This window comes from Syntrophus buswellii (assembly GCF_046097065.1).
Lineage (GTDB): Bacteria > Desulfobacterota > Syntrophia > Syntrophales > Syntrophaceae > Syntrophus > Syntrophus buswellii.
The window spans coordinates 2,238,459-2,295,208 of record NZ_CP175563.1 but is presented as its reverse complement, the minus strand read 5'-3'; the positions used below and the strand labels follow the sequence as shown (position 1 = coordinate 2,295,208).

The 56,750-nt window shown below is 51.9% G+C and carries 55 protein-coding genes, 2 tRNA genes and 2 pseudogenes (2 of these 59 cut by a window edge); 27 read left to right on the top strand and 32 right to left on the bottom strand.

All coding sequences use genetic code 11. The annotated features are described in order from the left end of the window. Positions 1-223 carry the end of a sigma-54-dependent transcriptional regulator gene (locus tag ACJ77P_RS10535; protein WP_408998193.1) on the top strand. 1,151 nt of this gene lie to the left of the window's left edge, so 223 of the gene's 1,374 nt are visible here — the last part of the coding sequence; its start codon lies beyond the left edge, outside the window; its stop codon occupies positions 221-223. An 84-nt stretch (positions 224-307) separates the two neighbouring features. Here ACJ77P_RS10535 and ACJ77P_RS10530 read toward each other — a convergent pair whose 3' ends face one another. From ACJ77P_RS10530 to ACJ77P_RS10515, 4 genes are all read right to left on the bottom strand, one after another. After that, the gene (locus ACJ77P_RS10530) at positions 308-721 is read right to left on the bottom strand and encodes a DUF3568 domain-containing protein (RefSeq protein ID WP_367360300.1); all 414 of its coding nucleotides are present in this window, start codon (positions 719-721) and stop codon (positions 308-310) included. A 16-nt stretch (positions 722-737) separates the two neighbouring features. After that, entirely contained in the window at positions 738-1,805 is a 1,068-nt protein-coding gene (gene dnaJ, locus ACJ77P_RS10525; RefSeq protein ID WP_408998192.1) for a molecular chaperone DnaJ, read from the bottom strand. A 340-nt stretch (positions 1,806-2,145) separates the two neighbouring features. After that, the gene (locus ACJ77P_RS10520) at positions 2,146-3,030 is read right to left on the bottom strand and encodes a phosphoribosylaminoimidazolesuccinocarboxamide synthase (RefSeq protein WP_367360298.1); all 885 of its coding nucleotides are present in this window, start codon (positions 3,028-3,030) and stop codon (positions 2,146-2,148) included. Positions 3,031-3,051: 21 nt separating this feature from the next. Next, entirely contained in the window at positions 3,052-3,684 is a 633-nt protein-coding gene (locus tag ACJ77P_RS10515; protein ID WP_367360297.1) for an MBL fold metallo-hydrolase, read from the bottom strand. A 570-nt stretch (positions 3,685-4,254) separates the two neighbouring features. On the opposite strand from ACJ77P_RS10515, the gene ACJ77P_RS10510 reads away from it, so the two are divergent. Further along, a complete protein-coding gene (locus ACJ77P_RS10510; protein ID WP_408998191.1) occupies positions 4,255-4,452 on the top strand; it encodes a hypothetical protein in 198 nt (65 codons plus the stop codon). Between the two features lie 161 nt (positions 4,453-4,613). Continuing rightward, complete coding sequence (locus tag ACJ77P_RS10505; RefSeq protein WP_408998190.1) at positions 4,614-4,829, top strand: tyrosine-type recombinase/integrase; 216 nt, start codon at positions 4,614-4,616, stop codon at positions 4,827-4,829. A 133-nt stretch (positions 4,830-4,962) separates the two neighbouring features. Here ACJ77P_RS10505 and ACJ77P_RS10500 read toward each other — a convergent pair. Continuing rightward, positions 4,963-5,037 (bottom strand) — tRNA-Thr (locus ACJ77P_RS10500). A gap of 291 nt (positions 5,038-5,328) precedes the next feature. On the opposite strand from ACJ77P_RS10500, the gene ACJ77P_RS10495 reads away from it, so the two are divergent. Further along, positions 5,329-8,082 carry an ATP-dependent DNA helicase gene (locus ACJ77P_RS10495; protein ID WP_408998189.1) on the top strand — a complete coding sequence of 918 codons (2,754 nt, stop codon included), beginning with the start codon at positions 5,329-5,331 and terminating at the stop codon, positions 8,080-8,082. Further along, positions 8,079-8,759 carry a molybdenum cofactor guanylyltransferase gene (locus tag ACJ77P_RS10490; protein ID WP_408998188.1) on the top strand — a complete coding sequence of 227 codons (681 nt, stop codon included), beginning with the start codon at positions 8,079-8,081 and terminating at the stop codon, positions 8,757-8,759. The genes ACJ77P_RS10495 and ACJ77P_RS10490 overlap by 4 nt, the downstream gene beginning before the upstream one ends. A 121-nt stretch (positions 8,760-8,880) precedes the next feature. Here the strand turns inward: ACJ77P_RS10490 and ACJ77P_RS10485 are convergent, their stop codons facing one another. The 3 genes from ACJ77P_RS10485 to ACJ77P_RS10475 all read right to left on the bottom strand — a co-directional run bounded on the left by ACJ77P_RS10485 (position 8,881) and on the right by ACJ77P_RS10475 (position 12,395). Next, a complete protein-coding gene (locus tag ACJ77P_RS10485) occupies positions 8,881-10,653 on the bottom strand; it encodes an acyl-CoA carboxylase subunit beta (protein ID WP_408998187.1) in 1,773 nt (590 codons plus the stop codon). Positions 10,654-10,728: 75 nt separating this feature from the next. Further along, the gene (gene acd, locus ACJ77P_RS10480) at positions 10,729-11,880 is read right to left on the bottom strand and encodes a glutaryl-CoA dehydrogenase Acd (protein WP_367360291.1); all 1,152 of its coding nucleotides are present in this window, start codon (positions 11,878-11,880) and stop codon (positions 10,729-10,731) included. A 305-nt stretch (positions 11,881-12,185) separates the two neighbouring features. Then, positions 12,186-12,395 (bottom strand): biotin/lipoyl-containing protein, encoded by a 210-nt coding sequence (locus ACJ77P_RS10475; protein WP_367360290.1) that lies wholly within the window; start codon positions 12,393-12,395, stop codon positions 12,186-12,188. A gap of 496 nt (positions 12,396-12,891) precedes the next feature. On the opposite strand from ACJ77P_RS10475, the gene ACJ77P_RS10470 reads away from it, so the two are divergent. After that, positions 12,892-13,683, top strand: coding sequence for a nitrilase-related carbon-nitrogen hydrolase (locus ACJ77P_RS10470; RefSeq protein ID WP_367360289.1), 792 nt, complete (start codon positions 12,892-12,894; stop codon positions 13,681-13,683). 71 nt (positions 13,684-13,754) lie between these two features. Then, a tRNA-Val gene (locus ACJ77P_RS10465) sits at positions 13,755-13,829 on the top strand. Between the two features lie 97 nt (positions 13,830-13,926). On the opposite strand, the gene ACJ77P_RS10460 is transcribed toward ACJ77P_RS10465, so the two are convergent. Together ACJ77P_RS10460 and ACJ77P_RS10455 are read right to left on the bottom strand one after the other, a co-directional pair. Next, entirely contained in the window at positions 13,927-15,945 is a 2,019-nt protein-coding gene (locus ACJ77P_RS10460; protein ID WP_408999424.1) for a BNR-4 repeat-containing protein, read from the bottom strand. A gap of 182 nt (positions 15,946-16,127) precedes the next feature. Then, positions 16,128-17,387, bottom strand: a complete 1,260-nt coding sequence (locus tag ACJ77P_RS10455; RefSeq protein WP_408998186.1) for a murein transglycosylase A — start codon at positions 17,385-17,387, stop codon at positions 16,128-16,130. Positions 17,388-17,629: 242 nt separating this feature from the next. Here ACJ77P_RS10455 and ACJ77P_RS10450 point away from each other — a divergent pair, with 242 nt between their 5' ends. The 4 genes from ACJ77P_RS10450 (at position 17,630) to yihA (ending at position 20,945) form a co-directional block, all read left to right on the top strand. Beyond that, positions 17,630-18,220 (top strand): peroxiredoxin, encoded by a 591-nt coding sequence (locus tag ACJ77P_RS10450; protein ID WP_367360285.1) that lies wholly within the window; start codon positions 17,630-17,632, stop codon positions 18,218-18,220. A 13-nt stretch (positions 18,221-18,233) separates the two neighbouring features. Then, a complete protein-coding gene (locus tag ACJ77P_RS10445; RefSeq protein WP_408998185.1) occupies positions 18,234-18,863 on the top strand; it encodes a peroxiredoxin in 630 nt (209 codons plus the stop codon). Between the two features lie 70 nt (positions 18,864-18,933). Continuing rightward, positions 18,934-20,373, top strand: a complete 1,440-nt coding sequence (locus tag ACJ77P_RS10440; protein ID WP_408998184.1) for a sigma-54-dependent transcriptional regulator — start codon at positions 18,934-18,936, stop codon at positions 20,371-20,373. Beyond that, a complete protein-coding gene (gene yihA / locus ACJ77P_RS10435) occupies positions 20,370-20,945 on the top strand; it encodes a ribosome biogenesis GTP-binding protein YihA/YsxC (RefSeq protein ID WP_408998183.1) in 576 nt (191 codons plus the stop codon). Before ACJ77P_RS10440 ends, yihA begins: the two co-directional genes overlap by 4 nt. 87 nt (positions 20,946-21,032) lie before the next feature. On the opposite strand, the gene atpB is transcribed toward yihA, so the two are convergent. From atpB to ACJ77P_RS10390, 9 genes are all read right to left on the bottom strand, one after another. Continuing rightward, the gene (atpB, locus tag ACJ77P_RS10430; protein ID WP_408998182.1) at positions 21,033-21,686 is read right to left on the bottom strand and encodes a F0F1 ATP synthase subunit A; all 654 of its coding nucleotides are present in this window, start codon (positions 21,684-21,686) and stop codon (positions 21,033-21,035) included. 3 nt (positions 21,687-21,689) lie between these two features. After that, a complete protein-coding gene (locus ACJ77P_RS10425; protein ID WP_367360280.1) occupies positions 21,690-22,082 on the bottom strand; it encodes an ATP synthase subunit I in 393 nt (130 codons plus the stop codon). Next, positions 22,079-22,333: an AtpZ/AtpI family protein gene (locus ACJ77P_RS10420; RefSeq protein ID WP_367360279.1), complete on the bottom strand. Its 255-nt coding sequence runs from the start codon at positions 22,331-22,333 to the stop codon at positions 22,079-22,081. Before ACJ77P_RS10420 ends, ACJ77P_RS10425 begins: the two co-directional genes overlap by 4 nt. 97 nt (positions 22,334-22,430) lie before the next feature. Then, positions 22,431-23,399 carry a GDP-L-fucose synthase family protein gene (locus ACJ77P_RS10415; protein WP_367360278.1) on the bottom strand — a complete coding sequence of 323 codons (969 nt, stop codon included), beginning with the start codon at positions 23,397-23,399 and terminating at the stop codon, positions 22,431-22,433. Positions 23,400-23,409: 10 nt separating this feature from the next. After that, positions 23,410-24,441 carry a GDP-mannose 4,6-dehydratase gene (gmd, locus tag ACJ77P_RS10410; protein ID WP_408998181.1) on the bottom strand — a complete coding sequence of 344 codons (1,032 nt, stop codon included), beginning with the start codon at positions 24,439-24,441 and terminating at the stop codon, positions 23,410-23,412. Beyond that, entirely contained in the window at positions 24,438-25,736 is a 1,299-nt protein-coding gene (gene hemL / locus ACJ77P_RS10405; RefSeq protein WP_367360276.1) for a glutamate-1-semialdehyde 2,1-aminomutase, read from the bottom strand. Before hemL ends, gmd begins: the two co-directional genes overlap by 4 nt. Then, positions 25,733-26,260, bottom strand: a complete 528-nt coding sequence (locus ACJ77P_RS10400) for an Lrp/AsnC family transcriptional regulator (RefSeq protein ID WP_408998180.1) — start codon at positions 26,258-26,260, stop codon at positions 25,733-25,735. Before ACJ77P_RS10400 ends, hemL begins: the two co-directional genes overlap by 4 nt. A gap of 21 nt (positions 26,261-26,281) precedes the next feature. Continuing rightward, complete coding sequence (locus ACJ77P_RS10395) at positions 26,282-26,692, bottom strand: peptide chain release factor-like protein (RefSeq protein ID WP_367360274.1); 411 nt, start codon at positions 26,690-26,692, stop codon at positions 26,282-26,284. A gap of 33 nt (positions 26,693-26,725) precedes the next feature. After that, the gene (locus ACJ77P_RS10390) at positions 26,726-27,229 is read right to left on the bottom strand and encodes a transcription termination/antitermination protein NusG (RefSeq protein ID WP_367360273.1); all 504 of its coding nucleotides are present in this window, start codon (positions 27,227-27,229) and stop codon (positions 26,726-26,728) included. Between the two features lie 213 nt (positions 27,230-27,442). Between ACJ77P_RS10390 and ACJ77P_RS10385 the strand changes: the two genes are divergently transcribed. Further along, positions 27,443-29,038 carry an FAD-dependent protein gene (locus tag ACJ77P_RS10385; RefSeq protein ID WP_408998179.1) on the top strand — a complete coding sequence of 532 codons (1,596 nt, stop codon included), beginning with the start codon at positions 27,443-27,445 and terminating at the stop codon, positions 29,036-29,038. 53 nt (positions 29,039-29,091) lie between these two features. On the opposite strand, the gene ribD is transcribed toward ACJ77P_RS10385, so the two are convergent. After that, positions 29,092-30,219, bottom strand: a complete 1,128-nt coding sequence (gene ribD / locus ACJ77P_RS10380; protein ID WP_408998178.1) for a bifunctional diaminohydroxyphosphoribosylaminopyrimidine deaminase/5-amino-6-(5-phosphoribosylamino)uracil reductase RibD — start codon at positions 30,217-30,219, stop codon at positions 29,092-29,094. Between the two features lie 123 nt (positions 30,220-30,342). Between ribD and ACJ77P_RS10375 the strand changes: the two genes are divergently transcribed. After that, entirely contained in the window at positions 30,343-31,119 is a 777-nt protein-coding gene (locus tag ACJ77P_RS10375; protein WP_367360270.1) for an A24 family peptidase, read from the top strand. Positions 31,120-31,135: 16 nt separating this feature from the next. Here the strand turns inward: ACJ77P_RS10375 and ACJ77P_RS10370 are convergent, their stop codons facing one another. Beyond that, positions 31,136-31,816, bottom strand: a complete 681-nt coding sequence (locus ACJ77P_RS10370; RefSeq protein WP_408998177.1) for a Crp/Fnr family transcriptional regulator — start codon at positions 31,814-31,816, stop codon at positions 31,136-31,138. Positions 31,817-32,111: 295 nt separating this feature from the next. Between ACJ77P_RS10370 and ACJ77P_RS10365 the strand changes: the two genes are divergently transcribed. The 6 genes from ACJ77P_RS10365 to ACJ77P_RS10340 all read left to right on the top strand — a co-directional run bounded on the left by ACJ77P_RS10365 (position 32,112) and on the right by ACJ77P_RS10340 (position 36,100). Next, the gene (locus ACJ77P_RS10365; protein WP_367360268.1) at positions 32,112-32,570 is read left to right on the top strand and encodes a GspH/FimT family pseudopilin; all 459 of its coding nucleotides are present in this window, start codon (positions 32,112-32,114) and stop codon (positions 32,568-32,570) included. A gap of 60 nt (positions 32,571-32,630) precedes the next feature. Then, on the top strand, positions 32,631-33,047 hold the full coding sequence (locus tag ACJ77P_RS10360) for a type II secretion system protein J (RefSeq protein WP_367360267.1): 417 nt from the start codon (positions 32,631-32,633) through the stop codon (positions 33,045-33,047). Between the two features lie 5 nt (positions 33,048-33,052). Beyond that, complete coding sequence (locus ACJ77P_RS10355; RefSeq protein WP_408998176.1) at positions 33,053-33,691, top strand: PilW family protein; 639 nt, start codon at positions 33,053-33,055, stop codon at positions 33,689-33,691. 24 nt (positions 33,692-33,715) lie between these two features. Continuing rightward, positions 33,716-34,810, top strand: coding sequence for a PilX N-terminal domain-containing pilus assembly protein (locus ACJ77P_RS10350; RefSeq protein ID WP_408998175.1), 1,095 nt, complete (start codon positions 33,716-33,718; stop codon positions 34,808-34,810). Between the two features lie 27 nt (positions 34,811-34,837). Then, positions 34,838-35,395, top strand: coding sequence for a hypothetical protein (locus tag ACJ77P_RS10345; protein WP_408998174.1), 558 nt, complete (start codon positions 34,838-34,840; stop codon positions 35,393-35,395). 429 nt (positions 35,396-35,824) lie between these two features. Continuing rightward, positions 35,825-36,100 (top strand): HU family DNA-binding protein, encoded by a 276-nt coding sequence (locus ACJ77P_RS10340; protein ID WP_093884048.1) that lies wholly within the window; start codon positions 35,825-35,827, stop codon positions 36,098-36,100. Positions 36,101-36,379: 279 nt separating this feature from the next. Here the strand turns inward: ACJ77P_RS10340 and ACJ77P_RS10335 are convergent, their stop codons facing one another. From ACJ77P_RS10335 to ACJ77P_RS10310, 6 genes and pseudogenes are all read right to left on the bottom strand, one after another. Then, complete coding sequence (locus tag ACJ77P_RS10335; protein WP_408998173.1) at positions 36,380-36,565, bottom strand: hypothetical protein; 186 nt, start codon at positions 36,563-36,565, stop codon at positions 36,380-36,382. Between the two features lie 315 nt (positions 36,566-36,880). Further along, positions 36,881-37,288, bottom strand: a complete 408-nt coding sequence (locus tag ACJ77P_RS10330) for a cytochrome c3 family protein (protein WP_367360262.1) — start codon at positions 37,286-37,288, stop codon at positions 36,881-36,883. A gap of 123 nt (positions 37,289-37,411) precedes the next feature. Next, a complete protein-coding gene (locus tag ACJ77P_RS10325; RefSeq protein ID WP_367360261.1) occupies positions 37,412-38,992 on the bottom strand; it encodes a flavocytochrome c in 1,581 nt (526 codons plus the stop codon). A 218-nt stretch (positions 38,993-39,210) separates the two neighbouring features. After that, positions 39,211-40,623 (bottom strand): flavocytochrome c, encoded by a 1,413-nt coding sequence (locus ACJ77P_RS10320; RefSeq protein WP_408998172.1) that lies wholly within the window; start codon positions 40,621-40,623, stop codon positions 39,211-39,213. Between the two features lie 28 nt (positions 40,624-40,651). Then, positions 40,652-41,905: a PAS domain S-box protein gene (locus ACJ77P_RS10315; protein WP_367360259.1), complete on the bottom strand. Its 1,254-nt coding sequence runs from the start codon at positions 41,903-41,905 to the stop codon at positions 40,652-40,654. A 130-nt stretch (positions 41,906-42,035) separates the two neighbouring features. Next, positions 42,036-42,347: pseudogene (locus ACJ77P_RS10310) on the bottom strand (transposase); the annotation flags it as partial. Between the two features lie 393 nt (positions 42,348-42,740). On the opposite strand from ACJ77P_RS10310, the pseudogene tnpC reads away from it, so the two are divergent. The 3 genes and pseudogenes from tnpC to ACJ77P_RS10295 all read left to right on the top strand — a co-directional run bounded on the left by tnpC (position 42,741) and on the right by ACJ77P_RS10295 (position 46,435). Further along, positions 42,741-44,170, top strand: a pseudogene (gene tnpC, locus ACJ77P_RS10305) (IS66 family transposase). Between the two features lie 36 nt (positions 44,171-44,206). Further along, the gene (locus ACJ77P_RS10300) at positions 44,207-44,815 is read left to right on the top strand and encodes a MarC family protein (protein ID WP_367360258.1); all 609 of its coding nucleotides are present in this window, start codon (positions 44,207-44,209) and stop codon (positions 44,813-44,815) included. 411 nt (positions 44,816-45,226) lie between these two features. Then, positions 45,227-46,435 (top strand): tyrosine-type recombinase/integrase, encoded by a 1,209-nt coding sequence (locus ACJ77P_RS10295; protein ID WP_408998171.1) that lies wholly within the window; start codon positions 45,227-45,229, stop codon positions 46,433-46,435. 269 nt (positions 46,436-46,704) lie between these two features. On the opposite strand, the gene ACJ77P_RS10290 is transcribed toward ACJ77P_RS10295, so the two are convergent. From ACJ77P_RS10290 to ACJ77P_RS10275, 4 genes are all read right to left on the bottom strand, one after another. Then, complete coding sequence (locus ACJ77P_RS10290; RefSeq protein WP_408998170.1) at positions 46,705-47,358, bottom strand: GIY-YIG nuclease family protein; 654 nt, start codon at positions 47,356-47,358, stop codon at positions 46,705-46,707. A 50-nt stretch (positions 47,359-47,408) separates the two neighbouring features. Then, positions 47,409-48,071, bottom strand: a complete 663-nt coding sequence (locus tag ACJ77P_RS10285; protein ID WP_408998169.1) for a hypothetical protein — start codon at positions 48,069-48,071, stop codon at positions 47,409-47,411. A gap of 426 nt (positions 48,072-48,497) precedes the next feature. After that, complete coding sequence (locus tag ACJ77P_RS10280; RefSeq protein WP_408998168.1) at positions 48,498-48,923, bottom strand: hypothetical protein; 426 nt, start codon at positions 48,921-48,923, stop codon at positions 48,498-48,500. Between the two features lie 2 nt (positions 48,924-48,925). Further along, a complete protein-coding gene (locus ACJ77P_RS10275; protein ID WP_408999423.1) occupies positions 48,926-49,612 on the bottom strand; it encodes a recombinase family protein in 687 nt (228 codons plus the stop codon). A gap of 181 nt (positions 49,613-49,793) precedes the next feature. Between ACJ77P_RS10275 and ACJ77P_RS10270 the strand changes: the two genes are divergently transcribed. The 4 genes from ACJ77P_RS10270 (at position 49,794) to ACJ77P_RS10255 (ending at position 52,993) form a co-directional block, all read left to right on the top strand. After that, a complete protein-coding gene (locus ACJ77P_RS10270) occupies positions 49,794-50,327 on the top strand; it encodes a hypothetical protein (protein ID WP_408998167.1) in 534 nt (177 codons plus the stop codon). 738 nt (positions 50,328-51,065) lie between these two features. Beyond that, a complete protein-coding gene (locus ACJ77P_RS10265; protein ID WP_408998166.1) occupies positions 51,066-51,662 on the top strand; it encodes a helix-turn-helix domain-containing protein in 597 nt (198 codons plus the stop codon). Between the two features lie 180 nt (positions 51,663-51,842). Next, entirely contained in the window at positions 51,843-52,379 is a 537-nt protein-coding gene (locus ACJ77P_RS10260) for a hypothetical protein (protein WP_408998165.1), read from the top strand. Positions 52,380-52,660: 281 nt separating this feature from the next. Further along, positions 52,661-52,993: a helix-turn-helix transcriptional regulator gene (locus ACJ77P_RS10255; RefSeq protein ID WP_408998164.1), complete on the top strand. Its 333-nt coding sequence runs from the start codon at positions 52,661-52,663 to the stop codon at positions 52,991-52,993. 228 nt (positions 52,994-53,221) lie between these two features. On the opposite strand, the gene ACJ77P_RS10250 is transcribed toward ACJ77P_RS10255, so the two are convergent. Then, complete coding sequence (locus tag ACJ77P_RS10250; RefSeq protein WP_408998163.1) at positions 53,222-54,877, bottom strand: IS1634 family transposase; 1,656 nt, start codon at positions 54,875-54,877, stop codon at positions 53,222-53,224. Positions 54,878-55,130: 253 nt separating this feature from the next. On the opposite strand from ACJ77P_RS10250, the gene istA reads away from it, so the two are divergent. Beyond that, positions 55,131-56,750, top strand: the 5' portion of a protein-coding gene (gene istA, locus ACJ77P_RS10245; protein WP_408998162.1) for an IS21 family transposase. It continues 12 nt past the right edge of the window; 1,620 of the gene's 1,632 nt are visible here — the first part of the coding sequence; it begins with the start codon at positions 55,131-55,133; its stop codon lies off the right edge, out of view.

Below are 56,750 nucleotides of genomic sequence, written 5' to 3'. Positions count from 1 at the left end.
CCCGAAAGAGGGCCATAAAGTTGAGCCATTCAGGGATCCCGTGCAGGATTATGTCTCCGGTTCATTCCGGGAAGCCAAAATGGATTTTGAGAAATCCTATCTTGCGAAAAAACTTCGGGAATTTGAAGGCAACATCTCGAAGACGGCGGAATCCATCGGATTGGAGCGAAGCAACCTGCACAAGAAAATCAAGGCCTATGGTTTGGAAAGCAAGGGTGAGTAGCAGCAGGGTGAGGGGGCGTCCTTCAGGTGAAATCACAACGGTCTCACCCTGCTGATGAAGAAAGGGGCAGCCGGGTCGCCTTGGTTACGGTTTGGGAAGGTTGTCGCTGATTTTGTGATGAATCAGTTTTGAGGCGGTTTGGTCGCCCATGATGCCCACACGCACCCCCACGGTTGTCAGATTCTTGTCTTTATATTTTATGATCAGTTTGACGGGTTCCTCGTTGATCTTGGCGGAAATCGTCCCTTCACTGATTCCTTTCATCGGATCCACCGCGGTGCCGCGCAGATCCGCCACCGCCCTTTCACAGGCGGTCCAGGTTTTTTCAAAATTATAGGGATAGTCGGTCTTCAATTCCCCATTTACATACAGGTACGTTCCGGCTCCAGCGCCCACCGCGGCGCCGCCGGCGACGATGGCTGCACATCCACAGGTTAGAAAGAAGAGGGAAATCGACAAAATAACGAACAGCTTTCTTTTTTTGGATAACGCTAACACAATTCTGACACCTCCATTATTTGTTGTCCAGCTTGGCGAATTCGAGCAGAAGCTCTTCCTGCTTCCGAGTCAGGGAAGTCGGGATGGTCACCAGGGTTTCAATGATCTGGTCGCCGTTTCCAAATCCCCTGATGTGAGGAATGCCCCGACCCTTCAGCCGAAAATGTGTGGCGTTTTGCGTTCCTTTCGGAATTTTCAGCTTTTCCGTTCCCGTCAGCGTAGGGACCTCGATTTTCGCCCCTAAAGCAGCCTGCACAAAGGTAATCGGGACCCTGCAATAAATGTCATAGCCTCTTCGTTCAAAAAATTCATGAGGTTCAACAGCCAGGAACACATAGAGATCGCCGCTTGGCCCTCCGAATTCACCATCTTCACCCTCGCCGCGCAGCCGAAGGCGGGATCCTGTTTCTACGCCGGCAGGGATTTTAACATGGACCTTTTTGTCCAAGGCGGTTTTGCCGCTTCCATGGCAGGCACTGCAGTACTGCAAAATGATCTTGCCATAGCCCTTGCATTCAGGGCAGGTCGTTCTAATACTGAAGAATCCGCTGCTCTGGAGAACCTGTCCCCTGCCGCCGCAATAGCTGCAGGTCTTGATCTCCGAGCCGGGATCGGCGCCTGACCCGCGGCATTCCGCGCAGGTGACGGATTTGCGGATATTGAGGTCTTTTTCGGTGCCGAAGGCGGCTTCCGAAAAAGTCAGGGTCAGATCATACCTTAAATCGGCCCCCGCACGCCCTGCTGTCCGTGAGCGGGAACGGGAGCTGCTGAATCCGAAGATGTCTTCAAAGATGTCGCCGAAGCTGGAAAAAACGTCGTCGAATCCTGAAAATCCCTGAAATCCACTGCTGCTGAGACCATCGTGTCCGTAACGGTCGTAAATATCCCGCTTTTTCCTGTCGCTCAGCACCTCGTAAGCTTCCGCAGCCTGCTTGAATTTCTCCTCCGCTTCCTTGTCCCCTGGATTGCGGTCCGGATGGTACTTCATGGCCATTCTGCGATAGCTTTTCTTTATTTCCTCCTCAGTGGCGTCCCGGGTTATTTCCAAGACCTCATAATAACAAACTTTAACCATTGTGTTCATGAGCTTCCTTCGTTTCTTAATGATGCAGGGAATGCATGCAAATCCTATGTCTGTTCTGGATCAAAGGGGAAACTGAAAGGCGGATGCTTCCGGAACTCGTTTCTCCGATTCCTCCGAACAGAGAAACCGGCCCTTTTAGAGTGCCTGCTGAATTTTCGGTAGAAAAGATAATGATCGATGGCCGCGTTGTCAAGTCATGCAAGCAGGCCGCATCCAATTTCCTGCCGGAATGCGTTTACAGGCACAGGGCCTTATCTCTACCTTTCAAGAAAGAAGGCTGAGGCCAGCGAGTCCCGGGATTTGCCGCATCCCCTGAAACCCCCTTTGATCTGCAGCTGGATCAGATTACAAGACGTTTCAGCGCTTCTTCATATTTTTCCCGGGTCTTTCCGATGATATCTTCCGGAAGGTGCGGAGCCGGTGGCTTTTGATCCCAGCTCAGGGAAAGCAGATAATCCCGCAGAAACTGTTTGTCAAAGCTCTTCTGAGGTCGGCCTTCAATATAATCGGCTTTGGGCCAGAAGCGGGAGGAGTCCGGCGTAAGCAGCTCATCAATCAGAATCAGTTCTCCGTCAATCAGGCCAAACTCCATTTTCGTGTCGGCGATGATGATCCCTGCCTCGTCGGCGATCCTTGACGCCCGGTTGTAAATGGCGAGGCTGATTTCAATGATCTTCGCCGTATTTTCGGCGCCGAGGATGTCTTCGGTTTCTTTGCGGGTAATGGGAGAATCATGCTCCCCCTCGGGCGCCTTGGTCGACGGCGTAAAAATCGGTTCCGCCAGCTTGGACGATTCTTTCAAACCGTCAGGCAGCCGAATGCCGGAAACCGTTTTGGTCAACCGGTAATCCTGCCATCCCGAACCGCTCAGATAACCGCGGACAATGCATTCCACGGGAAGAGGGGATGCCTTTTTAACGAGCATGCTCCTTCCCTCGAGCTCCTGCCGGTAGGGGGCGCACTGGGCCGGATAATCATCCGGATTGGTGGAGACAAGATGATTGCCCACGATATCCTCCACCTTTTTGAACCAGAAAGCGGACATTTTGGTCAAAATCTTCCCCTTATCCGGAATGGGTTCCTGCATGACCACATCGAAAGCGGAGATTCGATCCGTAGCAACAATGAGAAGATGAGAGCCGAGATCGTAAATGTCCCGGACCTTGCCGACATTGGACAATTTCAGTCCTTCATAACGGGTTTTAATCAGGCCTGCGCTTTCCATTTTCCGCCTCCGAAATTCTGCTTACCGCATAAAGGGATTGTATTTCTTTTCGTGACCTATGGTCGAAGTGTTTGTTCTTCCATAGTTGTGTCCCGGCAAAACCTGGGTGTCGTCGGGTAAGGCGAAGAGCTTTTCCCGGATGGAGGTGAACAGCTGCGAAGCGGAGGAGCCGTTTAGATCCGTTCGGCCGACGCTCTCAACGAACAAGGTATCGCCGGTAAAGACAAATCCTTTAATGTACAGGCACATTCCCCCGGGAGAGTGTCCCGGCGTATGGATGACCTTCAGGGAAATGTTCCCTATGGAAATCGTATCGCCATCTTTTACCGTCATGTCGGCGGGTGGCGAATCTTCCGCCCCAAACATCTGGAGCAGCATGGGTGGTGTATGGCCCAGCATGGAGGCATCCCCCTCATGAATGATGATGGGTGCGCCGGTCTTTGCTTTCATTTCCTTGTTCCCGCTGATGTGGTCCACATGCCCATGGGTATTGACAATGTATTTGATCTGCAGATTGTTTTTGGCGGCCGTGGCCAGGATGCCGTCAATGTTGTCGGCCGGATCGATAACCAGGGCTTCTCCCGTATCCGAATCGCCGACCAGATAGGCGAAGACAGCCATGGAACTGACCTGCATTTGCCGAATGATGAGCATTGGAACCTCCTCCTGGGGGTTTTATTGATAATCGTCAATGAAAAGCCATTATCGGACCCCTATCATTTTTTCATTTTTGAAGTCAATGGAATTTAAGGTTGTGAAAAGTCAGGTTGTCCACAAAGAAGGCCCCGTCCAGGGATTGGACCATCGCCTCTGCTGTCCACACAGGGCCTGGCGTTTATTTCAAGGCATAGTCCGCAGCCTTGCGGAGCGGTTCCGACAGAATCATTTGTGACCTCAATTCTTCGAGCTTTGCAGAGATTCCGGACAGGATCGGTGCAGTGATGTATCTGGCTGCAGTGTTTCCACTCTTTCTGGTCCATATGAGCACAGGGCGCCTCCTGTCATCCGCCCTGTCAGGATTCTTCTTTCGTCAGTGACTTCCTTGCGGTCCAGAAGTCCATGTGCTGCTCTTCATCCACGTCTGTCGAACACTCCTTGTTCTCCGAAATAATTTGAAACCCTCAATAAAAGGGGGTAATAAAGGGCCTGGAGAGGTGAGACCGTCATTGCAGCTTGGGTGACTCGCTGTTTGTGCTTTCCTCTAATCACTTAACGGAGGTTATAATGATGTCCAAAAAGTCTGACAGAAGGGATGCTCTTCGTGATGAGGCTGTTAAGATTGCGATGCAGTATGCTCTCAGCGAAGATCACAGCGTTGGTAAAATTGACGAGGTCCTGGAAAGTGTTTACCGGACACTCGTCAAGCTCCAGGATGAAGAAAAAGCAAAGAATCAATCAACAGGTCTGGACACAAATCAATAAGCCTGCTTGATCTCTTGTTCGAGATCATCGAGGAACGCTTGGTTCGCGTTTCCAAGATGCAAAAGATCCGGACGGTCTATACGGGTGCCATCGGAGTGCGTCATGATTGTTTCTGCGGCTGACCTCGGATACATCAGGAAACAGCTCAGGAAAAAACCTGCATGTGGGGTAATATAACGAAGTTCCAGACGGTCCTGGAAGCCGGCATCAGAAGGGGAGGGGCCAACAAAAGGATCACTCCTCACATGCTGAGGCACGACTTTGCAGGCCACAATCCGGAAGCGGGCACGGACCTTAGCTCCATCCAGGACATACTGGGCCACAACGATATTGCATCAACCCAGAGATGCACGCATACCACATTCCAGGATCATTGAAGACAGGTTGACCGGGTCTTCGGAAGAAATCCACCGAATCACGAAGAAAAAGCCGTTCTTCGCAGCGGCTTTTTCTTCGTGGGGCCAATGGTGGCAAAAAAAGGTTGCAGAAATCTGCAACCCCCTGATTGTATGGAGCCGGAAGGGGGATTTGAACCCCCGACTTGCTGATTACGAATCAGCTACTCTACCCCTGAGTTACTCCGGCTTTTTTGAAACGATGAGGTAGTCTTTCTATCCTAAACAACCTTTCCTTGTCAAGAATATGCGTAATTTTTTTTAAATTTTGTGCCGGCGAGAAGCATCTTCGTAAAACGTCACAATAGTTATACCGTTAACATGGCATTTTTTCTGTTTAGTCATTGAACCTTGTGTGATATGGGGATGCCCAGCGTTGCGTGATCGCTGAACACCGTGGCGATGGCGCGCCGCCATAAGAGATTGAACCTGGCCCCTGAAGTTATATGTATCTGTTCAGATAACGGCCTCTCGGAGACCCATGCTGAAACCTTATAACCGTCCTGTTGACGAAGTGGCATTTGTTTATGGCCATGCGGGCCTGAAGGCGGACAACGGCAACCGGATTTATGAAGTTGCTGCGACGATCCTGTCCAGGGACGCTTCGCGCCGGAATTTTTCCTCCCTGGTGAGGTACCCATATCTCACGGAAAGGGAGCGTTACCACTCCAACATCTCAAAAGAATCTCTCCATGAGGCCCCGCCGGCGGAAGAAGTGGCCGTCCGCTTGAGGTCTTTTCTTGAGAAACAGGCCTTTGTCCTGGTCCTGGATCCATATTCCGTACTGGATCTCCTGCTTCGATTCTGCGCCAAGGATCGCTTTGTCGATCTCACCTTCGCTGCCGAATATTTTCTTCCCCATGTCGAGTCGTTTTCTCCCCGGGGATTGTGGGAATATCTCTCCGGAAAAAGGCGCGAGAAGATCAGCTTTTCCGCTTCGGAACTGGTTGATCTGTCCATCGAACTCGTTCGACATCTCTGCGGTGATCGGCTGAATGATGAAACGCAGCCCTCTTCAGCAGCGCTGCGCCATTATCTGAAAATGAGCGACACCCTTTTTGGTGACGTCATGATTCACCTGGTGCAGCATTATCAGGAGTACTGGGGCGGACTCTTTTCGCCCGTTGCACGGAACGACACGGCAGACTGGATGCCGTTTCTGGAAAAGGCGCGGTTTTCCCCGGCGTTGACTCGGAATCAGGAAGATCGGAGGACGATTCCGGAACAGCGGATCGAGACGCTTCTTAAGGGATTGGCAGAGGGGGCTCCGGGCTTCAAGTTCCGGGACGCCCAGTTGAAATATTCCCTTTGTGTGACCGAGGCATTGAATGACGGGGCCGTCCTGACCCTTGAAGCCGGTACGGGAACGGGAAAGACCCAGGGGTATCTGATTCCCGTCATGGATTATCTCCGCCTGAATCCCGATGAACGGGTTATGATTTCGACCTACACAAAAAGTCTCCAGGATCAGATCCACTCCCGGGAAATTCCCCGGACCATGGCGCTGGAGCGGGATTTCCGGAATATTCCCGTTGCCCTGCTGAAGGGGAAATCCAACTATCTCTGTGCTGAAAAACTGAATTCGGCCTTCGAAGAGGATCTGAAGGGAGCCCAGTTGCTGACATGGCTGTACTTTGCCAATCTCATCTTTCTGTTCAGGCATGCCGATGGTGAAACGGTGGGGGAAAGAGTCGACCGCCACCTGAACACATCCCCTTATTTTCGGCGACTCCATAGCGAAATTTCTGCAAAGACGGGCTGCACGGGCCGCCATATCCTCTGTCCGGCCCAGGTGGCCCGTGCCGAAGCGCGATCCGCACGTGTGGTCGTTACAAACCATCACAAACTGGCCCTGATTGATCTGGATGAGGAATTGTCGGGGATGTTCCGAAACTGCATCATTGACGAGGCCAACCATTTCGAACAGGCTGTACGGAACGCCTTCCGCCTGTCCGTCAATTCCCGCGAGATGATGGATACCCTGTCCTACCTGGAACTTGTGCTTCACAGGGTTTTACACAATGCCGCCGGAGACGTGGAGGCATCCATTGACCAATGCCGCAACCTTCTGGAGGAATTGCAGCAGGCCGTTGAAGAATTCGGCCATATCCTGCGCAGGATTTTTCCCTCCAGCGCAAGAGGTGAGATTCTCCAACTGCCTTTATGTCATGCCGCTTACGCTGACGGGAAGATAGAAAAAGCGCTTCAGATGTTTGCCGACCTTCTGAAAGCCCTTGCCGGAAGCTTGTCATTCCTGGAAGATCCGGACACCTGCCGGGCGCTGAAACTTTTGCCCCGTTCCCAGGAGCGCATTAAAAATGCGTCAGCCCGAATTCTTTCGGATGCCGAGAATTTCCTGCTTCTGGAGAAGACAATCCGATCCGACAACATGGTTGCCGCCTGCCAGCTTTATTCCAGGCACTGGGTGCTCATGGTTCATGCCGTGGACGTCTCCGGGTTGATTCAAAAGCATATTTACGACAGGCGGGACTGCATTGTCTACACCTCTGCGACCCTGAGGCAGCGAGACCGGTTCGATGACTTCTGCAAAATCGTCGGGATGGACTGTACGGACCAGGAAAATGCGGCTTCGACGCCCGGGGGGGATGAGCAGCCGGTCATGCTGGGTTGGAAGGAAAGGCCATTCCGCTTCTCGACTCTTCCTTCCCCCTTTTCCCGGGACGCCGTGAAGATGATCCTGCCGGAGGGCGTCGTCAGCGGCAGTTACGGGAACAAGCAGGTCTGGCTGAAAACCGTTGCAGAGCTGATGCCGGCGCTGATCCGCCGCAACAGGGGGCGAACCCTGGTCCTTTTTTCCAGCTATTCCGATCTCGAAGCGGTCGCTGTGCTGACAGGGGATGAAATTGCCGCCGATGGTTTCCCACTCCTGCTTCAGGCGCCAGGCCAGCCCACGGGCAACCTGATCGATGAATTCCGGCTGATCAAGGAGAGTGTCCTCTTCGGAGTGGACACCTTCTGGTATGGAGTTGATTTCCAAGGGGATACCCTGACCCAGGTCATTATTACCCGGATCCCGTTCCCCCATCCCTTTGATCCTCTCCAGATCGCCCGGAAAAGAATGCTTCCGGCAAAAGAGTTCTGGAATCGCTATTACTATGAAGCTATGATCAAACTGAAACAGGGAATCGGGCGGCTGATTCGCTCGGAAAACGACAGAGGCCAAGTGGTCTTCCTGGATTCACGGTGCCGCCATTTTGAGGAGCTCTGGCAGTGACAAACAAGGACAATCTGGATGGAAAAGCGGACAACATGTTGAACCCCGGCAAGAGGTTCCCGGGGGCATGTCACGCAACGGCGCAGAGGATGACGGGAATCATTCTATCCGGTGGAAAAAGCTCTCGGATGGGCCTTAACAAGGCGTTTCTGGAGATTGACGGTGAACGGCTGATTGACCGGGTCGTAAGGCAATTCAAAAGCCTGTTTCCCGAGGTGATCCTGGTAACCAATGAGCCTCTCCTCTATCTTGATCAGGATATTCCTCTGGTCAGCGACATCTACAAGAAAAAGGGGCCTCTGGGAGGGCTTTATGCCGGTCTTTATTATGCGTCTTATGAATATGCCTTCTTATGCGCCTGCGACATGCCCTATTTAAATGTGGAATTCATCCGATACATGACGGAGAGAATAGACGGGTATGATATTGTGGTTCCGGAAACCTCTGAGGGGTTTTTCCCCCTTCACGCCATTTATTCCCGACGCTGTCTGCCGGGCATAAAAAATCTTCTGGAGCGGGGGGATCGTCTGAAAATGACAGGATGTTTCAAGGGAATGCGGGTGTTCTTTGTTCCGGAGAGCGTAATCCGGACCTATGACCCTGACGGGACCATGCTTCTCAATATCAATACCGAAGAGGACCTGAAGCGGGCCCTGGCTTTTCGGCAAAGAAGATAAAAGGCGATCAAAAGACTTCATCGCTCTCCGTTCAGGATGCAGAAGGCCGGAGCATGATTTATTTTCATGCTCCGGCCTTCTTTAATTCTTCAAAAGCCCAACAAGGGTGTAAATGTTATTCTTACTCTCCCGCCTTGGGTCTATCCAATCCTTTCACGATCTGTGAACGGATAATTCTCGGCAGAATCATGTGATGCTGCGGACAGATGGATTTCGGATTCTGGTACACTGCGTTGGCAAAAGCGACCATGTAGTTGCGGATATCCTCGTAACGGACGATCTCATCAACCATTCCTGTCACGGCACAGGCAATCGGACGTGACTTGTCATAGTATTCCTTGGCCAATGCATTCATCTTGTCAAGGACCGGCTGCAAGGGCTTGCCTGCATCTTTTTCCTTCACAAGTCTGCGGGCAAAACTGGCCGTTGCCGCTGTTTCGCCGTGCATGACGTAAATTTCCGTTGTAGCCGTACCCAGCGTGAAGGCGGTGTGGTTATTGGCCGTCGGTCCACCCATGACGTAATGTGCCGCTGCGGATCCCTTTCGGAGGACAGCGAGCATCATGGGAAGTTCGGTCTGCTCTATGGAGTAGATCAGCGACTGGCCCAGGCCGAGAAGCTCCGCCTTTTCCGCGATGTCGCCGACGTCAATTCCGGAAGTATCCTGGAACCATATCATTGGAACGCGGTCACGATCACAGAGGGTGACAAACTCGCTCATCTTGATCAAGCCCTGTCGATAGAGCTTGCCGCCCACCCCGATGTACTCGTTGGTATATTCCGGGTAGTTGGGAAGGATTCCCTGGCGGTTGCCGATGACTCCGATCAGGAATCCATCAATTTTGACCAGACCGGTGTACACTTCGGGTCCGTAACCGGGCCGAAACTCCATGTGTTCGGAATTGTCCACCAGACGGGCAAGAAGGTTGTCAAAATCATAAACCATCTTCTGATTGAAGGTGATGATGGATGAAATTTCCTTCGGATCGTATTTCGGTGCCGCCGGCTCGGCGACACGGAAGAACTTCGGATGATATGCCGGGATATAGGACATATATTCTTTGAGGGCATCCAGAACACCGGTTTGTGACTCAAAAACGGCTCTGAAAAATCCGGTTTCGTCGTAGTGAATCTTGACGCTTCCCGGAGGTGTTGCCCGGAACTTGCGCGTTGCATCAATCAGCGCTTCGGCGATTTCTTCGTCGAAGAATCCCTTGGGGGACATTCCACTGACGATACCGGCGCCGCCAACGGCGATGTTGCAGTCCTTGTGGGCAAGAAGAATGGTCGGACTCACGCCCTGATAGCCTCCGCCCGCCGGGTTTGTCCCGTAGATTCCCGCCAGGACGGGGATTCCCATCTTTTCCAGTTCCGCATGACGGAAGAAGCAGGTTCCACTGCCGCGCCGGTTTGCATAGAATTTTTCCTGTTCAGGAAGTCTGGCGCCCGAGCAGTTGACCAGCCAGACGATGGGGATATTGAGGATCTTTGCCATGTCGGTGGCGCGGAGATTGTTGTCCGGCTGACCGGGAATCCAAGCACCCACGGTGACTTTGTTGTCGAAGCCGATCAGCACGCACCACTTGCCGCTGATCCTGGCCAGGCCGTCCATGACGCCCGTAACGCCTTCCTTGTTTCCGGCCGGATTATAAAGAGTATGCAGAGGGCAGAAAGTCCCGGGATCCACGATGTATTCAATACGCTCCCAGACAGTCATATCCCCTTTCTTGTGAACATCTTCTGCAGGGACCCCCGCATTTTTTGCCTTATCAACTGCTGCTGCAACGTCGGCATAGACTTCCTCAATCTGGGCGACGTTGTCTTTCATCCTCTCAATCTGCGCCGGCTTGAGAGCCTTGCCCAGATCGTCCATCTTTTCAAAATATTGTCTCATTCAAAACTCTCCTAAACTCACATATATATCAACAGCATAATATCTCGAGAGGTGAGAACACCTCGTTTCGGTTGGTTATCTCGCACCAAGCAGTGTGCCGCCGACGATCATCTTACAGACGTTGGTCGAACCTTCCACCATGGCGTAGGTGGGGGCATCGCGGTAGAAACGGTTCACGGGATATTCCGTGGAATAACCATAAGCGCCGAAGATTCTCATCGCGCCGATGGCGCACTTGTAGGCCACTTCGCCGGCAAGATATTTGGCCTGGGCGACTTCAAAGGTGTTACCCAGATTTCCCTGATCCTTCTGCCAGGCGGCCTTGTAGACCACCAGTCTGGCGGCTTCCAGATCACAGGCCATCTCGCCGATCAGGAACTGGTTCGCCTGGAACTGACCGATCGGTTTGCCGAACTGCTCACGCTCGTTGGCGTATTTGATGGCGGCATCAAGGCAGGCCTGGGCAAGACCGATTCCACCCGCGGCTGCGGACAGGCGGGTTCCGTTGAGGGACCCGAAGACGATCTTGGCGCCGTCGCCGGGTTTGCCAAGGAGGTTTTCCTTCGGAACGATGACGTTGTCGAGATAGATCTCGCCCGTGGGTGAGGATTTGCTGCCCATCTTGTCCAGATCCGTCGTGCGGATGCCGGGGTTGTTCTTCAACTCCACTGCGAAAGCGGACAGTCCCTTGCCCTTTGCAGCCTTGTCCGTGTAAGCATAGTACACAATGACATCGGCGCAGCTGGCGTTGGAGATCCAGGTCTTTGAGCCGTTCAGCACATAATGATCCCCTTTGTCCTCAGCGGTGGATTTCATGGACATGACGTCGGAACCGGCGTTGAATTCGGTGATTCCGAAGCCGCCGAGGTACTGGCCCGTTGCCAGTTTTTCCACATATTTCTTCTTGGCTTCTTCCGTTCCATACTTCCAGATGGTGTAGGCGCAGCCGAGTCCTTCCATGTTGATCTGGACACGCAGCGCACTGGAGGCGCGGGCGACTTCCTCGGTGAGGATAATGGCGGCCAGCCAGCCCATGTTGTTTCCGCCGTACTCTTCCGGAATAACGGTGCCGAAGAAGCCCAGTTCGCCCATCGGTTTGACGACTTCCTCATAGGGGAAGTAATGCTCTTCATCCCATTTGTCTGCAAATGGCGCAATCTTTTCGGTTGCAAAATCGCGTGCCATAGTCCGCAACATTTCGAGTTCTTCTGATAACGCAAAATCCATGGTAAAGCCTCCTCTTTTCATTAAGTATTAGTGCCACAGCAAACCGCTCAAATCAGTCCCAGCCGTATCCCCCCGAAAAAATAAGGATATCGCGTATCCGGCATGTCTGGCATTTTCTGATGTGTCTGGATAATCGGCTTATAATTTTTAAGCATTCTGTGACTATCAACACCGTGCCGGAATTCAAAGGCCGACACGGTGTTTCTGTATTGATTTCCCTGCATCCTGAAGCGTCAAGCCGCTCTGCAAAGATCGGTATAGGGGTGTTCTTGCTTATTCGGTGTGTAGTATCTGGAAGATCTGGTCTATTCGATGATCATCAATGCCTGCTCAGCTGCAACTTTGTCACCGACCTTGACCTTTATTTCTTTAACAACGCCGTCTGCCGGGCATACGACAGGCATTTCCATCTTCATGGCTTCCATGACCGCGACTTCGTCATCTTCACTGACCTTATCGCCAACGTTAACTTTGATTGCCACAATCTTTCCTTCCATGGGTACCGTAACTTCCATAATTTCCTCCTAACAATGTGTTTAAATGTCATTCAACCGCTTAAGGGTCAGCCCATCTGATAATGGAAACCCTAGTAACCCTTGCCCGCCTAACCGCTATCAAATTCTCTGGGCTCTTACCCCATTAGAGTCAATTTTGTCAATGAATATTTTCAATAATTTGATGATATCTTCCACCGGTCAGTTCATGTGATTCTGCGGAGATATGGGAAGGGGATCGGGTTCGAAAGTGCGCACGGATGGCATTCTCCAGGGTTCCAATCCGGGGGCAAAGATGATATCAAAGCGGCTGAAGCGATAAAATGCGGACTGGGCGTCCCCATCCCATAGCGGGGAAACGATAAGGCTGCAGATACAACGGACGCTCCGTTGAGAAAGGGAACCCGGGACAGGGGCTGGGGCCATGCACGATATGGGCGGAGATTCGGTTGCCATGTCGTGCTTGAAAAGAAGCATGAGCCGGCGGGAAGGGGAGAATGTTATGAGGGCGGGATTTGTGCAGTTTGAACCAGTATTCGGTAACGTTGAGCAGAATCTGAAAAAAGCGGAGGGCCTGATCAACGAGTTGAACGCGGAAGTGATCGTGCTTCCCGAACTCTTTAATACGGGCTATCTCTTTACCTCTCTCGATGAGGTTGGAAAAATCTCCGAGGAAATCCCTGATGGAAAAACGACGGAATTTCTTTGCCGGCTGGCTTCCCGGAACCAGTGCTGCATTGTCGGCGGGGTGGCGGAGCGGGACCATGGCCGCTTTTTTAACTCAGCCGTCGTGGTATCGCCTGAGGGGTACATGGGAACCTATCGGAAAATTCACCTCTTCAGTGAGGAAAAACTCTGGTTTCAGCCGGGGGATGAGGAGCCGGAAATTTATGATCTTGGGTGCTGCCGCATGGGGGTCATGATCTGCTTCGACTGGTTTTTCCCGGAAACCATGAGGATCCTTTCCCTGAAGGGGGCGGATCTGATCTGCCATTGCGCCAATCTGGTCCTGCCCTTCTGCCAGGACGGCATGAAGATCCGCTGCCTGGAAAATCATGTCTATGCCGTGACGGCCAATCGGACCGGACAGGACGATCGGAACGGCAAGACGCTTCAGTTCACGGGCAGAAGCCAGATTACCGGTCCCCGTGCCGATGTCCTCTATTCCGCCGGCCCGGTTGGAAATGAGGTCGGGGTTGCCGAACTTGACATTTCCCTGGCCAGGGACAAACATCTCAATCCGTTTAACCATCTTTATCGGGACAGGCGGGTCGAATGTTACCGGAGACTCTGTGAAGGTGAATCCTGAAATGGAGACGAACTATTTTTCCCCTTGAAAAAGAGAATTCTTTAGGATATAGCTTGCACCCGTAAAACGATGGGCGGTTAACTCAGCGGGAGAGTGCTACCTTCACACGGTAGAAGTCACTGGTTCAATCCCAGTACCGCCTACCATGAAGCGTTACGGGGTTATGGTATGTTCTGTAACCCCGTTTTTTATGTCTGCCACCGTTTGGGTCCATGTGAAAACATGGAATCTTCCAACCGGCGATCATTTTATTAAACAGCCGAAAATGCTGGAAGTCCAGTTCACATATGGAGAGCCTTCATAATAAGTTATGAAATTCCAAAAGATGAGGGACTCATCTTGGGAATTCAAGGCATAGAAGGGGCGGGCACTGTGCCCATCGACAGTTTCCGGGGATTTTATAATCATATATTGTTCCCACGTGTCTCCCTTCCTTACAAATCCAACCAAGTCTTTCCCGTATCCGTTTTCATCCGGGGGACTGGCAAATACCATATTCAAATACTTTCCATGAAGGGTAGCCATATTCGGATAAAAAAAACGGGCCGTTTCACAAACGGTTTCTGTCCGCCATTCACCGTCCTGGCGAAAATGATACAAAACGAAATCCTTGATATTCGGGTCAAACCTGTCCCGCGAGCCTCGATCCTGCGAATTGATGCTTACAAGAACAGGATTCCCGCGGGCATCCACTTTAATATCTGACAAATAGGTCCAGTCTTCCAGCCCGGGCGTATCATCGCTCTGATAAACGACATCTAACTTGTCCAATGTCAAGGGTTGCGAAACGATTTGTCCGTCGCTTTTTTCCCATTGGTCAAGAGGAACATCATAACAGATGTAGTAGATGTTCTTATAGCGCCTTAATCCGGGAGACGGATTATCATAGATGTAGCTGTTAAACGTAAAATGCAGTTTCGAACCAGCAGCATTTTTATTCACGGTGACATAAATGGATTCATGCGTGCCAGGATTGATGTCAACAAGCAATTTCGGCTCGCTCCAAGTCGTGCCGGCATCAATGCTTTCCCAAAAGTAGAAGGTGTTGGTGGCATTTGCCACAAACCTCTGCAGTCGGCAGAGCAGCCAGATTCGTCCATCCGCCAGTTCCATTAAACGTGGATAAGTGGCCTTGGTTGACCGAAGAGAAATCGTATTTTCCCAGGAGTCTATCGATTCCGGGAGCTTCGATCTCCTTAATTCCAGTCTCCCCTTTCCTGTCTTGTCGGATCCATGTTCTGCCGCAGCGACCAATAGTTTACCATTATGCTCAATGTGTCCCCCAACTTGCTTCTCCAAGACAATGACAGATGGATTCGCATGGTCATCGCCGAGCAACGTCCCACCGGAATTCCAACCCCAATCCTCCCATAGGATCACGGGATTGCCCGGCTGATTTTGGGAATGGTTCCAATACGCCAAAGAAATGCAATGATTGGAAGAATAATAACCAAAATAGGTTCTGTCGAAAGTTCCCTTATATCGATATGCCGGATAAGAACCTGAGGGGGACATGGTGAAAATGCCGTCTTCCACCAACTTGACGGATTTCATTTCGTGGGGAAGCTTGAGGCCGTAAACCGAATATTGACTGATGATTGCCAAGTCCAGATCGGTTCTGAGTCGTTTGTAACCGAGCCTTGTCCCATCGTTCTTCATAAACCAGAGGACGACCTGGCCGGTATCCGTGCTTCTCCAGAGGATGTCCGCGATTCCGTCCCTGTTGAAATCATGGGTTCCCGCGATGGTCCAATCCGGATTTTCTCTGAGGGGCTTGTCTCCGGCATGGTCGCCATCGGCTTTCATCAACCAGAGATTCACCTGGCCTGTAACGGCGTTTCTCCAGAGAATGTCGGGAATCTGGTCCCCATTGAAGTCATCGGACCCTGCTACTGTCCAGTCCAGATCGGTTCTGAGTCGTTTGTAACCGAGTCTTGTCCCATCGTTCTTCATAAACCAGAGGACGACCTGGCCGGTATCCGTGCTTCTCCAGAGGATGTCCGCGATTCCGTCCCTGTTGAAATCATGGGTTCCCGCGATGGTCCAATCCGGATTTTCTCTGAGGGGCTTGTCTCCGGCATGGTCGCCATCGGCTTTCATCAACCAGAGATTCACCTGGCCTGTAACGGCGTTTCTCCAGAGAATGTCGGGAATATGATCCCCATTGAAGTCATTCTGGGAAGCCTGGAGCAGTGAAGCGGCTTCAAAAAAAAGAAACAATGTTATTAGGGGAACCAATAAAGAATGTTTTACAGTAAACATGACATTCACAAACGTTTAAAGATAAAACCAGTCATGGCGGTAGAAAGCCCTGGGGTTATAACGGGGTGAGGGAATAAATTCCCGCAGACAACAAAAGGATATGGAAATCCATGAGCGGCAATGCCTGATTGGGCATCAGTGCCTGACCGCTCCAGGCTGACCGTCTTCCATCATAAGCACGGTTAATTTCTGAGTTCCGGTTTCACGAACAGGTAATACAGACGGCCTTCCCGGTATGTCTTTCCAGCCAGCCTTCCCGCCGTATCGCCTTGTCCCATGTAGACATCGCACCTCCCCGGTGCGCGGATGGCGCCGCCGGTGTCCTGATCCAGGGCAAAACCGGAGTATGGTTTCTGGAGGACATCGTTACCCGACGTCCGGGGCAGGGTAGTGGAAATGAATGTCAGCCCCGCTCGTGGGAAGATAGACTTGTCCGTGGCGATGGTCCGGTACGGAACGACCGGTTCATTGAGGGACCCCCGGGGCGGTCCGTCTGCTACCTGAAAGAAGACGAATCGTGGGTTTTGCCGGGTGTATTCTGAAATTTCATTGGGGTGGGCCTTGAAGTATTCGATCATGGCCGAGAGGCTCATCCGGTCTTCCGGTATCTTTCCGTCTTCAACCATCTTCTGGCCGATGCTCTGGTAGGGGTGACCGTTATTTGCGGCATAGCCGATCCCGACGAGCGAGCCGTCGGGCTGACGGATCATCGCCGATCCCTGCACATGGACGATAAAGACCTGAAACGGGTCGTCAAGCCACATGATTTCCCTGCCCTGCAGCATACCGGAATCTTCGAGTTCGGCACGCGGCGGATAGGGGACGATTCCGTCAACGGTGCGTCTGCCCAGCGTGACGCCCTCCGGGTTTTTCTCAAGATCTTCCGGCTGGCTGTAAAGGGGGTACTTGAAACGTCCGCTGGATTCCCTGGATCCGTCAAAGACCGGGGTGAAGTAGCCGGTGAAGAGCACGGTGCCCTTGTCGTCGCAGCCGACGGAGGCATAGACATCGAACTGTTCCCGGATGAGGGCATTGAGATCGGATCCCCTGTGGCCGGAATGAATGAGCTCTGCAAAGGCGTTCAGGCTCTCTTCCATGTGCTGATGAGTTATCTCCCCGTAGGGAAAGAACAGTTTGCTTGAAGGTTTCTTGAGATAGTTCAGGCTGTTGTGGATGGCCGTTTCCAGGTTGGACAGGTCCTCGCAGGCTTCGGTAAAGTCGGGGATCTCGGCTGGGTCGGTTATTTTCCGCAAGGCGAGTTGGCCCGACGGCAACTGCTTGGAGTATTTCTGCAGGGGCAACTCCTCTTCCTGGATCCGGGGTTGCGGCAATTCCTGCTTCGGGGGTTCCGTCGGGAAGGGTTCCAGAACGCGGGGTTTTTGACAGCCTGCCGCACACATTAAAAAGACGAAACAAAGGGCCAGAAAAATCCTTGCCTTCATGATCTTACCAACTTCCTTTCTTGAATCCGTTCATTTTGTGGAGAACTTCTCTTCTGGAAAAATCATTCTCTGATATCATAACAGGGCGGTGTTTTGTAAAGAAGATTTTGCTTCGGCAGCGGCCTGAATGGTACAACCATTGTCATTGACACATTAAAACCCTTAACCTATATTGGAAGCTGATGGTTGTGTGTCAGGGTGGTAACGCGGCTTTTATTCTGTTTTGTGGAGGAGGTAAGGTTATGAACCGTTTCTCGGCAATCTGTGCATTGGTGATGGCCGCTGTTCTGGCCGTTATGGTGGGAAATGCCTGTGCGGGTGCTCCCCCCCAGGCTGGTGGGACATTGCCCGATTTTGAACTGGCCGTGCCCCAGGATACAGCGGCTAGAAATTATCTTGGCCTTTCCCGCGGCCTGCCTTTCATGGGGAAGGGAACGTTCAAGGTTACGCAGATCAAGGCAGACGTCGTTATTCTGGAAATTTTCAGCATGTACTGCCCCCATTGCCAAGCGGAGGCGCCCACGGTGAACGCGCTTTATGAAAAAATTGAAAAGACGGTTTCCCTGCGGGGTAAAATCAAGATCATAGGGATCGGTGCAGGTAACAATGCCTATGAGGTGGACACGTTCAGGAAAAAATACCAGATTCCTTTTCCCCTCTTTGACGATGGAGACTTTGTCCTGCACAAAAAATTCGGAGAGGTTAGAACCCCCTATTTTATTGTGCTCCGGAACTATCCCAACGGTTCCTATCGGATTGTCTATTCAAAACTGGGGGCTTTCGGCAATGCCGACTCGTTTTTGAACCTGGTCATCAAACTGACCGGTATTTAATAAGAGGTGGATCATGGCAAAATATTTCAGGAGTGTTGCAGCGTTCTTTATGGCCGCCGCCCTGTTTCTCCTGTCCGGCCCGGCAGCCTACTGCCTGTCGGACGCCTTCAAGGACAATGTCTATGATAGGGGAAGCATGAAACCCGTCGACAGCGTGCTCAAGGTGAAAGTGGGCGACCCGGCTCCGGATTTCACCCTCAGGTCCCTTTCCGGGGAACTCGTTTCGCTCAGCGATTACCGGGGAAAAAAGAACGTGATGCTTTCCTTTATCCCCGCCGCATGGACTCCCGTCTGTTCCGATCAGTGGCCTGGCTATAATATCGTCAAGGACATTTTCGACAGCAATGATGCGGTCCTGCTGGGAATTTCGGTGGACAATATCCCGACGCTCTACTCCTGGACGAACCAGATGGGTCAGTTGTGGTTTCCCGTTCTTTCCGATTTCTATCCCCATGGCGAAGTCGCATCCAGGTTCGGGATCCTGCGTTCCGAAGGGATCGCTGAACGGGCCGTGTTTATCATCGATAAGCAGGGCATCATCCGATACATCCATGTCAAGGATATCAATCAGCGGCCGCCCCTGGAAGTCCTGGTTCGGGAGCTGGAAAAACTGCAGCAGCCGCCCGCCGGCGGCTTGAAATAAGCGAAAGGCCGCTCTGGGTCATGATGATGAAATGGCGTTCGCTTGAATTTTATTTCGAGACGTAAGAGAGATGTCCAGCATTCTTGTGATTGACGGGGATCATTCAGCCCTGGAAAAGATCAGGCACTTCCTGGCTAAGGAGGGGTATGAGACGTATACGGCCTCCACGGGAACGGACGGGTTGAATCTCTGCGTTCAGAAGTCACCGGATCTGGTCATTATGGATCTGGCCCTCTCCGATGTAGACGGACTGACGATTCTGGAGGAGCTGCTGGAGGAAAATGAACGGATCAAAGTGATTGCGATGATGTCCTGTCCGGAGATGGGAAGCATCGTTCGGGTCATGAAAATCGGCGCCTTCGATTACATCCATAAATCGGAGGATATGAGCGAGCTGTCTGCGTCGGTGAGAAAAGCGATGAGTACCCTGGATCTGGACAGGAGGACGGACCGGTTCTCCAGGGAATCCACCCTGGAATTCAGGAAGGGGGACATCATCGGCACCGGGAAGGACATGAGGGAAATCTTCAAGATGGTCGGAGTCATCTCCCAGAGCCGGACGACCGTCCTGATTGAAGGCGAGAGCGGCACGGGAAAAGAGCTTGTTGCCAAAGTCATTCACAGCCATACCTCACCCAATGAGCCCTTCATTGCCGTAAACTGTTCCGCCATTGTGGAGACGCTTCTGGAATCGGAACTGTTCGGCCACGAAAAAGGCTCGTTCACAAGCGCCTTCAACCGGCAGCTGGGAAAGTTCGAGCTGGCTCGTTACGGGACGCTCTTCCTCGATGAAATCAGTGAAATGTCCGTCAATCTCCAGGCCAAGCTGCTCCGGGTGCTCCAGGAAATGGAGTTTGAGCGCGTGGGAGGCAAGGATAAGGTGCATGTCCACGCCCGGGTCATAGCGGCGACGAACAAAAATCTTCGAACGCTGGTCCGGGAGGGGAAATTCCGCCCTGATCTTTTTTACCGGCTGAATATCGTCTCCATTAAAATGCCCCCCCTGAGGGAACGGCCGGAAGATCTTCCGCGGCTCGTTCAATATCTCCTGGCCAAGGTTAACCGGGACATCGGCCGAAGGATCCTGGGGGTGTCCGACGACGTGATGGAGGCGTTTCAAGGCCATGACTGGCCCGGAAACGTCCGGGAGCTGGAGAACCTGCTCGTACGCGCCGGCGTCATGGCCAAGGGCAGGATCCTGGAGAAAAGCGACTTTCCGGAACTTTTCGAAAAGCAGGACCTGTCCGGATCGGAGCAGACCTTCCGGCTCGAAGAGGGCGGAACGTCGTGCGAACTGCTGACCCTGGATGATGTGGAAGAGCAGCATATCCGGAAAATCCTGCAGCGTGAGAGAGGGAAAAACAAGGGGGAGCTTTGCGACATTCTGGGAATATCGCGTCCCACGCTGGAGCGCAAGCTGGAAAAATACGGCATTTCCTTTGAGCGTGACGGCTTTGACAGAAGCCTTGAAGAGGAAAGGCTTGCCGTCGAGGAAAAAGCCGGCCCATGAAAATTGTGACTGTGGATTTTGTAAAGAGTGCGACATCCCCTTCGGGCTATCCCCGGGAAAGTCTTCCCGAAGTGGCGTTTGCCGGCCGGTCGAACGTCGGCAAATCCTCGCTGATCAATGCCCTCGTCCAGAGAAAACGGCTGGCCCGGACCAGCAACACGCCGGGGCGGACGCAGTTGATCAATTTTTTCAACATCAACGATGAGCTGCTTTTTGTCGATCTTCCCGGATACGGTTTTGCCAGGGTGCCCGAAGCGGTCAAAAGAGAATGGGGCCCGATGGTTGAAACCTATCTGCGGGAGCGGGATTGTCTGAAGCTTGTTGTTTTGATCCTCGACATCCGCAGAGATCCGTCCGCTGAGGATCTTGCACTGAAGTCATGGCTGGATTTTTACGGTCGAAGGACGCTCTTTGTCCTGACAAAAATGGACAAGCTCTCCCGGGGGGAAAGCAAAAAAAGGCAGCGGGCCGTTAAGGAGCTTCTGAACCTTGACGCTGCGCCGATTCTTTTTTCTGCGAAGACCGGCCTGGGGAGGGACTCTGTCTGGGAGGCCATTCAGAGGCCGGCGTAATTCCGGAATCGAAGCCGCATGACAAAAACAAAAGCCACGCCCTTCACGTGAAGGACGTGGCTTTTGAAATTTTAAAGAGCCTTGAAATTAATGAGCTTCCCCCATGGCGCCGCCGATGTACATCATGGCCAGGAGCGTAAAGACCAGGGTCTGGATGAAGCAGATGAGGAGTTTCAGAATGAGAATCGGTACGGGAACAAGAAAGGGAGCCAGGATGAGCAACACGGCGATGACGATGTGACCACCCTCCATATTGCCGAAAAGTCGGATTGAGAGAGACACGGGACGGACGAGATGGCTGACGATCTCAATGGGGAGTATGAGGGGCGTCAGCCACCATACGGGCCCCATGAACTGTTTGATGTATTTGCCGCCGTGAACCTTGACCCCCATGATGTGAGTCAGGATAAAAACTACGATGGCCATGGCCGCATTGGTGTTCAGATTCGCCGTGGGGCTGCCGAAGCCGGGAACAAGGCCAAGGAGGTTGGATACGAGAATAAAAAGTGCGATGGTGGCGATGAGGGGGAAAAAGTTCTTTCCTTCATGCCCCATGGTGTCCGTAACTAATGAATCAAGCCCGCCAATGACGACTTCCATGAAATTCTGCAATTTACCCGGATACAGTTCCATCCCGCCCCTGACCAGCAAGCCGCCCAGGATCAGCAAGGCCATGACAAACCACGTGTAGGTTACGTGATCCGGGAAAAAGGGGTTTTGAAAAAACGACAGAGCATGCATTGTTTAACGAACCTCCTCAAAATTTTTTTTATGAAACGTCACGATGACGGTGAAAACGATGTTGATGATGACGATGGAAAGACCCAGGAGCAGGCCCAGAACGTCCGCTACGCGATAGGCAATGATGAAATAGAGAAGAACGGCGGTGACGGCAAGCCGGACGCCGTATTTGAGCAGGATGGATGATTTGGAGCCATCCATCAGGTGCTCGAACGTGTCGCGGAGATTCTGGTGGAGCCAGTAGAAATTGACGATGCTGATCAAGCCGCCCAGCAGGATCCCAAGCGAAAAGGAGAGGGACTTAAGGAAGGTGCTGCCGAGGAGAATAAAGCCCAGAACCACCCAGTTCGTGATTTCAAGTCTTCGCTGAAGAGGGGCTTTTTCTATCCGATTCACTTTTTTGTATCGTCCGTATCGGCCGACGATTTTTCATCGGCGGAATATTTTTTGATGATGTAATAAAGATTTCGAAAGCCGGCCGCAATGCCCAGGAGCAGGAAGATAATCGTAAAACGCAATCCCGTTCCGAATTGCTCGTCCAGGTATCTGCCCAGGTACAAGCAGCCGAAAATGGCAAGAACCATTCCGATGCCCACGCTGCTTGCGTAAGCCATGCGCATGAGGGTTTCTCTTGATTCTTTATCCATTCACGGTGGGCCTTCTATCACGAATCCGTTTATTAAGTCAATCAGAAAGCAGACGATTGACCCGTTAAAAACAAAAATTATTTGCTGCAGATGTTTTCTATGGAATCTCGTTAAGGCTCATCTCCCGGTTCCTCTGTTTAACATACCAGTCAATGGTTTTCCTCAAACCTTCACGGAAATCGGTTTTTGCCCGGAATCCGAATTCGTCGAAGGCCCGGCGGGTGTCCAGCATCCTTCGAGGCTGGCCATCCGGACGGGATGTGTCCCAGGCGATTCGGCCGGAAAAACCCGTCAACTCGGATACGAGCTCAACGAGATCCCGGATGGATATTTCAAAACCGGCTCCGATGTTGACCGGGTCGCCTTTGTCGTACTTTTCCGCGGCCAGGACGATGGCTTCCGCCGCATCCTCGACGTAAAGGAATTCCCGCGTGGCTTCGCCCGTGCCCCAGACGACGATTTCCTCCTCCTCCCGAAGACGTGCCTCGACGCACTTTTTGATCAGTGCCGGAATCACGTGGGAGGATCGGGGGTCAAAATTGTCCCCCGGCCCGTAGAGGTTGACCGGAAGCAGAAAAACGGCGTTGAAGCCGTACTGCTGCCTATAGGCCTGCGCCTGGACGAGCATCATTTTTTTCGCCAGTCCGTAAGGTGCGTTGGTCTCTTCCGGATACCCGTTCCACAGGTCTTCCTCTCTAAAGGGAACGGGGGCGAATTTGGGATACGCGCAGATCGTGCCGATGGCGACAAATTTTTCAACGCCCTGACGCCAGCCTTCATGGAGCAGCTGCGTGCCCATCATGAGATTTTCGTAGAACAGGGTCGCCGGAGCGGCCTGGTTGAACCCGATTCCCCCGACCCTTGCCGCCAGGTGAATGACGATATCCGGCTGGGTATCCCGGTACATCCTGAGGATGTCCGGGCGACGGGCCAGGTGGTATTCGGGAAGATCGGCGACGGCCAGGTGACGGCATCCCAGCTCTGCGAGGCGGAACAGGAGGTGTCTTCCCAGGAATCCCCTGCCGCCGGTAACGACGATGCGCTTTTGTGTAAAGTTCCGTTCCACAGGTCTTCCTTCAACCAAGGTGCGGATTCAGATTACAGGCATAGCCGGCGTCCAGGAGCGTTTTTTCTCTTCGAGCGAGCTCCAGGTCGGCGGCCGTCATCATGCGGATCAGTTCATCGAATCCGATTGTTGGCTCCCAATTGAGGCCCCGCCTGGCTTTCGAGGCATCGCCCAGGAGAACGTCCACTTCCGTAGGGCGGAAATAGCGGGGATCGATTTCCACATGCTGCTGATAGTCCAGATCGAGTTCCGAAAAAACCTTCTCGGCGAACTCTCGAACGGAGTGGGTTTCTCCCGTGGCAATGACGAAATCATCCGGATTGTCATGCTGAAGCATCAACCACATGGCCTTTACGTAGTCGCCGGCAAATCCCCAGTCCCTCCTGGCCTCCAGGTTGCCAAGATAAAGCTTGTCGCGCAGTCCCAGCTTGATCTGCGTCGCTCCCCGTGTGATTTTGCGGGTGACGAAGGTTTCTCCTCTCCTGGGGGATTCGTGGTTGAAAAGGATGCCGTTGCAGGCGAACAGGTTGTAGGCCTGCCGGTAATTCCGGACGATGTAATAGGCATAGACCTTGGCGGCGGCGTAAGGGCTCTGGGGCTGAAAGGAGGTGCCTTCGCTCTGCGGAGGGGGCGCCGAACCGAACATCTCGCTGGAGGAGGCCTGATAAAAACGCGCTTTGATGCCCGTTCTGCGAATCGCCTCCAGAAGCCGGAGCGTTCCCATCCCGGTGACGTCTCCCGTATATTCCGGCATGTCGAAACTGACGCGGACATGGCTTTGAGCGCCGAGGTGATAGATCTCGTCGGGGTTGATTTCGTAGAGCAGATCGGTCAGCTGGCCGGAAACGGACAGATCGCCGTAGTGCAGATACAGCCTGGCCTGGGGGTCGTGGAAGTCCTTGTAGAGATGATCGATCCGATCCGTGTTGAAGGTGCTGGAACGGCGGATCAGGCCGTGTATTTCATAGCCTTTTTCAAGGAGCAGCTCGGCCAGATAGGAGCCGTCCTGCCCCGTGATGCCGGTGATGAATGCTTTCTTCATAGTCCGCCTTTCATGGTTTCTATCGTTTCAGCGCATGCCTGGAGGGTTTTCTCCAGATCTTCATCGGAATGGGCGAAAGAGACAAAAGCCGCTTCAAAAGCGGAGGGTGCGAGGTAGATGCCCCGTTCCAGCATGCCCCTGAAGAATACGGCGTAACGGTCGGCATTGCTTGAACTGGCCGTTTCGTAGTTCACGACATCGTGGTCGGAGAAAAACAGGGTGAAGAGGGAGCCGGCGCGGTTGATGCGCAGAGGGATATCCGCCGCCCCGAAGAGGCGCTGAATTGCGTTGCACAGTTCTTCCGTACGATGGTTCAATGCGGCATAGTCATCCCGTCGGCTGCCCAGGATTTCAAGGGTGGCCAGGCCCGCCGCCATGGCCAGGGGGTTCCCGGAGAGGGTTCCTGCCTGGTATACGGGACCGGCAGGAGCCAGACAATCCATAATCGCCTGGCTGCCGCCGAAGGCGCCCACTGGAAGTCCTCCGCCGATGATCTTTCCCAGGCAGGTCAGGTCGGGTTCGATGCCGCAGAGATTCTGGAAGCCGCCGAAAGCAAGTCGAAATCCGGTAATCACCTCGTCAAAGATGAGGACGATTCCATGCTGGCGGGTCAGCTCCCGCAGCGTTTCCAGGAATCCCGGGGCGGGTTCGACGACGCCCATGTTGCCGGCTACCGGTTCGACAATGACGCAGGCCAGCTCTTTTCCATGGCGATCCAGCGCCGCCCGGAAGGCCTCGGTCGAGTTGTAGGGAAGGGTGATCGTCAATTCAGCAAGGCAGGCCGGCACACCGGGGCTGCCGGGGATTCCCAGGGTGGCAATGCCGGAGCCGGCTTTGACCAGGAGCGAATCGGCGTGCCCATGGTAGCATCCCTCGAATTTGAGGATCTTTTCCCTGCCCGTGTAGCCGCGGGCCAGTCGGATGGCGCTCATCGCCGCTTCCGTTCCGGAGCTGACCATGCGGATCTTTTCGATGGAGGGGAAGGCGTCGATGATCGTTTTGGCCAGAGCGATCTCCTGGACCGTCGGTGCCCCGTAGCTCGTCCCTCGTTCAACGGCCTTCCGGATCGCTTCCTGCACCTGCGGATGGGCGTGCCCGAGAATCATCGGTCCCCAGGATCCGACATAATCAATATATTCCCGCCCGTCGACGTCGAAGATCCGGGATCCCGAGGCCCGGTCGATGAAGCGGGGAATCCCGCCGACAGAACGGAAGGCCCTCACGGGGCTGTTGACCCCACCCGGCAATAGTTTCTCTGCGGTTTCAAACAAGTCCTCCGATCTGGATCTCATCATTCTCCCCCGTCTTTTTCCGGAATTTCAGCCGGAAAATAGGTCATGCTGCTCTTTTTATATTCCCTGTCACTGGTAAGGATCTGATAGTCATCCAGGTTTGCCGCTTCCGCCATCCTCCGGATCGAAGAAGGGATGTCCGCCGTTTTGAGATGAACCATGGTGAAAAGATTGTACTTCCCTTCGAAGGGGGGCGTTCGCTCGTAACAGTGGGAAACCTCCGGTAAGGAGGCCAGACGTTCTCCCGCGCTTTCGATAAGGCGCTCCGGAACGGCCCAGACCACCATGGCGTTCTGCGTGAATCCCACCTGGCGATGGCGGAGAATGGCCCCGAATTTCCTCAGGATTCCCCTATCCTGCAACTGTCGGATGATCCGAACCACGTCATCGTCCGACAGGTTCATCTCTTTTCCCAGGGCGGTGAAGGGGCGGGAAGTCACGGGAATGTCACCCTGAAGTGCCTGAAGAATCTTCTTTTCTTCCGATGTCAGAACGGCTGTCTCCCCTTTTTTCATCGTCTTGGGCATGAACATCTCCTCCCGAAGAATTTACGGGGTTTCCGCTTCGATTTTCCCACGGAGCTTTTTCTTTTCAGATTGCCTGTGCTTCAGTTCCAGGGTCTTTTCCTGTGCGCGCTTGGAACGGCGTCTTTTCTGCCTGCGGATCTTTTCGATCCGGGCCTTCTCGGCCGTGACCTGCCCCGTTTTCAGCCGTTCAATCCGATCAAGGAGCAAACGTCTGGCCAGCAGGCGGTTGACGTTCTGCGAACGATCCTGCTGGCATTTGACAAACAGCCCCGTGGGCAGATGAACGAGGTGGACGCAGGTCGACGTCTTGTTGACATTCTGGCCGCCCGGCCCCGAAGACCGGACGAAGGTTTCCCGCAGATCTTCTTCTGAGATACCCAGACGGGTCATCCGCTCCAGGATGGCCTTTTCTTTTTCCGGTGAAATGCTCATCGTCGCTAGCCTCTATAGGCCCGTCCCCCCATATCAGATCTTCTCGATCTGGTATCCTTCCAGTTTGATGGCCACGGAGCGCTGCAGCAGTTCGATGGTCACGACGAAGAGATCCTTTTCCAGATCCGTCCGGAGCACCGTCCCTTCTATGCCCCGGAACGGTCCGTCGACAATCCGGGCCGCCTCTCCCACCTGGGGGCAGGAAAGGCTTTGAACCTCGACCTTGGATTCCACAATGCGCAGGATGGCTGCGATCTTTTCGTCAGGTACGGCAATGGGCTCCGAACCGGTAGGCTTGCCCAAAATGCGGACGACCCCGAACGTCTTCAGCACGTCCAGCTTTGTCTGGTTGTCCAGCGAAAGGAGTTCAACGAACAGGTATCCGGGGAACAGAGGGACCAGTATCCTTTTTCGGCGATCCTTCCTCTTGCTCCATACCTCGATTTTCGGCAGGAACGTCTGGATGGATTTCTGTACAAGGCCGACATAAACTCTGTCTTCGTGCCGGCTCCTTGTATGGACGGCATACCAGGGCATTACCGCATCCTCTCTTTGTGGAATTCCCCCTTCCGGAGTTTGAAAAAACGGACGAGGCGCTTCAAAGAATCGGGGTTGACAAATCCCGCAAGAAAACTTCAGTATGGACCACAACGTGCCGCGTCGTCGTTCCATGAGAAATCTGCCTGCTTTCCATGAGCAATGGCGTAGCATTATAACAGAACAGCCTTATTTTCAATAAGGAACTGATGAATGCGGTTGAGAATCAACGATATTCCCATGACGCTGGGGGCCGGCGCAAAAAATCTCCGGGAGGCCGCCGCCGAAATTCTTGGTGTTTCTCCGGAGTCCATTTTGTCCGTGGATGTCCTTCGGAAGTCTCTCGATGCGCGCCGAAACCGTCCACCTTTTTTTGTTTACGCCGTGGTCGTGACCGTTCCCGACTCGATCGGCATCCCGGACAGCAGGGATCGACGGATTTCCCTGGAGGCCGACCAGGCGTTCCTGAGAACTCCACAGATGAGGCCGATCCGGACCCGGAAAAGACCCGTCGTGGTCGGTTCTGGACCGGCGGGGCTTTTCGCCGCCCTGGTCCTGGCCCGTTCCGGCTTGCCCGTTCTGCTGGTTGAGAGGGGGAAAGCCGTAGTCGAGAGAATCCGTGATGTGCAGGCTTTCTGGGAAAAGGGGGAATTCCACCCGGAAAGCCATGTCCATTTCGGAGAAGGTGGCGCCGGAACCTTCTCCGACGGGAAACTGACGAGCCGTGTCAAAAATCCCCTGACGGCCTGGGTCAAGAAAATCCTGGTTGAAATGGGGGCTCCCCGGAATATCCTCATCGATGCGAAGCCCCATATCGGTACGGACCGGCTGCGCAGAATCGTTGTCCGAATGCGGCAGGAGCTGCAGGACCTGGGGTGTGAAATCCGATTTGCAGCGAACATGACGGATGTGATCGTTCAGCGCGGCGCTGTTGACGGGATCGTGATCAACGGCAGGGAGGAAGTGAGAGCGGAACAGCTCATCCTGGCGATCGGCCAGAGTGCCGATGACTCCTACCGGATGCTCCATGACCGGGGGGTTCAGCTTGCCCCCAAGCCCTTCGCCGCAGGCCTGCGCATCGAACATCCCCAGGCGCTGATCGATGAGATACAGTACGGCCCCTGGGTCGGCAGCGCGGAGCTCCCTCCTGCCGAGTACGCCCTGGCCGTCCGGATTCCCGATCTGGACCGCGCGGTTTACACCTTCTGCATGTGTCCGGGCGGGCAGGTGATCGGTTGCAGCGCCAGGGAAAAGGGCGTCGTCACCAATGGAATGAGCTGTTCCCGGAGGGATGGCCCCTTCGCGAACAGCGCCGTTGTGGTTAATATCCGGACGGAGGATTTTGCGGGAACGTCGCTTCATCCCCTCAGCGGTCTTCAATTCAGGCGCCGGTGGGAGGCGGGGGCTTATGCCCTGGGCGGAGGTCGCTATTTCGCCCCGGCGCAGCGCCTCGTGGATTTCCTCGAAGGAAGGCCGACGCGGGAGGGCATGGAGACCAGCTTTCTTCCCGGGGTTGTTCCGGCGCCGCTGCACCGGGCTCTTCCAGGCTTTGCCGTGGAGGCTCTGAAGCGTGGCCTGGCGGCGTTCAATGAGAAGATGCCCGGATTTCTTACCGGTGAGGCCGTGCTGATCGGCGTGGAAACCCGGACCTCGTCGCCGGTTCGCATTGTCCGGGGAACAGACGGGCAGAGCGTGTCGGTCCGGGGCATCTTCCCCTGCGGAGAAGGTGCCGGCTATGCCGGAGGAATCGTCAGTTCGGCTCTGGACGGGATTCGGGCGGCTGAACTCCTGCTGGAGTCCCTGGCATGAGTCAATCCGCTCGTTGCGGCGTCCTGGCGATTCTTCCCGATTCCGGGACAAAGTCAGGCAGGTCCCCGCAGGCGGGCATCGATGATGAGATCGTCGCCCTTTCGGTAGGTCCTGCGGAAGATCAATCCGATGGCGCTCTTCATGTCGGTAATGTTGAGGTCTCCGACGGCTTCAATCCCCTTGCCTGCGATCTTGGGGGCTACGATGGCAACCAGGCGGTCGGCAAGATCCTCCGCCAGCAGGGCGGTGAGAACGCCGGAACCCCCTTCGACGAGCACCGAAGCGATATTGCGGGTTCCCAGTTCACGGAAAAGGGAAGGCAGAACGATCCTTCCCGATGGATCCGCAGGGAGAATCAGCACGTCTATGCCGAGATCCCGAAGCCGGGCGAGCTTTTCCCCGTCTGCCCGGTCTGTTGCAACCAGCAGGGTTCCGGCTTTGCCCTGATCCTGGAGAATATGGGATGTCAGGGGAATCCGGAGCCGGCTGTCCAGGACGATCCGCAGGGGATTTTTCCCCCGCACGAGGCGGACGGTCAGTTCCGGATCATCGGAAAGAACCGTGCCGATGCCGACCATGATGGCGTCGTGGGCATGACGGAGGCGGTGGGCGAACCGCCGCGAGGGGAGGGAGCTGATCCATCGGGAATGACCGGTGGCGGTGGCGATTCTTCCATCCAGGGTCTGGGCGTATTTCAGGGTGACGAAAGGGGTTCGGGATTGGATGAATTTGAAGAAGGCTTCGTTGATCTGCCGGCAGGCCTCTTCCAGGACCCCCACGGATACCGGAACTCCAGAGCGCTGCAGGGCCTCGATTCCCTTTCCCGCTACGAGAGGGTTGGGGTCGGCCGTGCCGATGACGACCCGTTGCGGCCGGCAGGCGATAAGGCGGTCCACGCAGGGAGGCGTTTTCCCGTAATGACTGCAGGGCTCGAGAGTCACGTAAATGGTCGACCCCTCCGCCGATTCCGTGACGCTTTCCAGGGCGTTGATTTCCGCGTGAGCCTGGCCGAATTTCCGATGATACCCCTCACCGATAATGCGGTTGTTCCTGACGATCACAGAGCCGACCATCGGGTTGGGGCTGACCCATCCCTCTCCCTTCCGGGCGAGTCGCAGGGCACGTTTCATGAAAGATTCATCGTTCAAAAAGCTTTTCCCCTTTGCATGCGCTGTCCCCATATGATGGGGGGTATGAACTTCTCGTTCGGTGTATAGGTTACCCTTCCGGCGAAGTCAAGATTGGAAGATGGACTTCATTCCGTCGTTTGTAAGGGGAGTGCAAAAGGAAGGGAAGAGAAGGAAATGACTATGACGGACCTGGCGGGAATAGTGGTGTTTGTCCTGGGCGCTGTGGTGGGAAGTTTTCTCAATGTGTGCATCTGGCGGATTCCGCAGGGCCTGTCCATTGTTTTCCCGGCTTCTTCCTGCCCGCGATGCGGCCATTCCATCCGCTTCTACGACAACATCCCGCTGGTCAGCTATCTCCTTCTCAGGGGGCGTTGCCGCTCCTGCGGGGAAAGGATTTCTCTGCGTTACCCCATTGTGGAGGGTCTGACGGCCCTGATGGCCCTCCTTCTCTTCTGGAAATTCGGCCTCACCCTGAAATTTGCCGCGGCGTTTCTTTTTGTCAGCGCGTTGATCCTGGTTGCCTTCATCGACATCGATCACCAGATCATTCCGGATGTCATCAGCCTCCCGGGCATCCCGATCTGCTTTCTCCTGTCCGTTTTTCTCATGGAGCTTCCCTTTATGGAGGCGCTCCTGGGGCTCGTTCTCGGCGGGGGTTCGCTTTACCTGATTGCCGTTTTGTATGAGCTGGCGACAAAACGGGAAGGCATGGGCGGCGGGGACATCAAGCTGCTGGCCATGATGGGAGCCTTCCTGGGATGGAAATCCCTGCTTTTTATCCTCCTGGTCAGTTCGCTGGCAGGGGCCGTTGTGGGAATATCCGTGATGTGGGCAAAGGGCGGCGATATGAAATACGCCGTTCCTTTCGGGCCTTTTCTATCGATTGCCGCCACGGCCTATCTCTTTGTCGGCGACTATGCCGTCAATCTCCTTCTGTACCATCAGATCTGACGCGGGAACGATTCAATCAATGGGCCCGGCGCTTCAAGCGCTCGATGTCCTGAATGATGATGGCGTTTCTGCCTGTCCTAACCACGCCCTTGTCCCGCAGAATTTTCAGCTCCTTGTTTATGCTTTCCCTGGTGACGCCCAGCATGGCGGCAAGCTCCCGCTGTGACATCCGGATCCTGAATTCCTTCCCGTCATGCTCCTGGGCCTGCAGCGGCTGCGCGAGTTCATGGAGGCGTTTGGCCAGCCGGGCCGGGACGGTGAGAAAAGAGATCTCCGCAAAAAGATCGTCCGTCCGGCGCAGACGCAGCGAAAGGGCGCGGAGTATGGAGCGGACGGCGTTTTCATTTTGAAAAAGAAACGAGAAAAAATCGTCGTGCTCAAGGACATACAGAAGAGTGTCTTCGACGGCCGTGGCGTCGGCCGAGCGGGGTTGCTCGTCCAAGAGGGCCATTTCGCCGAAGAAGTCTCCGCTTCTCAGAAGCGCCAGGGTGACTTCGTCACCCACTCGGCTTGTAACTCCAATTTTGATCAATCCTTTGACGATGATGTAAAAGGAAGAGCCGTGATCGCCTTTGCGGAAGAGAACTTCTCCTTTGGGAAGGGAGAGGCGTTTCAGAAGGGTGGCAAGATGCTCACGTTCCGAATCCAGCATCGACTCAAAAAGGGGGATCTGCTTGAGTAAATCGGCTAGGGCCATGGGGATTTGCACCTCGTTATTTCCGTGAACGGGTTGGATTGTCCTGATTAAACAAGTCCAGCTTTCAATGAATATCTTCTCCCATGATTTGGAAGAATAGTCAATGTTCTTTCCCTGGGACTGCAATTTGCATCCAAAAAACGGACACTGGGAAGCAGGAAAGTAAAAAGTGAATATAATCACATATTACCATGCCATATAAGGGTTGACAGGTATCTGTTTCCAAACGTATGATCTCTCAACAAAACAACGATCATGAATGCATGAGGTCGATGAATTTCAGGAGTAGCAGACCGTGACGCATTACAGGACAAGGGGTTTTACGCTGATTGAACTGATGGTCGTTATCGCTATCATGGCCATCATGGCGGCCATCGCCGCTCCCAACTACAAGACTTTCATGGCTCAGCGGCGCCTGAACGGGGCTGCCCGGCAGATCATGTCGGAGCTCATGGCTGCGAGAATGAAGTCGATTACGATCAATCAGAAGGTGAAGGTCGGTTTTACCGGCAGCCATACCTATGAGATCTGGAATGACGCCAACGGCAACGGAACCGTTGCCGATAACGAAGGCGACGACGTGGCCAAGGACATCCATGTGGATTATCCGGATGTGACATTCAGCACGACGGCTCACCCGATCTTTGATCCGCGGGGAACGGCTGCCGCGCTTGCCACTGTCACGTTGACCAATTCCGCTGGTTCAAAAACAGTCAGCGTGGCGATTACCGGGCGCGTTGTGATCGGCAGTTGACGGATTCGCAGATGGAAAAGCCTCTTTCAGATGATCATCGCATTATGGAGAACGTAAATCATGAGATCGGCAATTCCCGATAAACGAGGCTTTACACTGATTGAGGTCCTGGTCGCGATGTGTTTGCTGCTGGTTGCACTGCTGGCGTTGCTCTCTTTGACCGCAACGGTCATCAAGGGAAACGCCGTCAGCAAGATGACGACCATGGCGACCACGCTGGTCAAGGACAAGCTTGAAGACATGAAAAATAAGAGCTACGCGGATATCAGCGCCAGTACTTCCGGCATCACGGCAACGGATTATGCATCCCAGAACGGCCAGGTTTCGGGCTCCTCAACCGGGGCCTATTTTACAAGGACCTGCACCTGCAAACTCGACGCGGCGGAGCCGAATGATACGATGAAAACGGTCGTCGTGACGGTTTCCTGGAGCGGGGGCGGCCGCAGCGTAGCAGCCTCAACCATTATCGGTCGGTAACAGCCATGGAAAGAAGGAAAAGGGGGTTGGACATTATTCCGGCGGGCCTGAAGAGAAAAAGAAATAAATCCACGAAAAATGCCCGGGGGTTTTCTCTGGTGGAACTGATGGTTGCCCTGGCAGTTGGATCGATCATCCTGGCGGCTCTTTACAGCCTTTTTTCGGCGCAGAACAAATCCCTGAGCACCCAGGAATTGATTGTAGAAATGCAGCAGAATGCACGTGCCGCCATGGACATGATGGCGACGGAGATGCACATGACCGGTTATGATCCGGCGGGTACGACCTCTTCCGGCATAACAAGCGCTTCCGCCAATTCGATCACCTTCACGCAAGACCAGAATGGGGATAATGACGTGGTTGATGCCAATGAAAACATTACATACAGTTACGATTCTGGCAATTTGCGCATTAACAGAAATACCGGAGGGGGGGCTCAGCCTTATGCCGAGAATGTCGAGGCCCTGAATTTTTCTTACTATGATGCGGCAGGGGCGACAACGGCAACGTTGGCCAGTATCAGGAAGATCAAAATTGAAATCCGAACCCGTACAGCCCGGAAGGATCCGAATTACAGCACCAACAGCGGGTATCGAACGTATACGTTGACATCCTATGTAACGCCGAGAAATCTCGCGTATTGATCAAGAAGCAGGAGGTAACTTTCCATGAGGAGGATCAGCGGTTCAAAGCTATTAGCAGACAACGAAAGGGGGATGGTCCTTGTCGTGTCCCTGCTGGTCATGGCCGTGCTGGCTGTCCTGGGGACTGCGGCTGTCATGACCACCACGACGGATCTCAAGATCACTTCAAATTATACGCAGAACAAAAAGGCCTTTTATAATGCTGATGCCGGGGTGGAGCGGGTCATTGCATACCTGCGCGCCAATACGGTGAACTATCCCACCGGCAACACGCCGACAACGATTAGCGTGAGCTGTCCGACAGGCTTCAATTTCAATACCTCGGTGAATCTCAACTATGTTTCTTCGAACACCTATAAGTTTCAGATGACCGGCACGGGGGCCAATAATGTCTCTAAAACGATCGAGACCCACATCAGGAAGGTTCCGCTCTATCCTCAAGAGGCGGACGGCGCGGTGGCCATGTATGGCGGCGGTCCTGAGGTTGCATTTAAAACAGGCGGCGGAGGGGGTTACGCCATCGACGGTCATGATTATCCCGTCCCGGCGGATCCGAACTGCAACGGCAGTTCCTGTGACACAACAGCTACCGCCCTACCGGCCAAACCGGGTCTGTTCACCGTCATGACCCCCACTCTCTCCGGAAATGATACCGCGCACCTGGGGGGAGTGCCGACACAGACGCTGGGTGCCAGCCGAGAAACGGAATTCAATAATTTTGTGGATATGGTCCTTGCCAGCAGCAGTAACGCAACCCCCCTGTATCAGTCCACCCTGGGAACGCGGGCCAATCCGGCCGTCACGGTCATTCCGAACGGAACAACCCTGAATGCAACTGCAAACGGGGCGGGCATCATTATCGTCGATGACGGAGGGTCGCTTCAAATAAACGGAAACTTCTGCTTTGAAGGTCTTGTCATCCTGAGAGGGTCGGGCAGGGTGTTCGGAACCGGCACCGCCAACATCTTCGGCAGCCTTGTTACGATCGGCCATTTGAGCAAATTGATAGACCTTACCGGCAGCATCAACCTGTTCTACAGTTCGGCAGCCCTGGCAAATCTCGCCAACATCGATGAGCTCAGCCAGATCCAAAGAACTGCCTGGCGGGTTGTTCTTTAGCGGGTATGGCCGGAAGGTATGACAGCCATGCGAAAATGCATCCTTTTCTGTTCATTCCTCATAGCGGTCTTGCTGGTTCCTGCCGTCGGGGACCCCGCTTACCGGATTCTCCTTAAAAATGGGGGGCAATTTTCAACACTCCGGTACTGGGAAGAAAACCAGCTGTTGAAGTTCGACGCGGGCTTCGGGGTGATGGGTATTGAGAAAAACCAAGTAAAAGCTATTGAAACATACACCATCGATGCACCAGAAGTTTATAAAGCCCCGAAAGCCGAGAAGCGCCTCGAGGAAGCCGAAGAGAAGCCTGAAAAGGCTGCTTCAACCCAAACACCCCCCGTAGAGATTGATCTGAAGGCTTTCCAGGATAAAATGGCAAAGCTCAAAGCGGATCTGAACAAGTCGCTGACGCGCATCAGGAAAGCCAATGCAAACAAGGATTTGAATGCAAGGAATCAGGCAATGGAAGACAATCGGAATATCTCTGCTGAAATGTGGAAATTAACTCACGAACTGGAGCAGAAGAACAACGGAAAACTTCCTGCTGACTGGTGGGAGGGGGTCGGACGAGAGGAACCTGCCCCGTGAACTGGAAAAGGCCAACGAGCTTCAGGATGTTACGAACAAAGGCCTCAGGGATTCCCAACCGTTTTTCTGTCTGAACCATCCTTGTTGATCTTCATCCCTTCTATTAACCCGAAGTTCCCGGGGCGCCATCCCTCGTTTTCAGCCGTGCCGGTTGCCGTTGAAATCGTTTACGGAATTGGGGGGCAAACCGGGTCGCTTCATCGCTTTTCCCCAATCAGTTCCTCTTCAAATCAAGCCGTGTTCCCCTGATGTGATGCCGGCAATCCCTCCTGTGAGAAGCTCCTCAAAATATTCCTTCCTTACTTGTTGATTTTACTGATAATATTTGTTGACTTTTTATTCGATGGCCTTTAAATAATAAACCGGTTTGCGAGGACTGTGAAACTGCCGTGGTCATTGAAGCACAACATTTCTAGGGAGGGTAAGGTAATGAACAAAGGTGATTTGGTTGAGGCAGTAACAAAAGTTGTCGGAAAAAAGAAATTGGCGCAGGAAACCGTCGCATGTGTTCTTGGATCCATGACGGAAGCTTTAAAAAAAGGTGAAAGCGTAACACTCATTGGTTTCGGCACGTTCAAGGTTGCGAAGAGAGCCGCCAGAACGGGAAGAAACCCGCAGACCGGAAAACCGATCAAGATCAAAGCAAAGAAGGTCCCCAAATTTACGGCCGGCAAGAAGCTTAAGGATGCCGTGGCGAAAAAATAAACGCAGCGATAATCAACACAAAGGGCCTCCCGGTTTGATAAACATCAGGAGGCCCTTTGTCGCGTCTTTTTTCCCCCATTACCATGATTGATGGCGTCTTGAGAACGCCCTTGGGGCTTTCCGGAAGTGGATGGGGCAGGTCCGGCTTTCTGTCCGCTGGATGCCTGGCTTCTGAAATGGTCATTCCGACGCGTGGAACGGCAGCCCCGTAAGCATCAGCCCCTGCTTCCGCTTTTTTGACCGCCGTGCAGCCAGTGCCGGAAAATCCGCGTTGTCCTTTCAGTCTCCGATCGGGTGGGAAGAAATGGTGGAGATGAAATCGTAACTGATGTCATCGCCACCCTCCTTCAACCGGCCGGATATCAGTAAAAATCCTGAAAGCCCCCCGGCATCGACGTAATCAAGCCGAATGAATTCGACCCTTTCCAGGATGCCCCTGTCTACCGCCAGGGGAATGCCCCGCACGGTGAACGCCTCGTCATTTCCCCTCGCGTCATCCAGAGCTATGGCCAGAGAAGCCGGCCCTCAACAGGACTTCTGCGAATAGACTCTGATCCCTTCGGATGATTTCAGCCCTGCAAGAAATCTCTGTAACGCAACGGATGCCTTCTCCGTGATCTCAACCATCGCTTTTCCTTTGCCTGTCGATAAGAAGGAGGCCCGATCGTGCCATGAGCTTCCTCCATTTCAGGCGGATCGAATGGCCATGCCGCTTTGCAAAAGAGCCGCAAAAGACTTCGTGGCTCTTTCCGTTCTTCCCGATGTGTTAACCAGGTCCTCTTAATCTTCCTTCCCTCCCGGGATCTTCATTTTGAAGTTCCGGTGGCAGTCGAGACAGTAGACTGCGGAGGGGCTGTGCTCGTGATGACAGACCGTGCATGCGATATCGCCGAGATGTGATTTGTGCGGATTGCGGTCCGGAAAATCCGCGGGCTCCGATCTCTTCGCCAGCTCTTCCATCGGTCCATGGCATTCCAGGCAGCGAGGGTTTTCCACTGTGCTGTCGGGTTCCGGGGATCCCTTTCCATGGCAGGAGGCGCAGTCGATCTTACCGGCATGCTGGGATTGCTGGGGCGCGGCTGTTTGGCCTGCTGCCTTGGCCGCCTGGATCAGGCCCTCACCAAATCCCATATAGGCGACAACAGCCAGCAAAAACACAAAAATCAGTATCAACCTGAATCTCTTCATTCCCGTTTCCTTTTTCATGGGGCTGATCGTTCCAGTAAAAATTTTCTGAACCCGGGATGACGTGATGAATGCAATCCCGGATTCAGTGGATAAAGACTGTCTTTTCAAGAAGGGATGTAACGTTTAGGCCTTTTCCTTTACCACGGTGCCCCCTGCAACCCGGCCGAAGACGACGCAATCGGGGATGGCGTTGCTTCCCAGGCGGTTCGTTCCATGAACTCCGCCGGTCACCTCGCCCGCGGCATACAGCTTCGGAATAACTTCTCCAAAGATGTCGATTACCTGGGCCTTCTCATTGATCCGCAGCCCACCCATCGTATGATGCACCGCGGGCCACTGGGCGACGGCGTAGAAGGGTCCCTTGGTCATCGGCGTCATGGCCTTGGTGATCGGCTTGTTGAATTCGGGGTCTTTCCCTGCGGCGAGATACTGGTTGTGCTTATTGATCGTATCCACAAGGGCATCGGAGGGTATGCCGATTTTCTTCGCCAACTCGGCGATGGAATCGGCCCTGACCAGGCGTCCCTTCTTGATGCCTGCCTCGGTCTCCTCGCGGGTTCCTCCGAATTTCTCAATCATCTCATCGCTGAAGATCGTGTAGGTTGGCTTGCCCTGCGGTCCAAGGGCGATCTGGGCAAAGCTCACGTGGTCGCGCCGGGCCAGTTCGCTGATGAAACGCTTGCCCTGTTTGGTCACATAGACAATGCCGTTTCCAGGACCGTTGAAGGGATAAAGCGCCGGGGTGTCGAGAATCCCCGTTTCCGGATCGGCATAGGGATACAGCTGGATGAAGTTCATCTGCAAGGTGTCCGCACCTATGGCCTGGGCATAGCGGATCATCTCGCCGGTGGCGCCCTTGTGGTTGGTGCAGTTCCAGTCTGAGCCGGACAGGTAGGGATAATGATCGCCGCGCATCTTGATGTCGCGGCTGAATCCGCCGGACGCGAGAATCAGGCCCTTCTGGATTTTAATGTTGGATATTTTCCGGCCCTGCTTCACCTCCACGCCCAGGACAGGGCTCTTGGGGTCGGCATCGGCCCTCCAGATCCATTTCACCTCGGTGCCCAGGCGGAATTTGGCGCCGTTTTTTTCCGCAATTCTTTTCAGGGCATCGACATAGACCTTGCCGATCCCCGCCGCATGGGTCCGGTAGGCTGAATGGCCGCCCGCCCGGACGACTGTCGGACGAATCACCGCGCCGCCTTCGTCGATCATCCAGTTCAGGGCATCCGTTGCGCCTTCCGCCATGACCTTGACCAGGGCCGGGATGCTGAAGTAATCTCCGCCCTTGAGCGTATCCTCCGCGTGAAGATTGACGCTGTCGTTTCCCAGGTTGAGTTTTTCGCGGTAGTGGAACTTATCGTCCCATGAGGCGTAAACGCCCCCGTTGATGATGGAATTACCTCCGTAGGTGGGCATCTTCTCCAGGACGACCACATTTTTGGCCCCGTTGCTCGTGGCCTGGGCGGCGGCTGAGCAGCCGGCGAAGCCGGAGCCGATCACCAGCACCTCAACGGTTTCATCCCATTTCTTGGGAAGCGGCCGCTTTGCCGCCTCCGCAGATCCGGGGGTCGCCATGTTCAGGGCGAAGCCACTCCCCGCAACAGCTCCCAGGGCAGCCGTTGCCTTGAGGAAAGAACGGCGGTTCAGCTGATTCGTTGCTTGTCTCTTCCCATCGCTTCCCACTTTCTCTTTTTCTTTCATGAGTTCCTCCTAAAAGAAAACTAAACTTGGCGGTTCTGACTCCAATTCTTCCAGCGCCGGACTTCGCTTGGCAGGCAGGATGCTTTTTTTTTCGATCGTATCAGGCCATTCCGTTGCGTGCCGTTGTATGTGTAGCACTGAGAAGTGCGGGAATAAAGGGGGAATTAACAGGTAAATAACGGGTATTATTTAATACCCGTTATGTCGTCCGGTAGACTTTATGTGCGCGGCTTCTGTGCCGCCGCATTTTTCCCGGCGATCCTGCCGAAGGTGATGCATTCCGGAATGGCGTTGCTGCCCAGCCGGCTGGCGCCGTGCACGCCCCCCGTGACCTCCCCCGCGGCATAAAACCGGCTGATCGGCTGGTGGGTCTCGATGTGAACGACCTGCGCCTCCGCGTTGATCTGGACGCCTCCCATACAGTGATGGACTTTGGAGATCAGGCGTATGGAATAATAAGGCGGATGACTGATGGGAAGGAGATCCATGGGCAGAGGCTTGCCGAACATGTCCTCCCTGCCTTTTTCAATGAGAGAGTTATAGACGTCGATGGTTTCCTTCAGCGGGGCGAGAGGCACATTATTCGCCGCAGCCAGTTCCTCGATGGATTCGAATTTCTTGACGACTCCGCGCTTCAGGCACTGGTCCAGCGTGGATGCGTGCTGACCCCCCTTTTGGTCGACGATTGCGATGGACTCCCTGCCGGAGCTCAACATGGCGTCAACCAGGAGCTTGCGGTCGGCCTGCTCGTTTATGAAGCGCCTGCCGGTCCTGACATCGATCAGGATTCCATAGGGAAACCCCGCCAGCATGGAGAACATGGAACCGACGCCGAACCCCTCTTCATCGCGGGACGCCCAGGGGCCGAGCTGTATCAGCGAGAGTTGGACCGGGGTGGCGCCGGCCTTCAGTGCGGCGATCAGCCCTTCAGCCGTTGCGCCCTGGTGATTGGTGCTCTCGATGTCTTCCGTGAGCTTGGGGTCCTGGATGACCCTGAACTCCTTGTCCTCGCTGAATCCTCCCGTCGCCAGGATGACGGCTCTCCGTGCGCGGATTCGCTTCAGCACGCCGCTTTCTCGATTGGGAAAGATATAATTCTCCCGGACGGCAACACCTTCCATTTCGCCGCCCTTCGTGAGGATAAACTGGCTCAGGTATGTCCTGAGGCGGATGGGGATGCCCATGTCACGGCATTTCGCCAGCATCGGCTTGATGATGCCCGATCCCGACGTGTTCGCCGTGTTGTAGGTCCTGGCCACGGAATGCCCCCCCAGGTGGCTCAACCGGGGCTTGTATTTGACACCCAGTTCCTTGATGGTCCAAAGAAGCGTCTCGGTGGATTTTTCGGCAACAATGCGGGCAAGTTCCTTGTTGTTGAGTTCAAGCCCCGCTGCAAGCATGTCGGAAAGCATCAATTCCGGCGAATCCATGATTCTTTCCCTGGCCTGGAGGGGGGAGCCCGCAGCGGCGAACAATCCGCCGCTGATGGATGAGTTGCCCCCGGGCACCGGCATTTTTTCCAGGACGATCACCGACGGGCAGACTTTTCCCGCTTCGATTGCCGCCGAGAGGCCGGCAAATCCCGAGCCGATAATGACAATGTCGTATTCTTCAGCCCATATACTCTTCAATGACATTCTCCTTCCAAATCTATCATTCTTATAACGACCTGTTCATCAGGAACGTATGAAGGTTCAGTTTCCTGCCGGTGAGGTCAAGCTTTTTTCTGATGTTCTTCCGATGAGTCTGGACGGTCTCGTATGAAATCCTCATGGCGTTGCAGATGTCCTTGGTGGAACAGCCTGCCTGTATAAGGCGGCAGATCTCTATTTCCGTCCGGGTCAGTTTGAGAAGCCCCCCGTGCAGCTCATTTTCAAATCCCTTGGTCAGCGACAGGAGCTGCTGTTCAAGAAGGGAGAGGTAGCTTCTGCTCACATTGTCATGTGAGGACTTGCTGATTTTGTGGATGCCGGGCAGAACGGACGTCCGGATCTTCGTGGCGACCCTGTTTTCAAAATCTTTTTTGTCCTGTTCGATGCTCTTGAGGACTGTCTTGAGCGTCAGGTTCATTTCCTCCGTTTGCTGCTTTTCCTGTCGCAGCTGCTTTTCGAGAATTTTCTGCTCCGTGTCGTCCTGGACGATGATCGGCCAGTATCTTTTCCCGTCAAGATCGCTTCGGGATACCGTTACCGTTGAAGGGAACGACTTGCCGTCGACGTACAGGCCGGTAATTTCGGCGCTCAACCTCTGCCCTTCGATCAATTTCTCAAAAAAAAGTGTGAGCGTCCCGGCCCCGGATTCATCCGTCAACGTCCTTATGTCCGTCCCGATCAAGTTTTGTTCCAGCAGGCCGTAAATTTCACATGCCCGGGGGTTGGTCTTGAGGATCTCGAAATCCTGGTCAACCAGAAGGATGCCTTCGCCCACGGAAAAAAAGATGGCGGAGAGTATTTTCTCCGGCGTCGTCGGGCTCTCAGGCCCTTGAATCGGTTCGGGGTGCAGGCTGAGCCCGGCAGGCCGGAAATTTTCCCATTCGGCGACAACGGCCAGCTCCATGGCGTCCGCGATGTTTCGCATCCTGAGCCGTGTGGCGTCTGAATGTAAAATCACCCGCTCAATACAGCGGATCATGACCTTGAAGCCCGCGAGAAATGCTTCCAGGGTAATGCCGCTCTCCTTGATGATGTGCAATCCCGGGAAGTCCCATTCCGCGGAGGAGTCGAACCGGCTGCGAGTCAGATTTTCATCAGCCGTTTCCATGGCGGCGGCAACCGTGTCGAGCATCATGCTGAAATACTTCCGGTCCACGGACACCCGGCCATGGTATCCGGAATCATGCACATCGCAGAGCCATTCCTGGAAGATCCTGTTTTCGGACTTTCTTATCTCGCGTGTCGCCTCATGGATTCCCATGATCGTAAGGTCCTGGTGACGGTGAAATGGATGTTTAGGAGGTGCAGAGTATAATAGAGCAATAGGGCCTGTCAAATCCAAACAAACGGAGGATAACCGTTTGAATAGGGTATTCCATCACTGCCGTCTAAATTTGAATCTTAACCGCATCAGGTGTTGTTCTCACAAAGGTTTTGATCTTCAAATTCTGTTTCAAGGCTTTGAAGAATAACTCGATCTGCCAGCGATCCTTATAAATAGCGGCAATGGTTGTCGCGCCCAGCTTCAGATTATTTGTGAGAAAAACGGGGTAAGGACATTTTTCTGCCGCACCCGTTCCGCTAAAAAGAATGACTTCATCCTTGAGGACGGAATGTTTTTTAGGAAGGGTTCTTTCTTCTATGGTCGTATAGGTTGCATTACTTTTTTGCCGCGTCACATCGATCAACCAATAAAGTCTCATACATATTGATAAATATTGAGAATTGTGATACGGCGCTTTTACCAATTCACCCCCTTGAAATCCAGTAAAGGGGCCAATCAGTGACTGCCGCCGCACGCGCTCTCATTTGCGCTCTTTATCTGGAGTAACTGCTCAGCACAATTTTTTTGTGATCTTTGAAAAAAGTTCTTGACATGGTTTTTGGAAAGATTTTCAAAAAATCGGTGCGATCTTCTGCCCCCTTTACAATGTCGCCATAATGATGTCATGCGCCTCTTGATTTGCCTGCAAAGCATTCTCTAACACCGGTCCGTGTTGAAAATTATTCCGTGGCCTACAGGGCATCCTGGAAGGTCAAATCGGCTCTGGAAAATCTGTGTTATAGTGGCCTATCACAAAAACACGGATGGCTGCATGACCGTTGAGAACATCAATGTAGAAAATGCGGTGCAACGGGTCAACGATCTTATTGCACAAGAGAAAAATCTATCTCCGGCACTCAAGGCGAGTCTTGAGTGCCTGCTGCTTCTTGTGACCATTTTAACCAACCGCTTGGGGCTCAACAGCAAGAACAGCAGCAAGCCGCCGTCATCCGATCCCAATCGGAAAAAGGCGCCGAAAGAACCGGGAGCACGCAAACCGGGTGGACAGAATGGACATATCGGCACCACGCTGAAGCCCTTTCCCGAGCCTGATCTGGTCAAGGAAATCCGGGTTGACAGAGAAACCTTGCCACCAGGAAACTATCAATCAACTGGATACGAACGCCGCCGGATTGTCGATCTCGACATCAGCCTCTTTGTCACCGAATGGCGGGCCGAAATTCTGGAAGATGAGAACGGCAAGCGTTTTGTTGCACCGTTTCCAGAGGATGTTGCCAGGCCGGTGCAATACGGTATCGGCGTCAAAGCCCATGCGGTCTATATGTCCCAGTACCAGTTGATCCCGTACAACCGCATAGAGGATCACTTTCAGGACCAGATGGGAATACCGGTCAGTGCCGGGTCGATCCACAATTTCAACAAGGATGCCTCTGAACGGCTTGAGTTCTTTGAATCGTGGGGCAAAAGCCGGCTTGCGGAATCGGCATTGGTTCACAGCGATGAAACCGGCATCCATATTGATGGAGCCCGGCGTTGGTTGCATAGTGTCTCGAACGACAGCTTTACCTGCTTTTATCCCCATGCCAAACGAGGGTGCGAAGCGATGGACGAGATGGGGATATTGCCGAAGTTTCAAAGGACCCTCTGCCAAGACCATTGGAAACCCTACTTCCACTATGGCGGTTTGCATGCGCTCTGCAACGCTCGTCACCTCCGCGAGCTTGAAAGAGCGGTAGAACAGGATAACCAGCAATGGGCGGCGCAGATGATTGTCCTCCTGAAGGCAATGAACAAGGCCACCCATGAAGCAGGGGGACGCCTTGAGGAAACAGAGTCGGAACAGTTCAGAAAGCGCTACCGTGACCTGCTGCGAGAAGCCGAGTTGGAATGTCCAGCACCAGACGAAACAGCGAAAAAGAAAAAAGGCAAAACAGCAAGGTCAAAAGCAAGAAATCTTCTGGAACGCCTCGAGATCATGAGAACGAAACAGTAAGATTCATGGAGGATGCCAATGTGCCGTTCTCGAACAACCAGACCGAAAATGACCTGCGAATGACCAAGGTTCAACAAAAGATATCAGGTTGCTTTCGATCAATGGAGGGTGCGAAAATCTTCTGCCGGATCCGAAGCTATCTGTCGACTTGTAGAAAACAAGGCGTTACTGCGTCTGAAGCTTTGCGGCTACTGTTTCAGGGCAAGCGGCCCGAGTTTATGAATGTTAAAGAACAAGGTGCTGAATAGTCGCCATTTTTTTTGTAAAGGTACAATAAGAATATCATGGAATTCATCAAATCGACGGCTCTGTTACTGATGCTCCTTAACCCGTTCCTGATCATCATTTATCTTATCGATGTGGTGCAGAGGATGGACAGGCGGCAATTCACCCGGGTGATCTTTCGCGCCGCGCTGATCGCGATGATAGTCTTTTGGTTTTTCGCTATTCTTGGGGATGTCGTGTTTATAAGCGTTGTGCAGGCAGAGTTCGCTTCCTTCCAAATCTTTGGGGGTATCGTCTTTCTTCTTATCGGTCTCCAGTTTGTCTTTCGCGGCCCCACAGCGATCGAGATTCTAAGAGGCGACTCGAAACAACTGGCCGGTGCGATCGCGATGCCTTTGCTCATCGGTCCAGGTACGATCAGTGCCAGCGTTATCGCAGGGAAGAAGCTTGCTCCTCTAGCAGCGTGCGCCTCTGTTTTTTTGGCAGTCAGTATCTCCATTCTGATCATGATCAGTCTCAAGATCTTACACGATTTTACGCTACCAAAGCGAGAGGCCCTGATTCAGAGGTACATTGAAATCGCAGGACGAATCACTGCATTGTTCGTGGGAACCATCTCCATTGAGATGATCATGAAGGGAATTCGGGCCTGGGCAGAGAAGTTCTAACGATCAAAATCTGGTCACCGGTTAGTGGGAGACGCAATATATATCGATCCGCATGTCAGTTTGAATTATTTGTGAAAATTTTGAAAAATATAGGGGAAAAATACTTTTTAAGTATGGGTTGCCTTGTAGGCAATCAAGGAAAAATGTAGTCAACAGTAGTCAACAGGCATGAAAAAAGGGTTACGAAAAAACTTCGTAACCCTTTGACTTAATGGTGGGTCAGGACAGAATCGAACTGTCGACACTCGGATTTTCAGTTTGCATTTCCATCTTGTATCAAGTTTCCTCCAACTTCATAACACCTATAAAATCAGCAATATATATTTTACACAATTGTATTGACTTGTAAGAAATATCCATTATAGTGTTCCCCATGTGTTACCCATGTTACCCATTGTAAAGGGGGCCATAATGGAAAAAAAGATCAAGTTGACAAAATCAGCGATTGACAAGCTGCCTGTCCCAGCAATCGGCAAACGTGTTGAATACTGGGATTCTGAATTGAAGAATTTCGGCATTCGTATCAGTTCAACTTCGAAGAAATTCTTCGTTATGCGGCGGGTCAAAGGAGCCCTGACGCGGGTCACCATAGGCACATATGGCGTCTTGACTCCAGATCAGGCTCGAAAGCTGGCAATTGAAACGCTGGCTTCCCTGGAAAAAGGCATTGACCTGAACGAAATAAAGCGGAAAGAGCGGCAAAAGGGTATGACGCTAGCTAAAAGCTTGGAAAGATATTTTGAGGACAAACCGAACCTCAAGCCGCGTACTGTGAAAACATATGGCGATCTGTTTCGTCTGTACCTGTCAGACTGGCTCGAAAAGCCGATTGCCGAAATCAGCAAGGATGCGGTCGTGAAGCGACATTCCCAGATTTCCCAGGATAAGGGAAAAGCAGCGGCTGACAATGCTATGAGAACTTTAAGGGCCATTTATAACTATGCCGACGAAATCCACAACAATGAACTTCCACCAAACCCCGTGAAACGATTGCAGGTACTGAAATCCTGGAACAAAGTCCCTAGAAGAAAAACTGTTTTATCTTCCAGGCAACTACCAGCGGTCTTTAGGGCAATTCAGAGTATCGGAAATCCAACAATCAGGGATTATCTGCTTTTGCTGCTCTTGACCGGGGCACGCCGTGAAGAAATGGCATCACTGACATGGGCAGATGTAGACATGAGAGAAAAGACGTTCACCTTTACCGATACCAAAAACGGCAAAAAGCATACCTTGCCAATGAGCGATTATATTCATGAGATATTTAAGAACAGACAAGCCCTTAAAGAATATGGCAATGACAGTGTTTTCCCAGGAAACGGGAAAACAGGGCGTCTAATTAATCCGGTTAAACAGGTTGCAGCAATCACGCGGAACACGGGCATAAAATTTTGCCTTCACGACTTCAGGCGGACTTTTGCCACTGAATCAAGCCATATAACCTATGATTACGAGTTGAAGCGGCTTTTGAATCATGCTTCGCCCAGCAATGACGTGACAGCGGGGTATGTTCACTATCAGATTGACGAATTGTTCGCCATTATGCAGCGTGTCACAGACCATCTATTGAATTTGTGCGGATACCGAAAAGCCGATCCAGATAATAACGAAAATCCATAATGAGGAGGTATATTCGATACAAGATGTTGGTGCTGTAGTTGATGCTGATTTAAGATTAGAAGCTGTTAAAATGATTGATGTATTTGGTTCGTTAATGAAATGCAATGCAGTGGAATGCTGTCAATACGGGGAAAAACCTTATCAAGAACTTATTGACAAATTTCAGCAGGCTGTTTTTGACAAACGGTGGCTGGATGTATTGACAACAGCCGCCTTGTCTGGAAGCAGGACATGAAGACCCATTGTGGCGGTGATTATCTCAGGTCAATCTACTTACGCTGCAATGTCACACGCTTTCTATAAATGGACATGTGTGGATTACCAGACTGTTCAAGTATCCCTTTAACCACCAGCCTTTTAAGAATAATGCTTATGTTCTTTTTCCCATTCCGTGTCGTTATGCCAAATTCAGAATAGACATCTTTTATTGCAAACGGATCTTTTCTTTTTTCAATCCATTTCTTTACAGCCTCAGCCATATTAGTAGGGAGAGATGGAATCGCGTAAATTGTGTTGACTAGCTTTCCCAAGTCTTCCTTCAGCATTTCGAGTGAAACCATATTACCAATGATAGTATCCCGTTCTATCTTGGCTTTCAAAGCGGCCAAGCTGTCTGCATAAACTGTCTGGTATTGTGTGTCGATCCATTCTGAATAAGCTTCCCAGCCGTTTTCTTTAACATTACGAATAAAATCAATCATGAATTGGTTGGCTTGGAACCATTCGCCGTTTAAGTTTGTTTTATGGAAGAGAGTGTGGATTTGAGATTCGATCTTTCGGGCATTTTCCTCTGATGTACTGATGGTGTGCAAAAGTTCAATTTTATGCGGATTCCCAACTTGAAGTTCTACCATGCGTCTGTTTATGTTCGAGGCAATACCTACTTTAATCGTATCGCCAGTTTTTATAAAGTATACATCCATGCTTCATGTCCATGCGTGAGTGCTTTTCCCACGCTTCTGTCTAGGCTTTGTTATGCGCCGATTCCAACTATCTTGTCATTGCCAAACCATTGGAGATTGTTTTCAGAACGACGTCGAAGTTCCTTGTGAATATTTTTCACTATTTCGTAAAGCTCCGAAAACCCTATATCCGAAATTAAACTGCCACGATAAAAAGTCTTTGAGAATGATAGCTCCAATGTTCCGAAGCTGTGAATCGAAGGATTTCTCAAATAATAGTAAGCAGATGCTGCAAGAATTCCTTTCCAACACTCAGACTTCAACAGATCAAAATCCTTCTTTTCAAGCTTAGCTTTCAACTTTGATAGAAAAGAATCTTCCAGGATAAGTTCATAGTCTGGCCCAGGAAATACTATCCCAATTATTCTTGATATTTGCGGCCATGAACCATTCAATACCTCGAATGACCTTATGGCCTGGAGAGGATTGACTAGACCCATTAATGGGTTGCCGCCGAAATTCGCTACAACACGAACAAAGTTCTCTCCAGATTTAGAGCATGGCCAACAGAGCCATTGGGCAAAGCTGTCAATGTAACTTAAGCATAAAGTTAATGCTTCATGTCGATGTTTTTCTTTTTCCAAACAAAGAAGAAACTCGATTCGCCTTTCAGCCTCGTCATGAAAGGCTCTTATAAAATCACGTTTGGCTTCTTTGTCTTTAGTAATATTCATATTAATCATTAGCTTTTACAAAAGTTCGCCAGGAGAGGAGACCCCGAAAAGATAATATCCCAGTTCCTCAAACTTCTCGTTTCCTTGGCAATAGCGTACGCCATAATTCAATCGACATGCCGGGCGTAACATTTTGAAGAAGTTGTGAGGCGTCAAGCGCCGGGTAATGATTTGTTGAGGGGTAATGCAAAAGGGTCTTAAAAGACGGAGCGACACATTCTTTGCGATTTGAATTGCCTGACAATTATCATCTATCAGCTCTAACCAATCCATAGACCACTTTCTCCAAATTTACCGAAGAATAAAAAGGATATGGGGGGGAACATTTAACCTGCAGATAATAACGGCAATTTTTGTAAAAAGAAAGCGTATATCCGGAATATCTTCAGGGGGATTTTTTCGGAGACACAGAGATCCAGATTCTAGCTATCTTCCACCGTAATCTTCATAAACTGGGTAATGCATGAATATTCCGCCATATTTTTTGACAGCCTTTTTTTGCAGGCGTTTTGACTTTTTGTCGTTACCCGATATTGCGACGGCTTCCCATGTGAAATAGTCAACAGCTATTTCCCAATTGACGTTTGACAAATCATTGGGATTCCATATTAGCTCATTTCTGAAAACACGGGCGGTTGGTTCGATAAGTTTCTGCCTTAATGGGTCTGGAAGTCCGCAGGTTTGGTAAATCTTGACAATTTTCTCTTTGACTTCGTCGGGCCAAGATGATTCTCCCAGGGGTATAAGATCCTCTGGCCTTCTACCAAATCCTTCACGTACGCGAGGATCGTCAGTAAAGGCGTGAAGTTTCATATTATCGGGCAATGACAATCCTGGAATATCAAGAAACATTGTTATTTTCCCCTTTCTCTATTCAAAATGTTTCTTACAGCAGTCGCTGTCCAACTTCCAGATTTTCCGCGTGCGGTCAGGATGCCCCGTTCGTTCAATACTTTGGCAATCCCTCTAAGGCTCATTCCTTGGCCTTGCAGTTCCTGGATTATATCGGCAACCTTACCGGCGAACATATCGGCCTTGGCTATGGTGGCCTTGGTGCCAAGTTTCCGGCCCTTCTCTTTGGCTTCATTGGTCAGGTTGTCAGGCTTACCCAGGACAACGCCTCTTTCCCTAGCGGCTTGAAGGGCAGCTTTTGTCCTGGCGGAAATCATTTCTCGTTCTTGTTCGGCAAGGGCGGCATAAATATGAACGGTGAATTTGTTGGCTGTCGGCATATCGCAAGCGGTAAACTCAATGCCGGATTTCATCAAAGAGCTTATAAAATGCAAGTCGCGGGAAAGACGGTCAAGCTTGGCAATGACTAGGCTAGCCCCTGTCATTTTGCAATGTTGAAGCGCCTTTTGAAGCTCGATACGGCAATCATTCTTTCCGGATTCAACTTCTACATATTCGGCAATCAGATCCCAGTTTCCACCATTCAGATAATCGACGATAGCCTTTTTTTGTGCTTCGAGGCCGAGGCCGCTTTTACCCTGTTTGTCAGTCGAAACCCTGATGTATCCTATGAATTTTCCGTTTGCCACTTCCAAGTACCTTTCTGTATAAATGCTTAGGTCGTTCGATGACTGTATTTATACACTATTAAGTGGGTAGTGTCAATTTAAAAATACATATTATTTTATATGATATGTATTTTATTTCTTGACACGTGTTCAATTTTGTAATATGGATCTTTGCAAACAAGAACACCTTAAGGAGGTGGATATGTCAAAAAAGGAAAAGTCTAAGAAAATTACTGTAACTGTTCCGGCTGAGTTATCCGAGAAAATGGGAGCCTGGAAAGAAGATTTTAATTTTTCGAAACTCTTTCAAGATGCAGTTATGGAAGCAATTAAAAAGAAAGAGGATTTTCGAAATAGGATAAAAGAAGAGGCGAGCATGGAGCAAGTTATTGCGCGGTTAAGGCAAGAGAAAGCGAAACTTAAGGATGATAGCTTTGAGCAAGGGAAAAGGGACGGTTTAGCATGGGCGAAGGATGCACATTATAGCGCTCTTAAATATGCAGCTTTGAATTTTGTTCCTATGGATTACCTGGAGGAAGAGGCCATTTATTCTTATGATCCTTTTCAGGATGAAATTTTAGGCGAATACCTCAAACAAGAGTTGAATAAAAACGAATACATGTCTTTTGAAACTTTTGATGATGGGTGTATGCCGAACAAATATTATCGGGAATGGGAGTGCGGCTGGAAAGACGCGGTTCGTGAGTTCTGGGATGAGATCAAAGACAAGATATAGTCTCCATGACGGACAAACGAAAGGAGGTGGTAGGAATTGATAAGGTTGCTAATGAGTTGCATAAGTTATTGTACTGGCTGAAATGCTTCCTGAAACCAGGGCATGATACTTTCGGTACAAAACCCCGTGATGTGGAATGGACATTATTTTGTCCCGGCTGCGTTGAAGAATTTGAGGTCAGAAACCAAAAGTAAATCTAGATTGTTAATGAAACACAAGAAATGGCAGTGTGTATGAAGACGGATGTGGGAGTGAAAAAATGACAGAAAAATTAACACCCAGCCAGTCAGTCAAGGCTTATTGTACGCGATGCGTTGGACTGTCTCAATTCAAGACAGCTCAGGTGAGGGACTGTCAGGGGGATCAGGCGATCAATGGCCCGTGCCCCTTCTTCCCTTATAGGCTCGGCAAGAGAATCTTGGTTAGAATCTTTCGGAAATTCTGCCTTGACTGCACCCAGGGGGCAGTTGACTATGTCACGAACTGTCCAGTTAACAATTGTCCATGTTATCCGTACAGGTTCGGAAAGAACCCGTCCAAGAGAGACCAAGGGGCAAGTGCTGAACAGATGAAAAAGGTTCGTGAGTCAGTAAAAAACGCTAAAATTTCCATTTTTAGTGGGCAGGATATAGAAAACACTGTTTCAATGAATAAAGCACCAGATTTGGTAAATTTTGATTGGCTAACTGGAGTACACCACTAATACCCTGACATTATCCTAGAAAAAGGAGGTGTTGCATGACAGATATTAAGAGAAAACACATTAGTCTTGAAGAGTGGGCGCACATCCGAACTCGCTATGAAATGGGCGTACCGATTGCCGATATTGCTAAAGTGGCAGGTTGTTCGGTGTCCAATATCAAAAAGTATTCTAAACGCCATAAGTGGTCTCCACATGGTTCAATGTCTGACTCCATGATAGCGGCTGCAAGAAAGGCAGCTTCCAAGAGAATCAAAGGAGTATTCGAGAACACGGCCCAGGAAGTGGTTGAAAAACACCTGTCTGCCTTCCGGCATGTTCAAGATATTGCTCAGCAGCTTATGACTGGAATCTGGGAGAGGGTTGAATTTGCTAATGCCTCCTATGAGGCAGCCAAATCAAATGGTGAGATCCTGGCTCCGCCAGACACAGGCAATGAGATATACCGCTTGAATCAGGTCGCGGATGTTTTGAAAAAGTCGATGGAAGCCGAGCGTATGTTATTAGGGATCAGCGGCGATTCTATTAAGGAAGAGGATTCCGGGATTAGTGCAGTCTGTTTAATTCTGGAGCAGGCACGTCAGGATTACTCTGACGCAAATATGACAACGTCTGTTTTACAAGACAGAAGATAAGAAAATGCCCTTGGGAGGCGGCAACCTTACAAGGGCGGGACTAAACGGTTATCGTGGTGGATGGCCGTTAGATTAATTTGTTTTTTAAGCATGAGGCAATCCAAGTTGTCAAGTCTTAAATATTTTCCCGCCCTGAGGTGCCGTCTTTCAGCGGTAAATACACAAGAAAGGCGGATCATCATGTTAGAATCTGATGCAGTTCACACGGTCATTCCCTTCCCCGGCGTTTCCAAGGAGAAGCACAAACCGAAATCGAGTAAATACGAGAAGAGCTTAATTAAGCGTGGAATTTTTATCCCCCCTGGAATGTATGAATCAAGGGCTTTTGGACTTTTAAGGCCATCGGCTATTTTGATTCTACTACGATTCATACAGAAGCAGCGGTGGCATAAGGAAGGCAAAGGACGCAGTAAAAGAATAGTTTATGACAAGGGTGGGCTTGTATTTACCTATGCAGAGGCAGAGGCTTTAGGCATATCAAGGTCAACCTTTCTTCGGGGCTTAAATGCGCTCATTGAACTGGGATTTCTGGATGTGGAACATCAAGGCGGTGCTTATGGTCATGATTATTCACGCTATGCGCTATCGGAACGCTGGCGGGATTATGGAACACCAACCTTTAAAGCATCCCAGAAAAAGCGTCGGTTGCAACCGGGCCTCGATGTAAATTCACGGATCAATGCAATGAAGAAAGCGTCCGAAAAGGAGGCTATCTAACCAACAAAAATGTAAGTGTCATTCAAGACACTGTGTACAGTGTCTTGAATGACACTGTGTACGGGTTGTTTGACGAGGGAAGGGGATTCATGTGTGAAACTCATGAGAAATAGGAGAAATATTTGTATGTTCAATAAGATAAGCTCGATTTATGATGCAAAAATATTCACATCAACTGAGTGTTACCTATAACACTGTTTATATAATATACCATATGAAGGGAAAACATATTGATTGTGGTTTATCTCTCGTTTTAAGATTTTTAATTTGGATTATGGGCTTTGATTTTAAGAGCTGTCGATAAAAAAATTACGAAAGGGGTTAGATTGCAAAACGAATTGGATCGAAACAATTGTTGGAATTTGATGTTTATGGGTGAAGCAGGGGACGAAATAATCATTGATACGCCAAAATTAGCGAAATATTTAGGGGTTAGTAGGTCTACTATTGAACACTGGCGGATAAATGGCGATGGCCCAAAGTTTTTTAAGATAGGAAACCTTGCCAAGTATAGAGTATCTGATGTCTATGACTGGACGGCCAAGCAACAAGGATTCACGTCTACAAGTGACGCAACAGTGAAAAAAGCAAAGAAGAGTGATTCATCCAGCTAAAGCTTACTCATAATTTCTTCCTTCCTGAAGTCAGTTAAGCGTCAATATTGTAAAGACTGCCCCGGGTGGCCACCCAAAATCCCCCACCTGTGGCCACTTGAAAATCCCCCACCCAGCGGTTGTTTTTAAGACCCCCACCTTCGACAGCGGTAGGTAAACAAAATTGAAATTCTTAAGTAAAATTATAGTTATAAGTCGTTGTCGAATTTTTGGCGTTTGCCTACATTTTTAAGGGGTCACCTGGATATGCCGAATACGTTGCGGTGGAGATATCTTTAGTAGTTTTAGGATGTTGACTTGTTCCGGTGTCGGTTCGGTGGTCTGTAATACCCGTCCTTCTTTTGAAAAAAATTCTCCAAGATGAAGGCGCTCCATTTGAGCTTTGATATGGTCCCAAGGCATGTTCGTTTTCCTCTCGGCAACCCTTACCAGAAGGAGTGCCAGGAAACAGAGGAACACATGGGCTTCGATCCGTTCATCCTTCCGGTGATAAACAGGTCTCAGATCCAGAGTCGTTTTCAGGGTTCGGAAAGCCCGCTCCACTTCCATCAGTTGTTTGTACCCCAGTGCCACATCCTCAGGACTCAGGGTGTCGTCACTGGTGGAAATGATGTATTTCCCGTCCAGATGGGCCTCTTCTCTGATCTTCCCTTTGTCGATTTTGATCCGCCCGTTTTTCAACTGCCGCAGGTATCTGCCCATGGTCCGGTGGGACAGAAGGGCGCAGACGTTCTTCGTGTGACAGTGTCCGGTCTGATCCTTGATGGACTTCAGAGCTTCTTCAATCTTTTTGATGGTCTTCTCGCGAGTGGCCTGATCCTTTTTGGCTTCATCCGGATTGTGAACCAGGATAAAGCGGCGGCGCTTTTCCCCATCGCCAATGGTCACTTCCTTGATCTCCAGGTTTTCCCGTACGGAAGTGAACCTGCCCCGCTTGGCCAGAACCTCACGGTGGATCTCCTGATTATCCCGGAGCTTCTCGCCGATGATGTAGTGACCGCCGGCCTTCTGCAGGATCAGGCGATTCTCTTCGGAACTCATCCCACGGTCCATGACCCAGACGCAACGGCCCAGCTTCCAGCCGAGAAGATCGCTTTTGACCTTCTCCACGGTCTTCATGTCCGACTTGTTTCCCGGCATCGTCCAGCACTTTACCGGGATGCCCTCCTTCGTGACCGCCAGACCGATCACCACCTGGGGAAGATCCGGCCGGTGATCCTTGGAATGACCGTACTTCCGAAGACCCTCCTCGTCTTCTTCATCCATTTCGAAGTAGGTGCTGGTGGTATCGAAGAAGATCAGGTCCACCTCCAGGTTCAAAAGATCCGCCACGGCAAAGTAGACTTCCTTGTGGATGGTTTCCCGATACTCCAGCAGAACATCCATGGCCCGGTACAGATGCTGAAGCTCGATCGGTTCAAGATTCCCCAGGGCCACGTCTTCTTTTACCCACTCCTCGACGCCTCTTTTGGAATCCGGGGCCAGCGCCCGATTGGCGACCATGGCAAAAGTCGACCATTCCACCGGAGACGTAAACGATCGATCCTTCATGCATTGAGAAAGAGCCTGGGGAATGCCCAACTGTTCCCACAGAGCACGGAGCAAATAGGCGCCACCCATGGGAACGCTCTTGAGGAATCGGATTGGAGCCTCACCCTCTATCGTCCCTTGAATCCGCAATGCCTCTTCCGGAGTGAGGAAGCGGGACAGGCTTTTGGTGAGTCTTCGAATCGCATCGACATCAAGGGAGTCGGCGCGGCCAAAGGTGTAGAGAACATCCGCTTTCGATTGTCCCGTTTTGGCATCCCGAACATTATGCGCCAACTGGACGTATGTGGTGGTCGATCCGCTCTTGTTTTTTCTGGAGATTGTTCTGACGTACATGTCTACTCATGTAACGTAGACTACCAACGATGTCAAGCATAATTACATATTTCGCATGCCTACAGGTTTTTCAGTTTTTTGAGAGTCCGACTGTGAAAATTCAATGACTTACGCTATTCAAAAGGTCAAAATATGCCTATAACTGTCGAACGCGGGAGACCTGAAAACCAGGTTTTCAAAAGCACCTTCACAAACGGTTGGCAGAACGTTACAGACTCCCATTTTATATAAGCACCTGGGAGGAAGAGAAAGGATGAACGTTTTGCAGCCGGACAAGAAAGCAGCAATAATTACATTACTTACCAATGGCATCAGTCAGCGCGAAATCGAGCGGAAAGTGCGCGTGGATCGCAAGACCATACGCAAATATGCCCGTATGGTGGAAAGCAACAAGGCGATTGGCGAAGATAACTCAAAATCCCCCAAGGTAGCCACCGACTACGGAGAGGGTGTTGATCAAAATCCCCCACCCCGGCCACCGGTTAAGGAGGCGTCAGTATCCGCATCTGAGTCGTCAGAGGATGAGTATCCCATGTCGGCCCATGCCCGCTCAGCCTGTGATCCTCACCGTTTATGGATTGAGGAACAGGTACGCCTGGGGCGCAATGCCGTCTCCATTTATCAGGACCTGGTTGAACGATTTGCCTTCGAGCACAAATACAACAGCGTGAAACGGTTTTGCCGTGGACTGCGCAGAAGAGATCCTGTCCAGTATGACCGGCTGGAGTTTCCACCTGGCGAGGAGGCGCAGGTGGACTACGGTCTCGGCGCTCTCACACGTAAACCAGGCACAAACACATACCGCCGTCCCCGATTGTTTGTCATGACGCTGAAGTATTCCCGCCGCTGTTTCCGGAAGGTTGTCTGGACATCAAGTCAGGTGGTATGGGCCAAACTGCATGAAGAGGCCTTCCGGTATTTTGGCGGGGCTACGCGATATGTGGTTCTTGATAACTTGAAGGAGGGGGTCATAAAGCCCGATCTCCATGAACCGGGGTTAAACCCGGTTTATGCCTCTGTCTTGGCTCATTACGGCGTTGTGGCGGATCCTGCCCGCGTAGCAGATCCCGATCGCAAGGGCAGCGTTGAAAACGCGATCCAGCACACCCAGGACACAGCCCTGAAAGGCCGCCGGTTTGAAAGCATCGAAGAACAAAACCAGTGGCTTATGCACTGGGAAGAACGCTGGGCCTCCGTACGGATTCACGGCCGGATGAAACGGCAGGTCCAGGAGATGTTTGAGGAAGAAAAACCGTTTCTCCAGGCTCTTCCATTGAGCAGCTTCTCCTACTTTTCCCAGGAAACCCGCACGGTTCAGGATGACGGCACCATCCAGGTCCACGACTGCTATTACGCCGCATTGCCCGCCCGGCTGCATACCAAAGTGATGGTGCGCATTTACGACTGCGAGATTGAAATCATTGATCCTCAAACGCTGACTGTTTTGCGGCGGCATCCAAAAGGCACCCGCAAGGGGATGGTCGTGATTGAGGAAAAAGACCGGATCTTCAATCCTTCCCGACAGACGTGTTATTTATTGGCTCAGGCCGCGGCGATCGGTCCTATTACGGAAAAACTGTGCAAGCAACTGTTTGAAGGGGAGGGCCGGCAGGGGCACCGCCGCATGCAGGGCATTGTTGCGCTTGCCCGCAAACATTGTGCTGCTCATATTGAGCAGGCTGCCCGGATGGCCCTTGAACGGGGGCTTTCTTCCTCCAGAATCATTCGAAAGCTGGTTGAGGATTTAGACAAAGCAACCACCCCGGAGAAGTCTTCCGACGAATTGACCCGGGAGCACAGTCTCATTCGTTCCCCACAGGACTATGCGCTGTTTTTTGAAACCCACGCAGCCGGCAACGGTCGTCATCCCCGT

Bases quoted from the DNA above. Each gene is read 5' to 3' on its own strand.
- dnaJ (WP_408998192.1), bottom strand. From the start codon at position 1,805: ATGAACACAATGGTTAAAGTTTGTTATTATGAGGTCTTGGAAATAACC.
- ACJ77P_RS10520 (WP_367360298.1), bottom strand. From the start codon at position 3,030: ATGGAAAGCGCAGGCCTGATTAAAACCCGTTATGAAGGACTGAAATTG.
- ACJ77P_RS10515 (WP_367360297.1), bottom strand. From the start codon at position 3,684: ATGCTCATCATTCGGCAAATGCAGGTCAGTTCCATGGCTGTCTTCGCC.
- ACJ77P_RS10510 (WP_408998191.1), top strand. From the start codon at position 4,255: ATGATGTCCAAAAAGTCTGACAGAAGGGATGCTCTTCGTGATGAGGCT.
- ACJ77P_RS10505 (WP_408998190.1), top strand. From the start codon at position 4,614: ATGTGGGGTAATATAACGAAGTTCCAGACGGTCCTGGAAGCCGGCATC.
- ACJ77P_RS10495 (WP_408998189.1), top strand. From the start codon at position 5,329: ATGCTGAAACCTTATAACCGTCCTGTTGACGAAGTGGCATTTGTTTAT.
- ACJ77P_RS10485 (WP_408998187.1), bottom strand. From the start codon at position 10,653: ATGAGACAATATTTTGAAAAGATGGACGATCTGGGCAAGGCTCTCAAG.
- acd (WP_367360291.1), bottom strand. From the start codon at position 11,880: ATGGATTTTGCGTTATCAGAAGAACTCGAAATGTTGCGGACTATGGCA.
- ACJ77P_RS10475 (WP_367360290.1), bottom strand. From the start codon at position 12,395: ATGGAAGTTACGGTACCCATGGAAGGAAAGATTGTGGCAATCAAAGTT.
- ACJ77P_RS10460 (WP_408999424.1), bottom strand. From the start codon at position 15,945: ATGTTTACTGTAAAACATTCTTTATTGGTTCCCCTAATAACATTGTTT.
- ACJ77P_RS10455 (WP_408998186.1), bottom strand. From the start codon at position 17,387: ATGAAGGCAAGGATTTTTCTGGCCCTTTGTTTCGTCTTTTTAATGTGT.
- ACJ77P_RS10450 (WP_367360285.1), top strand. From the start codon at position 17,630: ATGAACCGTTTCTCGGCAATCTGTGCATTGGTGATGGCCGCTGTTCTG.
- ACJ77P_RS10445 (WP_408998185.1), top strand. From the start codon at position 18,234: ATGGCAAAATATTTCAGGAGTGTTGCAGCGTTCTTTATGGCCGCCGCC.
- ACJ77P_RS10440 (WP_408998184.1), top strand. From the start codon at position 18,934: ATGTCCAGCATTCTTGTGATTGACGGGGATCATTCAGCCCTGGAAAAG.
- yihA (WP_408998183.1), top strand. From the start codon at position 20,370: ATGAAAATTGTGACTGTGGATTTTGTAAAGAGTGCGACATCCCCTTCG.
- atpB (WP_408998182.1), bottom strand. From the start codon at position 21,686: ATGCATGCTCTGTCGTTTTTTCAAAACCCCTTTTTCCCGGATCACGTA.
- ACJ77P_RS10420 (WP_367360279.1), bottom strand. From the start codon at position 22,333: ATGGATAAAGAATCAAGAGAAACCCTCATGCGCATGGCTTACGCAAGC.
- gmd (WP_408998181.1), bottom strand. From the start codon at position 24,441: ATGAAGAAAGCATTCATCACCGGCATCACGGGGCAGGACGGCTCCTAT.
- hemL (WP_367360276.1), bottom strand. From the start codon at position 25,736: ATGATGAGATCCAGATCGGAGGACTTGTTTGAAACCGCAGAGAAACTA.
- ACJ77P_RS10400 (WP_408998180.1), bottom strand. From the start codon at position 26,260: ATGCCCAAGACGATGAAAAAAGGGGAGACAGCCGTTCTGACATCGGAA.
- ACJ77P_RS10395 (WP_367360274.1), bottom strand. From the start codon at position 26,692: ATGAGCATTTCACCGGAAAAAGAAAAGGCCATCCTGGAGCGGATGACC.
- ACJ77P_RS10390 (WP_367360273.1), bottom strand. From the start codon at position 27,229: ATGCCCTGGTATGCCGTCCATACAAGGAGCCGGCACGAAGACAGAGTT.
- ACJ77P_RS10385 (WP_408998179.1), top strand. From the start codon at position 27,443: ATGCGGTTGAGAATCAACGATATTCCCATGACGCTGGGGGCCGGCGCA.
- ribD (WP_408998178.1), bottom strand. From the start codon at position 30,219: ATGGGGACAGCGCATGCAAAGGGGAAAAGCTTTTTGAACGATGAATCT.
- ACJ77P_RS10375 (WP_367360270.1), top strand. From the start codon at position 30,343: ATGACTATGACGGACCTGGCGGGAATAGTGGTGTTTGTCCTGGGCGCT.
- ACJ77P_RS10370 (WP_408998177.1), bottom strand. From the start codon at position 31,816: ATGGCCCTAGCCGATTTACTCAAGCAGATCCCCCTTTTTGAGTCGATG.
- ACJ77P_RS10360 (WP_367360267.1), top strand. From the start codon at position 32,631: ATGAGATCGGCAATTCCCGATAAACGAGGCTTTACACTGATTGAGGTC.
- ACJ77P_RS10355 (WP_408998176.1), top strand. From the start codon at position 33,053: ATGGAAAGAAGGAAAAGGGGGTTGGACATTATTCCGGCGGGCCTGAAG.
- ACJ77P_RS10350 (WP_408998175.1), top strand. From the start codon at position 33,716: ATGAGGAGGATCAGCGGTTCAAAGCTATTAGCAGACAACGAAAGGGGG.
- ACJ77P_RS10345 (WP_408998174.1), top strand. From the start codon at position 34,838: ATGCGAAAATGCATCCTTTTCTGTTCATTCCTCATAGCGGTCTTGCTG.
- ACJ77P_RS10340 (WP_093884048.1), top strand. From the start codon at position 35,825: ATGAACAAAGGTGATTTGGTTGAGGCAGTAACAAAAGTTGTCGGAAAA.
- ACJ77P_RS10330 (WP_367360262.1), bottom strand. From the start codon at position 37,288: ATGAAGAGATTCAGGTTGATACTGATTTTTGTGTTTTTGCTGGCTGTT.
- ACJ77P_RS10325 (WP_367360261.1), bottom strand. From the start codon at position 38,992: ATGAAAGAAAAAGAGAAAGTGGGAAGCGATGGGAAGAGACAAGCAACG.
- ACJ77P_RS10315 (WP_367360259.1), bottom strand. From the start codon at position 41,905: ATGGGAATCCATGAGGCGACACGCGAGATAAGAAAGTCCGAAAACAGG.
- ACJ77P_RS10300 (WP_367360258.1), top strand. From the start codon at position 44,207: ATGGAATTCATCAAATCGACGGCTCTGTTACTGATGCTCCTTAACCCG.
- ACJ77P_RS10295 (WP_408998171.1), top strand. From the start codon at position 45,227: ATGGAAAAAAAGATCAAGTTGACAAAATCAGCGATTGACAAGCTGCCT.
- ACJ77P_RS10290 (WP_408998170.1), bottom strand. From the start codon at position 47,358: ATGGATGTATACTTTATAAAAACTGGCGATACGATTAAAGTAGGTATT.
- ACJ77P_RS10285 (WP_408998169.1), bottom strand. From the start codon at position 48,071: ATGAATATTACTAAAGACAAAGAAGCCAAACGTGATTTTATAAGAGCC.
- ACJ77P_RS10280 (WP_408998168.1), bottom strand. From the start codon at position 48,923: ATGTTTCTTGATATTCCAGGATTGTCATTGCCCGATAATATGAAACTT.
- ACJ77P_RS10270 (WP_408998167.1), top strand. From the start codon at position 49,794: ATGTCAAAAAAGGAAAAGTCTAAGAAAATTACTGTAACTGTTCCGGCT.
- ACJ77P_RS10265 (WP_408998166.1), top strand. From the start codon at position 51,066: ATGACAGATATTAAGAGAAAACACATTAGTCTTGAAGAGTGGGCGCAC.
- ACJ77P_RS10260 (WP_408998165.1), top strand. From the start codon at position 51,843: ATGTTAGAATCTGATGCAGTTCACACGGTCATTCCCTTCCCCGGCGTT.
- ACJ77P_RS10250 (WP_408998163.1), bottom strand. From the start codon at position 54,877: ATGTACGTCAGAACAATCTCCAGAAAAAACAAGAGCGGATCGACCACC.